The 57671-nt window shown below is 67.8% G+C and carries 53 protein-coding genes and 1 pseudogene (2 of these 54 running past the window's edge); 16 read left to right on the forward strand and 38 right to left on the reverse strand.

From position 1 onward, the window contains the following. Positions 1-1109, reverse strand: partial view of a serine/threonine-protein kinase gene (locus DBO33_RS32935; protein ID WP_234391166.1) — the 5' portion only. Its footprint begins 859 nt before the window's first position; only the first 1109 of its 1968 coding nucleotides appear in the window; the start codon lies at positions 1107-1109; the stop codon falls past the left edge of the window. Positions 1110-1383: 274 nt separating this feature from the next. On the opposite strand from DBO33_RS32935, the gene DBO33_RS32940 reads away from it, so the two are divergent. Further along, positions 1384-2283 carry a serine hydrolase gene (locus DBO33_RS32940; protein WP_234391167.1) on the forward strand — a complete coding sequence of 300 codons (900 nt, stop codon included), beginning with the start codon at positions 1384-1386 and terminating at the stop codon, positions 2281-2283. 3 nt (positions 2284-2286) lie between these two features. Here DBO33_RS32940 and DBO33_RS32945 read toward each other — a convergent pair whose 3' ends face one another. Then, entirely contained in the window at positions 2287-2952 is a 666-nt protein-coding gene (locus tag DBO33_RS32945) for a response regulator (protein WP_107658522.1), read from the reverse strand. A 42-nt stretch (positions 2953-2994) separates the two neighbouring features. Beyond that, positions 2995-4206: a sensor histidine kinase gene (locus DBO33_RS32950; RefSeq protein WP_234391168.1), complete on the reverse strand. Its 1212-nt coding sequence runs from the start codon at positions 4204-4206 to the stop codon at positions 2995-2997. Positions 4207-4373: 167 nt separating this feature from the next. On the opposite strand from DBO33_RS32950, the gene DBO33_RS32955 reads away from it, so the two are divergent. From DBO33_RS32955 to DBO33_RS32965, 3 genes are all read left to right on the forward strand, one after another. After that, complete coding sequence (locus DBO33_RS32955; protein ID WP_199856827.1) at positions 4374-5165, forward strand: hypothetical protein; 792 nt, start codon at positions 4374-4376, stop codon at positions 5163-5165. 194 nt (positions 5166-5359) lie between these two features. Further along, positions 5360-6649, forward strand: a complete 1290-nt coding sequence (locus tag DBO33_RS32960; RefSeq protein WP_234391169.1) for an alpha/beta-hydrolase family protein — start codon at positions 5360-5362, stop codon at positions 6647-6649. Between the two features lie 25 nt (positions 6650-6674). Then, positions 6675-7118 carry an SRPBCC domain-containing protein gene (locus tag DBO33_RS32965; RefSeq protein WP_107658524.1) on the forward strand — a complete coding sequence of 148 codons (444 nt, stop codon included), beginning with the start codon at positions 6675-6677 and terminating at the stop codon, positions 7116-7118. 475 nt (positions 7119-7593) lie between these two features. Here the strand turns inward: DBO33_RS32965 and DBO33_RS32970 are convergent, their stop codons facing one another. Continuing rightward, positions 7594-8181 carry a TetR/AcrR family transcriptional regulator gene (locus tag DBO33_RS32970; protein WP_107658525.1) on the reverse strand — a complete coding sequence of 196 codons (588 nt, stop codon included), beginning with the start codon at positions 8179-8181 and terminating at the stop codon, positions 7594-7596. Between the two features lie 110 nt (positions 8182-8291). Here DBO33_RS32970 and DBO33_RS32975 point away from each other — a divergent pair, with 110 nt between their 5' ends. Further along, positions 8292-9137 (forward strand): SDR family NAD(P)-dependent oxidoreductase, encoded by an 846-nt coding sequence (locus tag DBO33_RS32975; RefSeq protein WP_107658526.1) that lies wholly within the window; start codon positions 8292-8294, stop codon positions 9135-9137. Positions 9138-9227: 90 nt separating this feature from the next. Here the strand turns inward: DBO33_RS32975 and gatA are convergent, their stop codons facing one another. Then, complete coding sequence (gene gatA / locus DBO33_RS32980; RefSeq protein WP_107658527.1) at positions 9228-10754, reverse strand: Asp-tRNA(Asn)/Glu-tRNA(Gln) amidotransferase subunit GatA; 1527 nt, start codon at positions 10752-10754, stop codon at positions 9228-9230. Next, the gene (gene gatC, locus DBO33_RS32985) at positions 10751-11050 is read right to left on the reverse strand and encodes an Asp-tRNA(Asn)/Glu-tRNA(Gln) amidotransferase subunit GatC (RefSeq protein WP_107658528.1); all 300 of its coding nucleotides are present in this window, start codon (positions 11048-11050) and stop codon (positions 10751-10753) included. Before gatC ends, gatA begins: the two co-directional genes overlap by 4 nt. 451 nt (positions 11051-11501) lie before the next feature. On the opposite strand from gatC, the gene DBO33_RS32990 reads away from it, so the two are divergent. Continuing rightward, on the forward strand, positions 11502-12152 hold the full coding sequence (locus tag DBO33_RS32990) for an ACT domain-containing protein (RefSeq protein ID WP_014987212.1): 651 nt from the start codon (positions 11502-11504) through the stop codon (positions 12150-12152). A gap of 755 nt (positions 12153-12907) precedes the next feature. Here the strand turns inward: DBO33_RS32990 and DBO33_RS32995 are convergent. The 3 genes from DBO33_RS32995 to DBO33_RS33005 form a co-directional block, all read right to left on the reverse strand. Continuing rightward, on the reverse strand, positions 12908-13426 hold the full coding sequence (locus tag DBO33_RS32995; protein WP_107660801.1) for a GNAT family N-acetyltransferase: 519 nt from the start codon (positions 13424-13426) through the stop codon (positions 12908-12910). 196 nt (positions 13427-13622) lie between these two features. Further along, positions 13623-13970 carry a hypothetical protein gene (locus tag DBO33_RS33000; RefSeq protein ID WP_107658529.1) on the reverse strand — a complete coding sequence of 116 codons (348 nt, stop codon included), beginning with the start codon at positions 13968-13970 and terminating at the stop codon, positions 13623-13625. 44 nt (positions 13971-14014) lie between these two features. Next, positions 14015-15259, reverse strand: coding sequence for an AAA family ATPase (locus tag DBO33_RS33005; protein WP_107658530.1), 1245 nt, complete (start codon positions 15257-15259; stop codon positions 14015-14017). A 227-nt stretch (positions 15260-15486) separates the two neighbouring features. On the opposite strand from DBO33_RS33005, the gene DBO33_RS33010 reads away from it, so the two are divergent. Then, on the forward strand, positions 15487-15834 hold the full coding sequence (locus DBO33_RS33010; protein ID WP_107658531.1) for a hypothetical protein: 348 nt from the start codon (positions 15487-15489) through the stop codon (positions 15832-15834). Between the two features lie 12 nt (positions 15835-15846). On the opposite strand, the gene DBO33_RS33015 is transcribed toward DBO33_RS33010, so the two are convergent. From DBO33_RS33015 to DBO33_RS33065, 11 genes are all read right to left on the reverse strand, one after another. Further along, positions 15847-16878 carry an S-adenosylmethionine:tRNA ribosyltransferase-isomerase gene (locus tag DBO33_RS33015; protein WP_107658532.1) on the reverse strand — a complete coding sequence of 344 codons (1032 nt, stop codon included), beginning with the start codon at positions 16876-16878 and terminating at the stop codon, positions 15847-15849. Beyond that, positions 16875-17570 (reverse strand): SDR family NAD(P)-dependent oxidoreductase, encoded by a 696-nt coding sequence (locus DBO33_RS33020; RefSeq protein WP_107658533.1) that lies wholly within the window; start codon positions 17568-17570, stop codon positions 16875-16877. Before DBO33_RS33020 ends, DBO33_RS33015 begins: the two co-directional genes overlap by 4 nt. A gap of 110 nt (positions 17571-17680) precedes the next feature. Continuing rightward, positions 17681-19732: an NAD-dependent DNA ligase LigA gene (gene ligA / locus DBO33_RS33025; protein ID WP_234391435.1), complete on the reverse strand. Its 2052-nt coding sequence runs from the start codon at positions 19730-19732 to the stop codon at positions 17681-17683. Between the two features lie 193 nt (positions 19733-19925). Beyond that, positions 19926-20999 (reverse strand): methionine synthase, encoded by a 1074-nt coding sequence (locus DBO33_RS33030; protein ID WP_407670563.1) that lies wholly within the window; start codon positions 20997-20999, stop codon positions 19926-19928. Positions 21000-21183: 184 nt separating this feature from the next. Further along, entirely contained in the window at positions 21184-22305 is a 1122-nt protein-coding gene (mnmA, locus tag DBO33_RS33035; protein ID WP_107658535.1) for a tRNA 2-thiouridine(34) synthase MnmA, read from the reverse strand. Beyond that, entirely contained in the window at positions 22305-23534 is a 1230-nt protein-coding gene (locus DBO33_RS33040) for a cysteine desulfurase family protein (protein WP_107658536.1), read from the reverse strand. The genes mnmA and DBO33_RS33040 overlap by 1 nt, the downstream gene beginning before the upstream one ends. A gap of 238 nt (positions 23535-23772) precedes the next feature. After that, the gene (locus tag DBO33_RS33045) at positions 23773-25818 is read right to left on the reverse strand and encodes a CocE/NonD family hydrolase (RefSeq protein ID WP_234391170.1); all 2046 of its coding nucleotides are present in this window, start codon (positions 25816-25818) and stop codon (positions 23773-23775) included. Continuing rightward, positions 25819-27105 (reverse strand): ATP-grasp domain-containing protein, encoded by a 1287-nt coding sequence (locus DBO33_RS33050; RefSeq protein ID WP_107658537.1) that lies wholly within the window; start codon positions 27103-27105, stop codon positions 25819-25821. It abuts the gene before it with no gap. 78 nt (positions 27106-27183) lie between these two features. Then, positions 27184-27951: a 2OG-Fe dioxygenase family protein gene (locus DBO33_RS33055; protein WP_234391171.1), complete on the reverse strand. Its 768-nt coding sequence runs from the start codon at positions 27949-27951 to the stop codon at positions 27184-27186. 100 nt (positions 27952-28051) lie between these two features. Continuing rightward, on the reverse strand, positions 28052-28939 hold the full coding sequence (locus DBO33_RS33060) for an NAD(P)-dependent oxidoreductase (protein ID WP_107658539.1): 888 nt from the start codon (positions 28937-28939) through the stop codon (positions 28052-28054). Between the two features lie 245 nt (positions 28940-29184). Continuing rightward, positions 29185-30351, reverse strand: a complete 1167-nt coding sequence (locus tag DBO33_RS33065; RefSeq protein ID WP_159080648.1) for a hypothetical protein — start codon at positions 30349-30351, stop codon at positions 29185-29187. A 125-nt stretch (positions 30352-30476) separates the two neighbouring features. Here DBO33_RS33065 and DBO33_RS33070 point away from each other — a divergent pair, with 125 nt between their 5' ends. After that, a complete protein-coding gene (locus tag DBO33_RS33070) occupies positions 30477-30824 on the forward strand; it encodes a DoxX family protein (RefSeq protein WP_107658541.1) in 348 nt (115 codons plus the stop codon). A 241-nt stretch (positions 30825-31065) separates the two neighbouring features. On the opposite strand, the gene DBO33_RS33075 is transcribed toward DBO33_RS33070, so the two are convergent. From DBO33_RS33075 to DBO33_RS33085, 3 genes and pseudogenes are all read right to left on the reverse strand, one after another. After that, positions 31066-32106: a lysophospholipid acyltransferase family protein gene (locus DBO33_RS33075; RefSeq protein WP_107658542.1), complete on the reverse strand. Its 1041-nt coding sequence runs from the start codon at positions 32104-32106 to the stop codon at positions 31066-31068. After that, a pseudogene (locus tag DBO33_RS33080) lies at positions 32103-32874 on the reverse strand (GNAT family N-acetyltransferase). The gene DBO33_RS33075 and the pseudogene DBO33_RS33080 overlap by 4 nt, the downstream one beginning before the upstream one ends. A gap of 297 nt (positions 32875-33171) precedes the next feature. Further along, positions 33172-34464, reverse strand: coding sequence for an NAD(P)/FAD-dependent oxidoreductase (locus tag DBO33_RS33085; RefSeq protein WP_107658543.1), 1293 nt, complete (start codon positions 34462-34464; stop codon positions 33172-33174). Positions 34465-34575: 111 nt separating this feature from the next. Between DBO33_RS33085 and DBO33_RS33090 the strand changes: the two genes are divergently transcribed. Next, positions 34576-35433 carry a LysR family transcriptional regulator gene (locus DBO33_RS33090; protein ID WP_107658544.1) on the forward strand — a complete coding sequence of 286 codons (858 nt, stop codon included), beginning with the start codon at positions 34576-34578 and terminating at the stop codon, positions 35431-35433. A gap of 22 nt (positions 35434-35455) precedes the next feature. On the opposite strand, the gene DBO33_RS33095 is transcribed toward DBO33_RS33090, so the two are convergent. The 4 genes from DBO33_RS33095 to DBO33_RS33110 all read right to left on the reverse strand — a co-directional run bounded on the left by DBO33_RS33095 (position 35456) and on the right by DBO33_RS33110 (position 39105). After that, positions 35456-36610, reverse strand: a complete 1155-nt coding sequence (locus DBO33_RS33095; RefSeq protein ID WP_107660804.1) for a hypothetical protein — start codon at positions 36608-36610, stop codon at positions 35456-35458. Continuing rightward, entirely contained in the window at positions 36607-37176 is a 570-nt protein-coding gene (locus DBO33_RS33100; protein ID WP_107658545.1) for a DUF4365 domain-containing protein, read from the reverse strand. The genes DBO33_RS33095 and DBO33_RS33100 overlap by 4 nt, the downstream gene beginning before the upstream one ends. Before the next feature lie 150 nt (positions 37177-37326). Beyond that, entirely contained in the window at positions 37327-38283 is a 957-nt protein-coding gene (locus tag DBO33_RS33105) for an electron transfer flavoprotein subunit alpha/FixB family protein (protein ID WP_107658546.1), read from the reverse strand. A gap of 36 nt (positions 38284-38319) precedes the next feature. After that, positions 38320-39105: an electron transfer flavoprotein subunit beta/FixA family protein gene (locus tag DBO33_RS33110; RefSeq protein ID WP_107658547.1), complete on the reverse strand. Its 786-nt coding sequence runs from the start codon at positions 39103-39105 to the stop codon at positions 38320-38322. Positions 39106-39385: 280 nt separating this feature from the next. On the opposite strand from DBO33_RS33110, the gene DBO33_RS33115 reads away from it, so the two are divergent. From DBO33_RS33115 to DBO33_RS33125, 3 genes are read left to right on the forward strand one after another with little or no spacing between them, the layout of a single operon-like run. Next, complete coding sequence (locus DBO33_RS33115; RefSeq protein ID WP_199856828.1) at positions 39386-40204, forward strand: class I SAM-dependent methyltransferase; 819 nt, start codon at positions 39386-39388, stop codon at positions 40202-40204. Further along, positions 40201-41778, forward strand: a complete 1578-nt coding sequence (locus tag DBO33_RS33120) for a 1,4-alpha-glucan branching protein domain-containing protein (protein WP_107658549.1) — start codon at positions 40201-40203, stop codon at positions 41776-41778. Before DBO33_RS33115 ends, DBO33_RS33120 begins: the two co-directional genes overlap by 4 nt. Beyond that, on the forward strand, positions 41775-43028 hold the full coding sequence (locus DBO33_RS33125) for a glycosyltransferase family 4 protein (RefSeq protein WP_107658550.1): 1254 nt from the start codon (positions 41775-41777) through the stop codon (positions 43026-43028). The genes DBO33_RS33120 and DBO33_RS33125 overlap by 4 nt, the downstream gene beginning before the upstream one ends. A gap of 28 nt (positions 43029-43056) precedes the next feature. Here DBO33_RS33125 and DBO33_RS33130 read toward each other — a convergent pair whose 3' ends face one another. Then, entirely contained in the window at positions 43057-44397 is a 1341-nt protein-coding gene (locus DBO33_RS33130) for an outer membrane protein assembly factor BamB family protein (RefSeq protein WP_456093884.1), read from the reverse strand. Between the two features lie 289 nt (positions 44398-44686). Between DBO33_RS33130 and DBO33_RS33135 the strand changes: the two genes are divergently transcribed. Both DBO33_RS33135 and DBO33_RS33140 read left to right on the forward strand, forming a co-directional pair. Then, positions 44687-45433, forward strand: coding sequence for an acyltransferase (locus DBO33_RS33135; protein ID WP_107658552.1), 747 nt, complete (start codon positions 44687-44689; stop codon positions 45431-45433). Positions 45434-45481: 48 nt separating this feature from the next. Beyond that, positions 45482-46024 (forward strand): DUF1697 domain-containing protein, encoded by a 543-nt coding sequence (locus DBO33_RS33140; protein WP_107658553.1) that lies wholly within the window; start codon positions 45482-45484, stop codon positions 46022-46024. On the opposite strand, the gene DBO33_RS33145 is transcribed toward DBO33_RS33140, so the two are convergent. The 10 genes from DBO33_RS33145 to ctaD all read right to left on the reverse strand — a co-directional run bounded on the left by DBO33_RS33145 (position 46008) and on the right by ctaD (position 55764). Beyond that, positions 46008-47201 (reverse strand): class I SAM-dependent methyltransferase, encoded by a 1194-nt coding sequence (locus tag DBO33_RS33145; protein ID WP_107658554.1) that lies wholly within the window; start codon positions 47199-47201, stop codon positions 46008-46010. The genes DBO33_RS33140 and DBO33_RS33145 overlap by 17 nt on opposite strands. Continuing rightward, positions 47201-48178: a class I SAM-dependent methyltransferase gene (locus tag DBO33_RS33150; protein WP_107658555.1), complete on the reverse strand. Its 978-nt coding sequence runs from the start codon at positions 48176-48178 to the stop codon at positions 47201-47203. The genes DBO33_RS33145 and DBO33_RS33150 overlap by 1 nt, the downstream gene beginning before the upstream one ends. A 168-nt stretch (positions 48179-48346) precedes the next feature. Then, positions 48347-49123 carry an enoyl-CoA hydratase-related protein gene (locus DBO33_RS33155; RefSeq protein ID WP_107658556.1) on the reverse strand — a complete coding sequence of 259 codons (777 nt, stop codon included), beginning with the start codon at positions 49121-49123 and terminating at the stop codon, positions 48347-48349. Positions 49124-49153: 30 nt separating this feature from the next. After that, positions 49154-49924, reverse strand: a complete 771-nt coding sequence (locus DBO33_RS33160; protein WP_234391437.1) for an NUDIX hydrolase — start codon at positions 49922-49924, stop codon at positions 49154-49156. A 109-nt stretch (positions 49925-50033) separates the two neighbouring features. Then, positions 50034-50867: an ABC transporter ATP-binding protein gene (locus DBO33_RS33165; RefSeq protein WP_107658558.1), complete on the reverse strand. Its 834-nt coding sequence runs from the start codon at positions 50865-50867 to the stop codon at positions 50034-50036. Positions 50868-50929: 62 nt separating this feature from the next. Further along, a complete protein-coding gene (locus tag DBO33_RS43215; RefSeq protein WP_159080649.1) occupies positions 50930-51097 on the reverse strand; it encodes a hypothetical protein in 168 nt (55 codons plus the stop codon). 232 nt (positions 51098-51329) lie between these two features. Continuing rightward, positions 51330-52136 carry an aminoacyl-tRNA hydrolase gene (locus DBO33_RS33170; protein ID WP_107658559.1) on the reverse strand — a complete coding sequence of 269 codons (807 nt, stop codon included), beginning with the start codon at positions 52134-52136 and terminating at the stop codon, positions 51330-51332. After that, positions 52136-52582: a protease inhibitor I42 family protein gene (locus tag DBO33_RS33175; RefSeq protein ID WP_107658560.1), complete on the reverse strand. Its 447-nt coding sequence runs from the start codon at positions 52580-52582 to the stop codon at positions 52136-52138. Before DBO33_RS33175 ends, DBO33_RS33170 begins: the two co-directional genes overlap by 1 nt. Before the next feature lie 91 nt (positions 52583-52673). Beyond that, on the reverse strand, positions 52674-53891 hold the full coding sequence (gene serB, locus DBO33_RS33180; RefSeq protein ID WP_107658561.1) for a phosphoserine phosphatase SerB: 1218 nt from the start codon (positions 53889-53891) through the stop codon (positions 52674-52676). 130 nt (positions 53892-54021) lie between these two features. Then, the gene (gene ctaD, locus DBO33_RS33185; protein WP_107658562.1) at positions 54022-55764 is read right to left on the reverse strand and encodes an aa3-type cytochrome oxidase subunit I; all 1743 of its coding nucleotides are present in this window, start codon (positions 55762-55764) and stop codon (positions 54022-54024) included. 249 nt (positions 55765-56013) lie between these two features. Between ctaD and DBO33_RS33190 the strand changes: the two genes are divergently transcribed. Together DBO33_RS33190 and DBO33_RS33195 are read left to right on the forward strand one after the other, a co-directional pair. Beyond that, entirely contained in the window at positions 56014-56820 is an 807-nt protein-coding gene (locus tag DBO33_RS33190; RefSeq protein ID WP_107658563.1) for a VOC family protein, read from the forward strand. An 80-nt stretch (positions 56821-56900) separates the two neighbouring features. Beyond that, positions 56901-57671, forward strand: partial view of an ABC transporter substrate-binding protein gene (locus DBO33_RS33195; protein ID WP_107658564.1) — the 5' portion only. It continues 327 nt past the right edge of the window; the window shows 771 of its 1098 coding nt (coding positions 1-771); it begins with the start codon at positions 56901-56903; its stop codon lies off the right edge, out of view.

Consider the following 57671-nt stretch of genomic DNA (forward strand, 5'->3'; position numbering starts at 1 on the left):
TTAGGCGGCGAATAGCCGACGCCGGCCTGGCTGACCGGTGCGGACGACTGTCCACCAACAGCCTGCTGCGGCGGCGCCGAATAGCCGGTTCCGGCGGACGGGAACTGTTGCCCGGCAACAGCGCCCGACGTGTACTGCGGCGCGGCGTAGGTCGGGGCCGGGCCCGCGTACGACGGCGGTGCCGCCTGGTACGAACCCTGACTCGGCGGCTGCGCGAGCACCGTCGGAGCAGGCGGCGCGGTGTACTGCACGGCGGTGGGCATCTGCGGCAGCTGCCCGGCGAGTGCTTGCTTTGCGGCAGTGGCGAAGTCGAGACACGACGCGAACCGCTGGTCGGGACGTTTCGCCATCGCCACGGCGATGACCGCGTCCAGCGCGGGCGGCAGACCGGCCCGCAGCGCGGACGCGGACGGCGGCGGTAACTGCAGGTGCCCGCGGATGATGTCGGCCGGGGCGGGCGCGTCGAACGGCGCGACCCCGGTGAGCAACCAGTACAGCGCGCACGCCAGCGAGTACTGGTCGGAGCGGTGGTCCAGGTGCGCGCCGGTCATCTGCTCCGGCGAGGCGTAGGCCAGGGTCGCGGTGAACATACCGGTCTGCGTCAGATGCGTGGAATCCTCACGCAGCCGGGCGATGCCGAAGTCGGTGAGGAACACCCGCTCGCGATGCCCGCCGCTGGACCGGGCCAGCATGATGTTGGCGGGCTTCACATCGCGGTGCAGCACACCCATGCCGTGCGCGTAATCCAGGGCCCCGGCGACGCCTTCGATGATCTGCACGGCCCGCTCCGGCGGCAGCTTCTGCGGCGTCACCGTCGCCGCGTCGATGCCGTCGACGTACTGCATGGAGATCCACAGCTGGTCGTCCTCGGTGCCGCGGTCGTACACCGCGACGATGTTCGGATGATCGAGCTGGGCGGCCAGATCGGCTTCCCGCTCGAACCGCGCCCGCACCTCGGTATCGGTGAACAGCTCACGGTTGAGCAGTTTCAGCGCGGTCTGCCGCGGCAGCCTGGGATGGCGGGCCAGATACACCGAGCCCATGCCGCCCTGCCCGAGCAGCTTCTCGATGGTGAATCCGGCGAAAACCTCACCGCTGGTCAGCAACACGTTCCCTTCAGGTCGACCGCGGCCCCCGGATGTCACGTCCGAGCGCGTCACACAGAGCTTGGAGCATAACCGGTAACCCCGTGGCCACGCCGTTTCGAATTCTTACGGGAAATCGGTGAAACTATGGTGGAGACATCATGGTCACGTCAACGATCTATGACGCGTTCATAATGGCCTAACGCCCGGTTACCGATCGGGTCGACCGGATGAGCTAAATTTTGCACCGCCGACTGACAGCGATGACACGCATAGCGGGTGGTGGGGAGGACGCGTGGTGAAGTCGACGGGAACCGGATCTGTGCTGCGCGGATTACTGCGCGGCACCGCCCTGGTCACCTTGCTCGCCTTGACCTCGTGCGCGCTGCTCCCCGGCGACCGCAACCACAACGACCGGCCCGCTGTCGTCGTCGACACCGCCGGATCCTTCCGGCCCGGCCTCTCGGTGTCCATCCCCGACTCGCTGGCCGCCGACTTCACCCAGTTGCAACCGAGCCTCGGCGGCCAGGTCGGCCTGGCGATCATGCCGGTCGGCGGCGGCCGGATGACCATCTTCGGCGACTGGACCAGCGGCATCGCCTGGTCCACCATCAAGGTCCCGCTGGCCATCGCGGCGCTGCGGCACGACTCGGACCGGAGCATCCTCGAGGAGGCCGAGGCGGCCATCACCGTCTCCGACAACGATGCGGCCGAGCAACTCTGGCAGTCGCTCGGCGACGGCCTGGAGGCCGCCCAGGCGGTGCAGGACGTGATCGACGAGGGCGGCGACTCCACCACCGGCGTGGCCGGGCCGCGAACCAGGTTGGACTACACGGCATTCGGGCAGACCGAGTGGACGCTGGCGAACCAGGTGCGGTTCGCCTCGCGGCTGCCGTGCCTGCCGCAGACGTCCGAGGTGACCGCGCTGATGTCGGAGATCACGCCCGAACAGTCTTGGGGGCTGGGCACTTTGCCGGGCGCCGCGTTCAAGGGCGGCTGGGGTCCCGACGACGACACCGGCATCTACACGGTCCGGCAATTCGGGGTGGTGCCGACGGAGTCCGGGCTGGTCGCCGTAGCCCTTGCGGCACAGGCCGATTCGGGGACCTACGACGACGCCACCGCCATGCTGAGCCGGCTGGCCGTGCTGCTCGGACGGCACCTGAACGAGCTGCGCGGCGGCAGCTGCACGCCCTGACCGTCAGCCGGGCGTGACCAGGCCGGATTCGTAGGCCAGCACCACGGCCTGCGCCCGGTCGCGCAGGTTCAGCTTCGAAAAAACCTTGGAGACATGCGTTTTCACGGTCTGCTCGGCGACGAACAACGACTCCGCGATCTCGGTGTTGGACATGCCCTTCGCGATCAGCTCCAGCACCTCACGCTCACGGGGCGTCAGCGAGCTCAGCGCGGGCGCCGGTTTCGCGCGGGCGGCCGAGCGGCGTCGGGTGACGTCGGCGATGAGCCGCCGGGTGACCGTCGGCGCCAGCAGGGCCTGGCCGTCGGCGACCACCCGGACCGCGCGCACCAGCTCTTCGGCGGGCGCGTCCTTGAGCAGGAAGCCGCTGGCGCCGATGCTCAGCGCCTCGTAGACGTAGTCGTCGATGTCGAAGGTGGTGAGCATCAGCACCCGCACCGGCGGCTCGAACCCGGCCGCCAGGATGAGCCGCGCCGCGTCCAGTCCGTTCATCTCCGGCATGCGCACGTCCATCAGGACCACGTCGGGGCGCAGCCGCTTGGCCTCGGCCACCGCGATCTTCCCGTCCTGCGCGTCCCCCACCACACTGATGTCGGGCTGGGCCGCGAGCAGCGCACCGAAGCCCTGCCGCACCATTGCCTGGTCATCAGCGATCAACACCGTTATTGCCACCGCCCTACCCTAAGGGGACGTAGTGCTCGACAGCGAGACGGTTCAGTTGGCGGCTTGCTCGACCAGGACCGGGTCCAGTGTGGTCGTCGGGTTGAGCGGAATCCGGGCGTGCACCTCGAAGCCGCCGTCGGGGCGTGGCCCCGCGGTCAGATCGCCGCCGACGGCGAGTGCCCTGGCCTGCATGCCCGCGATACCGTGGCCGCCGTTGCCGACCGGGCGCGCGACAGTGGCGGTGGGGCCGTTGCCGACGATGAGCTCCACGAGCGGGCCGACGCGCAGGTGCACCTGGACCGGCGCCTCCGGTGCGTGCCGTGACGCGTTCGACAGCGACTCCTGGGTGATCCGGTACAGGGCCAGGCCCGCGCCGTCGGGCACGGTCTCGAGCTCGCCGTCGATCGTCCAGGCGATCCGCACACCGGCGCGCAGCGCGCCCTCGAACAGGCTCGGCACATCGGTGGCCTTCGGCTGCGGGGTGTGCTCGGGTGCCTGGCCGTCGCTGCGCAGCACGCCGAGCATGCCGCGGATCTCGTTGAGCGCCTCGCGGGCGGTGGCGCCGATGGACTCGAATTCCGCTCGGGCGGCCGGGGTTACACCCTCGACCCGGTACGGCGCGGTCTGCGCCTGCACCACCACCAGCGACATGTGGTGAGCGACCACGTCGTGCAGGTCGCGGGCGATGCGAGCCTTCTCTTCGAGGATTGCCCGGCGGGCCCGCTCGACCTCGTTCTCCTCTTCCTGGCGCACCAACTGCTTGCGTGACTGCACCAGCCACCGCACCAGCAGGCCGAACAGCACCACCGCGCCGAGCGCGATCGGCCAGCCCCACACCGAACTCGCGACACCGCCCTCGTTCGACATCGTGGTGCCGAGCAGCAGCGACGTCGCGACCCAGGCGACGCCGATGATCGGGACCGTCGTCCGCACCGCCACCGCGAGCAGCAGCACGAACAGCGACAGGATGTGCACGACCTGCATCGGCATGTCGTTGTTCGGCTGATGCGGGATCGCCAGGGCGATGAGCATGCCGGAGCCCGCCGAGATCGCCCAGCCCAGCGCCGGATTTATCCGGACGAGCAGCACCGGGAACGCGGCGAGCGCGGCCATGAACGGCTGCACCGCCGGCGGCACCGCATGGGTGAGGTGCAGGGTCGGCCAGGCCACCGTGAAGAAGATGAGGGCGACGACCACGGTGGAGAAGTCGAACCACATCTGGGCGCTCATTTGCCGGACCCGGGCACGGCTCTGCTGCTTCATAGTTACGACCCTAGAAAGTCCAGCGTGCTACCACGTCATACCCCCGGGTGATTTCGCACCCCGTACCCAGGTAGGAGGGTATGACCGGGCTCCCCCGGGGGCACGGCCCCGGAAACCGGTCCCCGGCGTGAGGCCCGCGAGCGGGTCGCATTCCTAGCGTCTAGATCATGAGCACACCGACCACCGCAGGACCCGCAACGGCGCGGTCCGCACAGGCCGCAGGCGCCCCCCGTTCTTCCTCCGCCGCAACCGGTTCCGCGACGCGACGGGCGGCGGCCCTGACCGCCGCGGCACTGACCACCATGGCCGCCGCCGTGTTCCTGGCGCCCGCACCGCAGGCCGCGGCGGCGAGCGTGTCCGCACCGGTCGAGAATGCGGTGGCGGGCGCTGCGGTGGCGGACCTGACCTCGGGCGGTCCCGGTTCCCTCGCCGCCATGCCGGACGACTTCGCCGCACAGTTCGGGTATCGGCCGAGTACCGTCGACGGATTGCTGGCGAACCCGCAGGGTGACTGTTCGTCGCCGGTGACGTTGCCGGTGGAGTTCGAGACGGCGTGCAAGGCGCATGACCTGGGGTACGACCTGCTGCGCTACGCCGAGCAGCGCGGTGAACCGCTCGGGCCGTGGGCGCGGCAGGCGTTGGACGGCACGCTCGATCGGCATATGCACGAGTCGTGTGAGAGCCGGGTGGATCCGTTCTCGCGGACCAGGTGCAATGCCATGGCGGCTATTGCGAGCACGTTCGTGGATCTGAATTCGCGTCGGCAGGGTTATGGGGCGCCTGTAGTGGAGTCGACCTTTGGTGCTGCCGACGCCGATTCGGCGACGAGCTGGCAGTTGCTCGGGTTGCTCGGTGCCGGGGTGGCCGGGCTGGGTGCGGTGCTGACGGTGCGGCGGGCGACGCAGAGCGCCGGTGTTCCTTGGTCGATGAAAGCTACTGCGGTACAGGGAGTTCAGTGATGACCAGCACACTGTCGAGAGCTGTCGACACCGAAGTCGTGGATGATGCGCTTGCCGATGGGGCGGTGCTGGGATTCGATGATCTGCGGGCACGGAGGGAGCGCGGTGCTGTCCGCCGAAAGTTTGGCACCGCGCTATCGACTGCGGCACAACGGTTCTCCGTGCCGTGTGCCGGGACTACGGTGGCGATCGGCGTGGGTACGCTGATTTCCCTCGCTCCGGGACTGCTGCCGCGGACGCCTGGAGCCCAGGCGATACTGACCGGATTGCTCGTGGTGCTTTCGCTGGGTATTGCAGGGGTCGTTCGGTTCGTGGTGCGGCGCTCGGGTTTTGATGTCGATCGTTGGCCGGCACGGGCCCGACTGCCGTTGCTGATCGGGACGGCCTCGCTGGTTCTCGGCGCAGTGGTTCTGGCCGGGGATTGGCAGAACTCGTTGCGGGCGGCCATGAGCACGGCGCCGATCGGGGCAGGTTATTGGCTGCGGTGGCTGATCGAGTCGGTGCTGATCGTCGGCGTGCTGCTGGGGATCACCCGTTCGATCTGGTGGGGACTACGCAAACTCGGTTGGGCGCGTGGGGTTTCGCTGGCCGTGGTCGTGACGGGGTTCTTGTATCTCGTCGCGGCACCCGCGGCGGTGGGTTGGCGGCAGGCCGCCTACGCCGGTGCCAATGCCGCGCTGGATCCGGCTCTCGTGCAACCGGACTCGATCGCCAGGTCCGGTAGTGCGGCGTCGGCGGTGAGCTGGTCGTCGCTCGGGGCCGAGGGGCGCAAGTTCGTCAGCGGTGCGCCTGCCGGGCCGCCCCGGGTGTACGTCGGGGTGGAGTCGGCGCCGGATCTCAATTCCCGTGTCGCGCTGGCCGTTCGGGAGTTGGAACGTTCCGGCGGCTTCGAGCGGTCGAACCTGGTGGTGATGGTGCCGACCGGTTCGGGCTGGATCGACAGCAACGCGGTGCGCGGCTTCGACCAGCGCTTCGGTGGCGACGTCGCCCTCGTCGGCTTGCAGTACTCGTACGCACCCAGCTGGGTGACCTTCGTCTTCGGTCGCGACGACGCCGTCGATGCCGCGCGGGCACTGTTCACCGCTGTGGAGGACCGGATTCGCACGCTCGAGCACAAGCCCGCGCTCTACCTGTACGGGCAGAGCCTCGGTGCGATCGGTGGCAGCTCGGTCTTCGCCGACGACGCCGACCAGGATCGTCGCACCTGCGCCACGCTCTGGGCCGGGCCGCCCGCCGGGCAGGTGCATCGGGCCGGCGCGACCGTGCTGGCCAACACCTCCGACCCGGTGCTCCACTGGTCGCCCGCCCTGCTGTGGCGCGCACCTGACCTGACCGGCGCCCGCCTGGATGCGCCACTACCCCAGTGGCTTCCGGTGGTCAGCTTCGTGCAGGCGACCGCCGACCTGCTCGCCGCACTGAACGCGCCCGCCGGACACGGTCACCGTTACGGCACCGATCAGGGCACTGCGATGGGCAGCTGCTGACATAGAACGTGTTCTAATTGTGCACATGGCCTTTGTCATCGACGCCACCGTGGACATCGACGCGCCCGCCGAACTCGTCTGGCAGGTGATCACCGACTTCCCCCGCTACGGCGAATGGAACCCCTTCGTCAGCGAATGCCGCAGCTCGCTGGTGCCCGGCGAGCCGATCGACATGGTCGTCCACCTAGGACCGCGACCACGTCGGCAGCGCGAATGGATCCGCTCGCACACACCGGGACACGAGCTGAGCTATTCGATGAAGCCGGTGCCGCTGGGCACGCTCAGCAGTTTCCGCTCGCACACGATCACGCCGATCGACGGGGAGCACACTCGGTACGAGTCCCACTTCGAGCTGAACGGCTGGTTGCGACCGGTGGTGGTGGCGTTGCTGGGGAAGCACCTCCAGCGAGGTTTCGCCGGAATGACCGCAGGGATCAAAGAGCGCGCGGAGTCTCTGCGCGCCAGCTGAACCCACCCAGCACGGCCGCATTGGGCCGCCCTGATCCCCCGTGCTGCGCCGAGAATGCGCGCCCGCAGAAAGTGCACACCCTTTGTGTAAGCCGCACACCCAGTACACCCGGTGTGCGGCTTACACAAAGGGTGTTCGGTCTGGGTAGCCCGCGGAACTCGCCGGACCGGACGCTCAGCTCGCCAGTTGGTGGAGTGACCAGGTCGCCAGGTCACCGCGCCGCCGGACCACCACGCCACCGAGTCGCCAGGCCACCGCGCCACCGCGCCACCGCGTCGCCGGGCCACCACGTCGCCGGACCACCGGAACACCGGACCACCGCGTCGCCGGGTCGCGGGATGGTCAGGCCGCCGGACGGCGGAGTAGCGAGACGTCACCCGCGGCTGGATGGTCCCACCGGAATCCTGATGCAACCAGGCAATTCGGACAAAGCCAGGCCGCAGAACAGGCTCAGCGTTACGGGCGCTAGGTCCAGTCAGGCGCGGAGGTGGGCTAGGGCGGCGTCGAGGGCGGCGTCGGCGTAGGACTCGGTGAGGCCGCCGAGACCTAGGGACCAGCGGCTCTGGATTGGGCCGAGCAGGAGGTCGGTAGCCAGGTCGAGGTCTAGGTCTGGGCGGAGATCGCCGGATTGGATGCCTGCGGCTAGGCGGTCGGCGACGGCGGCGCGTTGGGGCAGCAGTAGGCGTTCGCGGTAGGCGGTGCCGATTTCCGGGTCCTGCTGGATCTCGATGTACATCGCGCGGAGGAAGGATTCGAAGCCGGGGTCGGTGAGGGCGGCTATCGAGCCGCGCAGCAGGGCGCGTAGGTCGGCGGCGATGTCGCCGGTGTCCGGGAGGGCCAGACCGTCCGGGCCCGCGTCGAGTTCGAGCATGGCGTCGAAGACGACCGCGCCCTTGGACGGCCACCAACGGTAGATGGTCTGCTTGCCGACGCCCGCGCGGGCGGCGATCGCCTCGACGGTGAGCTTCGCGTAGGGCACTTCGCGGATGAGCTCGGTGGCGGCTGCGATGATCGCGGCCCGAGCGCGTTCGCTGCGGCGGGTGGCGCTGGGGGTGTCCGGCATGCGGCCAGGCTAACACGAACGAGACGATACGTCTCGTATTGACATGGCTGGATCGGCGGTGCATTCTCTTCAAACGAGACGGAGCGTCTCGCGACGAAAGGATCTCCCCCATGACCAGAACATGGCTCATCACCGGCGCCAACCGCGGACTCGGCCGGGCCTTCACGCTGGCCGCGCTCGCCCAGGGTGACCGCGTCGTCGCGACCGCTCGCGACCCGCGTTCCATGGCCGATCTCGCTCAGGATCGACTGACCGTACTGCCGTTGGACGTTCGCGGTCGCGATGACGTAATCGCCACCGTGGACAAGGCTTTCGCGCTGATGGGCACCATCGATGTGATCGTGAACAACGCGGGTTACGGCCTGGTCGGCGCGATCGAGGAACTGAGCGAGTCGCAGATCCGCGATCAGATGGACACCAATTTCTACGGCGCCCTGTGGGTTTCGCAAGCAGCCGTGCCGCACCTGCGCGCGCAGGGCTCCGGCCACATCGTGCAGATCTCCACGGTCGGCGCGGTCGGCAGCCTTCCGCTTTTCGGCATGTACAACGCGAGCAAGTGGGCACTGGAAGGATTCAGCGCGTCGCTCGCCGACGAGCTGCGGCCCCTCGGCATCGCCGTAACCCTTGCCCAGATGGGCGGTTTCGACACCGACTGGGCGAAGACGAGCATGAAGTTCGGCACGGCGCTACCCGCCTACGAACAGGTGCGCACCGCGATCCTCGGCATGCCGGACTACCCGGACCCGAGCGCGCCGCCGCCGGCCACCGACTATGACTCCGAATGGCAGGAGGCCGCACCGGAAGTCGGCGCGGCGGGGCTCATCGCGCTGGTGAACATGCCCAACCCGCCGGTCCGCAAAATCATCGGGCCCGGGGCGCAGCAGATGGTCTCGATGGCGTTGGATCAGCGCCGCCAGGACTATCTGACGGATCCCGAATTCACCTGGCCGGTCTAACTATTGAGCGCCCGGACTTCGCGCGCCAAGACTTCGCACACCGGGCAGCCAGTTGTCCGGTGTGCGAAATCCGAGGCGTGTGAAAGCAGGTCAGGCGATAGCGCCGCGAGCAGCTTCGTACGCGGCGCCGACGCGGTACAACCGGTCATCGGCCAGCGCAGGAGCCATGATTTGCAGGCCGACCGGCATGCCGTCGTCCTTGCTCAGCCCGGACGGCACCGACATGGCGGGGTGGCCGGCCATGTTGGTGGGCAGGGTGCACAGGTCGGACAGGTACATGGCCAGCGGGTCGTCGACCTTCTCACCCAGTTTCCACGGGGTGAACGGGCTCGTCGGGGAGACCAGCACGTCGACCTGTTCGTAGGCCTTCTCGAAGTCGCGCGCGATCAGCGTGCGGACTTTGAGCGCCTGACCGTAGTAGGCATCGTAGTAACCCGCGGACAGCGCGTAGGTGCCGATCATGATGCGGCGCTTGACTTCCGGGCCGAACCCGGCGGCACGGGTGGCCGCCATGACCTGCTCGGCACTGTGATGCCCGTCGTCGTCGACGCGCATGCCGTAGCGCATCGCGTCGAACCGGGCGAGGTTCGAGGACACCTCCGACGGCATCACCAGGTAGTAGGCCGACAGCGCGTAATCGAAGTTCGGGCACGACACCTCGATCACCTCAGCGCCGAGTTCCTTCAGCACCGCCACGGCGGCGTCGAAGGATTCGAGCACGCCCGGCTGGTAGCTGTCGGAGTGAAGTTCCTTCACCACACCGACTTTCAGGCCACTCAGGTCACCTTTGGCACCCTCGCGAGCGGCGGCGACCACCGCGGGCACCGGCACATTGCGTGACGTGGAATCGCGCGGATCGTGTCCCGCGATCACCTCGTGCAGCAGAGCTGTGTCCAGCACGGTGCGGCCGCAGGGACCGCCCTGATCCAGCGAGGATGCACACGCGACCAGCCCGTACCGGGACACCGTGCCGTACGTCGGCTTCGTACCGACCGTGGCGGTGACCGCGGCGGGCTGCCGGATCGACCCACCGGTGTCGGTGCCGATCGCCAACGGCGCTTGACGAGACGCCAGCGCGGCCGCCGAACCGCCACCCGAACCACCCGGAATCCGGGTGACATCCCACGGGTTGCGGGTCGGGCCGTAGGCGGAGTTCTCGGTGGACGAGCCCATCGCGAACTCGTCCATGTTGGTCTTGCCGAGGATCGGGATGCCCGCCGCGCGCAACCGGGTGGTCAGCGTCGCATCGTAGGGCGATACCCAGCCCTCGAGGATCTTCGAACCACAGGTGGTCGGCATGTCGGTGGTGGTGAAAACATCCTTGAGCGCCAACGGAACTCCGGCCAGCGGCGAGGCGGGCGCGGTGCCGGCGCTGATCGCGGAATCCACGGCCGCCGCGGCTTCGAGCGCCTGCTCCCCCGCCACGTGCAGGAACGCGTGGTACTCGCCGTCGACCTCGGAGATCCGATCCAGGTGCGCCTGGGTGACCTCCACCGAGGACACCTCGCCGCTGTGGATCTTGTCGGCCAATTCGGCAGCCGACAACGTAGTCAGGTCGCGCCCACCCGTCTCCCGGCCGCCGCCCCTCACCGAATCGCTACGCGATGCTGAACTCATTCGGCCTCTCCCAAGATCTGCGGAACCACGAACTTCTGCTCCTCCGCCGCGGGCGCGCCGGACAGCGCCTCCTGCGGGGTCAGGCAGGGCACGACCACGTCGGGACGGGTCACGTTGGTCGTCGGGTTCGGCGACGCGGTGGCCGGGACATCGGCGGCGGCGACCTCGGTAATGGTCCGCACGTGGCTCAGGATCGAATCCAGCTGACCGGCGAACTGATCCAGTTCGGCTTCGGACAGCGCGAGCCGGGACAGCCGGGCGAGGTGTGCTACCTCGTCACGGGAGATGGCGGGCACCGCGGGACCCCTTTCGGCTTCGGTTTCAACAGTTCACATCGCCGCACACGTCGGGCGGCGCAACCTGTACAGCTTAGAGGGCGGTGTCGGACCGAGTCCGGCCGCAGTCCGCGCACGGTGGTGTCGAGGTGCGGAAGAGTCCGTTCAGTGGACCACCGATGGCGGACAACGGCGGACATTCGCGCACCCGCCGGCAACGCGACCGCACACCGGACAACCCGTGTCGGAGTCCGGCGGTAGGCTGGTCGCGTCGCCCACGGCGCTGGAATCGGACGATCCGATTCGTCGACACGGTTTCCCAACTAGCTCGACACGCCGTATTGTCACGAAATCGCCGCGTGGCGTACATCACTGGCCGCACTTCCAGTCGATTACTGGGGCGCGGGAGTGTAAGGATTGCGTGACCCGGGTATCCGTTCAGAGCCTCGGCCGCTTTAGGAAAGGAACGCACGTGTCGTATCTGCTCCGCGTGCAACTTCCGGATCGACCGGGAAGCCTCGGCGCTCTCGCGCTCGCACTCGGCTCCGTCGGCGCCGACATTCTCTCGCTGGATGTGGTGGAACGCGGCGCCGGTTTCGCCGTCGACGACCTCGTCGTCGAGGTACCGCAGGGCGCGCTACCCGACACCCTCATCACCGCCGCCGAATCGATCGGCGATGTGCGGGTCGACTCCATCCGCCCCTACTCCGGTGTGCTCGACACCCACCGCGAACTCGAACTCATCGACCAGGTGGCCAGCGCCAAGGACGACCGGCTGCAGGTGCTCGTCGACGGCGTGCCCCGGGTGCTGCGCGTCGGCTGGAGCACCATCATCGACATGGGTCCGCAAGGCGCCTACCGCGTGGTCGGCAGCCCGAGTGCGCCAGAGACACAAGCAGGTTCGGCACCATGGATGCCGCTCGAGAAGCCCGCCATCCTCGACCCCGAATCCGAATGGGTCCCCGAGATCTGGCGCGACATGGACACCAAACTCGCCGCCGCGCCCCTCGGCAACACCGGCAAGGTTCTGCTCCTCGGCCGCCCCGGCGGACCCGACTTCCGCCCCTCGGAAGTGGCACGCCTCGGGTACCTCGCCGGCATCGTCGCCACCGTTCTGGGGTAGCTCCCGCGAGTGGCACATGGCTGCGCCGAAACGCGGGAACCACTCACCATGGTGTGCCACTCACTGATCCGGTTCAGCCCATAGGCAAACAGCGTGCGCGAGCAGCACATCGCTGCGGCGAAACACGATAAGTCGGCACCAGGCATGCCTCACTAATCCGGTTCAGCCCGTAGGCAACCCCCGTGCGCGAGCAGCACACGGCTGTGGCAGAGCGGAAGCGCTCACCATGAAGTACCGCTCGCCGACCAATCCAACCCGTAGGCGCGTACCGTCCGTGAGTGGCACATGGCTGCGGCAAATCGCGGGAAGCGCTCACCGTGGTGTGCCACTCACCAATCCGGTTCAGGCCGTACGCGAGTGACGACGACGTCACGTCCCGCTCGACACCACAGCGCACGCACCTCGGGACATGAAGGCGCAGAAGTACGAGTAGCGACGACGTCATGTCCCGTTCGGCGCTACAGCACATGCACCTGGGGACATGAAGGCGCGGAGGTGCGAGTGACGACGACGCCATGTCTGCCATGTCCCGCTCGGCGCTACAACACACGCACCTGGGGACATGAAGGCGCGGAGGTGCGAGTGACGAGGACGCCATGTCCCGCTCGACACCACAGCGCATGCACCTCGGGACATGAAGGCGCAGAAGTACGAGTGACGACGACGCCATGTCCCGCTCGACACCACAGCGCACGGATCTGGGGACATGAGGGCGCGGACGTGTGAGTAGCGACGATGGGGTGTCCCGTTCGGCATCAGGGCTGCAGGTCTAGGCGGAGGACGTTGAGGAGTTCGCCTGCTTCGGTGTGCCAGTCGCGGTCGGGGGTGGGGACGAAGCCGAAGCGGTCGTAGATGCGGCGGGCGTCGGACATGGCGGCCATGGTGGTGAGGGCGACGGCGTGGAAGCCTTCGGTCCTGGCCATGTCGATCACGGTGCGTACCAAGGCGGTTCCGGCGCCCAGACCGCGGGCCGACTTCGACACCGCGAGCATCCGGAATTCGAGTTCGCCGGGGCGGGCGATCTCCGCGTACGGCGTGCCGGGGCGGGCGACGGTCAGCGATCCGACGATACGGTCGGCGTGAATCGCAACCAGAATCTGTGCCGAGGCGCCGCGATGCGCGGTGTCCGCCAGGTCCGCCGCGTACGGGCTCCCTTCTTGCACAAAGCCTTCGCCGACGTAGACGTCCACGGTCAGCGCGCCGACCGCCGCGTACTCGTCCGGCTCGGCCGTCCGAATGACCAATCCCGTGTCCTTCGCATCCATACCCGGCATCGTGCCATTCGCCATAGAACGGTCTACGTCACACATGCCGTGGGCGCGTGTGCGGCGCAGAAAATCGGCAGTCGAGACTTAGCCGGGCATGGGTGCGCAGTACCAGAAGCGACAGTCCTGCACCCTGCCCACGCACAGGGGCAGGCCTAAACACCCGCAAAAGCTTCCGGACCTGCCAAGACCCCACAGCGCAGCGTCAGGAACCGAGACCGGGGCGAGCGCCGGGGTGCGCGATCTGCCAGCGTTCGGGCTTTCCCGACGGGTAGACGACGGTGATCAGGTCACCGATGGACGGCCATGCGTTCACATCCCAGGCGAACCTGCCGTAGACGACGGTGCCGGGTTCGGTCGGGCCGGTGAGGTTGCCGGTGATGGTCACGTACTGCTCGCCGATTGCGCCGTCGGGTGGCGGGCTCACTCCGGTGACGTAGAGGGTGCCGGTTTCGCCCTGGGCGGGGCGGAGCTTGCCGCGCCCGCGCAGATAGATCATGGCGAGGCCGACGGCGGCGACGATCATGATCAGCAGCATTGCGAACTCCAGCATGGCCCCATGCTATTGCGCCGGGCGGACAAACCCGGAACACCCGCCTACACCGTGGCGAGCTCGCTGGTGCCGTGTTCGGTTCGGCGAACCTGCCAGACCGCGCTGCGGGTGCGCGACGACCGGCCGTTGCCGCGATCGATCAGGGCGCGGTTGTTGGTGGTGTAGATCAGTTGGGCGCCACGGGAATTGGTTTCCGGGTTCTGGAACAGCTGGATGAGCCGGTCGGTCTCCTCGGCGGGCAGGTGTGCGCCGATGTCGTCGACAGCCAGGACACGGCCGGCGTCGAGGGCGTCGAGCATGGTCGGCAGGACGCGCAGCAGCGACTGTGTCGCGGTGGATTCGTCGGTGATGTCGAACGGATTGGCAATGCCGTCGTGGACCAGTCCGAGCCCGACGCCGCGCCGGGCTACCATCCGCGCGTACAGGGCGTCCCTGGCGGCTTTCAGGTTGGTCAGTTCGCGTTCCAGCAGCATCGGGGTGAAGCCGTTCTCCTGTAACAGCCGATCGGCGAAATCGGGCGAGGTGGCGCACAGTTCGATCTGCTTGCCGAGCGCGGCGATGTCGGCGTCCAGGTCGCGCAGGTAGTCGGCGTACATCGGATCGTTCTCGGCGAGAAGCAGATCGGTGATGCCGAGCCCCGCGGTGCGCAGCAGCAGGAGCAACCGCCCGGCGTTCTCCGGCGACCGCGAGAGGTGACTGCCGAGCCGGTGCGCGATGGCGGCCGGATCGGCCGGGCCGAGCTGCACTTCCAGCATCGACTCGAACCAGCGGTAGGCGGGCACCAGTGCGTCGGCGTACATCTGCCCGGCGAGGCTGAGCAGCAACCCATTCGGGCGCACCAGCGGCACCAGCGCGGCGATCCCGTAGCGCGCTGCCTCGAACATCGGACCGATTTTGATCTGTTCGCCGTTGCGCTCGAACACGATTCGCTTGCGCGAGCGCGGCTGGGTGTACAACCACTCGGCGGTGACGTCGGCGTTGTCGAGCCGGAAGCCGTAGGTGTAGGGCACGCCCTCGGCCACGAAGCCGACGACGAATTCCGAAGGGCGGTCCGGGAATCCGAGGTGCGGCGCGCGGACCGGTCCGGCGTAGGGATCCCAGCCGGTCACCGAATGCAGCACCGCGTCGCGCATCTGCGCGAGCGCGTCGATCAGGTTCGTTTTTCCCGCCGCGGCGGCACCGTGGATCGCGGTCACCGGCACGGCCACAGGCCCACTCCCCTTGGTCAGCCGTAGTTCCTGCCCCTCGGCCAGCGATCTGTGATTCGTCACCTGAAAACTGCGCAGCATCCCGCCATCCTTTCGTCCCTTCCACCCCGCCGCGACGGCAGGGCTTATCCGCGCGACGAACAGGTCGGAAACAATTCATAGCGAATACACATAGCGCGAGCGTCGGCCGGTGCTGCCCGCCGATCGCCCGACAAAGACGCTGGTTACGGGTTAGCATGCTGGGCGCCACGACTTGTTCGTGTGCCGTTATTGCTGGAAACGTTCGAAACTGATGGGTAACGATAGGTATGACGGTTCGTCGTATTGCAGTCCGAAGCTCCGTCGCCGCCGCCATCGCCTTGGGGTCGATCGTGGTCATCGCGCCACAGGCCGCCGCCGAGACGTGCGCCGACGGCTCCGCTCGCATTTTCTTCTCCAACAGCGAGCCCTCGTGTCAGACAGGCACCGCGAGTTACAGCGAGCAGACGATCGCGAAGGTGTGCTCGATGGCGGGCGCCGACGTGGTCGCCGAGGCCACCTACCTGAACACCAGGAAGAAGACCGTCACCCAGCGGCTCGAATTGAGCAACGGGCGCTGCGGGCGATTCGAGATCGCCGGCCAGCAGAGCGCCACGGTGTCCGTCACCCCGAACTGACTCAGGCGCAGCTCAACCGCGCAGCAGCAAGGCACTGTCGCCGAATTCGTGCCAGAGATATCCGGTGCCCAACGCTGCCGCGTATGCCGCGTGCACGGTGCTCTCCCCCGCCACCGCGACCAGCAGATCCAGGTGCGAGGCGCCGGGTGCGTGCCAGCCGGTGATCAGGCCGTCGACCACGCGGGCCGGGCGATCTTCGCCGAGCACCAGTTCGGTCCAGCCGTGTGCCGGATGAACGCGGCCCGACGGGTCGGCAGCGGTTTCCAGGGCTCGGGTGACCGTGGTGCCGACCGCGATGACGCGCCCGCCGGCGGCTTTGGTGTCGTTCACAATGCGGGCGGTCGAATCCGGAACGGCGAAACGTTCTGGGCTCGGGGGTTCACCCGCTTCCGGTGAGGACACCCCGGTATGCAAGGTGATCGGTGCGATTCCGATGCCTGCCGCAATCAGGTCCAGCACCAGATGTTCGGTGAAGGGCCTTGCCGCGCTGGGCATTTCCGCGCTTCCAGGGATGCGGCCGAAGACTGTCGAATAGTAGGAAACGGACCAGCGTTGCGGCACATAGGAATAGGTGATCGGGTAGCCGTAAACGTCTAGTAGACGGCGGGGATCGGTGGTGACATCGGCGGTCCACAGGCGGCGGGCACCGGCCAGCCATGGTTCGCGCAGCGTCGCTAGTGCTCCCTCCGGCAGCTGAATGCGCATGCCCGCCGAAAGCTCCTCTGCGGGAACAGGAGTGCGTGTGGTGGTGCGGAGCTCGACCACCCAACCACCATCATCCAGCCAGGTCGCGAAATGCACAGCGATCGGCCCGCTGTCGATCCGCCCGTCGATGGCCGCCGCGAGGGTCGCCGAATTGTTCACCACCACAAGATCGCCTTGCGTCAGATGCTGAGGCAGCTCGCGAAAACGCGCGTGGGTCAGGCCATCTCCCGCCACGAGCAGCCGGACCTCGTCCCTGGCCAGCCCGCGCGCCTCCGGTGGGGCGACTGCGTTGCGTTCGGGTGGCAGGACAAAGGAAGGTGACGCCAGCGTGACCGTCATGACGCGTGTCCGACCACGAAATCGGCTGCGGCATATCGTCCGTTCTCGGGTTTCTCCGCCAGCAGCCGCAGCAGTGCGGGCACTACCGTGCTGGGTTCGGGCCGGTCGGAGATGTCATCACCGGGGAACGCCGCCTGATGCATCTCGGTGCGCATATCGCCAGGATCGAATGCGTAGACGGACAGCTCCGGATGCTCGGCACCCAGAATCGCGGTCAGCTGATCGAGCGCGGCCTTGGACGAACCGTAGCCGCCCCATTCGGGATACGGCTGGACAGCGGCATCGGAGCTGACGTTGACCACGCTGGCACCCAGCGTCAGCAGCGGCAACGCGCATTGCAGAATCGCGAGTGGGGCGAGAACGTTGGTCCGATACACCAGTTCGAGTTCATCGAGCGGATAGTCGGCGAGCTTGCTGAGCGGGCTCGGCCCGAGCCTGCTCGCGTTGTTCACGACCAACGCGAGTTCCCCCGCGCTGCTTGCGGTTTCGGCCAGCAGCGACCGATGCACCGGATCGGTCACGTCTCCGGGGACCGCAACGAATGGGTCGCCGAGCTCCTCGGATACCCGCGCCAACCGATCGGCCCGCCGGGCGGTGCCGATCACGCGCCACCCGCGTTCGACGAGTGCGCGAGTGAGCGCCAGCCCGAATCCGGCGGACGCGCCGGTGACCAGTGCGGTGGGACGAGCCATGAGAACCTCCTGGTAGTTGCCTACCGCTCAATCCTCATACCTGAAGAGAGGTTCAGGTCAAGCACTCGATACCGGCAGTGCACGCCGATCAGCGAAAAGCTTTGGCCCGCTTACTCTTCCGCATCAGCGTCACCATCGGCCGCGGCCGGTGCGACCGCCTCGGGCCCCGATTCCAGCAACAATCGGAAGCCGTCTTCATCGAGAATCGGCACCCCGAGCTCCTCCGCCTTCGCCGCCTTCGTCCCCGGCGAATCACCGATCACCACGAACGCAGTCTTCTTCGACACCGATCCGGCGGCCTTCCCGCCGCGCATCAGGATCGCCTCTTTGGCCCCGTCACGCGAGAACCCCTCCAGCGACCCGGTCACCACGATCGACAGACCTTCGAGCGTGCGCTCGATGGACTCGTCGCGTTCGTCGGCCATCCGCACGCCCGCGGCGCGCCACTTGTCCACGATCGCGCGGTGCCAGTCGACGGTGAACCACTCCGCCACCGCGGCCGCAATAGTGGGTCCGACCCCGTCTGCGGCAGCCAGTTCCTCGGCGGACGCGTCCTGGATCCGGTCGAGACTGCCGAATTCGCGGGCGAGTACCCGGGCGGCGGTGGGACCGACGTGCCTGATGGACAGCGCGACGAGCACCCGCCACAGCGGCCGATTCTTGGCCGTCGCCAGGTTCTCCAGCAGCCGTTTGCCATTGGCGGACAGCCCGCCGTCCTTGTTGACGAACAGCGTGGTGGTGAGCAGCGTCGCCTCGTCGAGGTCGAACAGATCACCCTCGTCGGTGATCGCACCCGACTTCAGCAGATCGTTCGCGGCCTCATACCCGAGCGACTCGATATCGAAGGCGCCGCGGCCCGCGACGTGATAGACCCGCTCCCGCAGCTGCGCCGGGCAGTACTGCTGGTTGGGGCAGCGGATGTCGGCGTCGCCCTCCTTCTGCGGTGCCAATTCGGTGCCACATTCCGGACAGTGCGTCGGCATCACGAATTCGTGTTCGTCACCGGTGCGGGCGTCGACCACTGGGCCGAGCACCTCCGGGATCACGTCGCCCGCCTTACGGATGGTGACCGTGTCGCCGATCAGCACGCCCTTGCGTTTGACCTCCGAGGCGTTGTGCAGCGTGGCCATCGAGACCGTCGAGCCCGCGATGGACACCGGCTCCATCACCGCGAAGGGGGTGACCCGGCCGGTGCGGCCGACGTTCACCGCGATGTTCAGCAGCTTGGTTGTCGCTTCCTCGGGCGGGTACTTGTAGGCGATCGCCCAACGCGGGGCGCGCGAAGTGGAACCAAGACGACGCTGCAACGCCATCTCGTCGATCTTGATCACCTGGCCGTCGATCTCGTGCTCGATATCGTGGCGGTGTTCGCCCCAGTATTCGACGCGCTCGATGACGGCGTCGATGCCCTGCACCAGTTTGGTGTGCTCGGACACCGGCAGGCCCCACGCGGCGAGCGCGCGGTAGGCCTCGTGCTGCGAGGACGGGGTGTAGCCCTCGATGCGGCCGAAACCGTGGCAGATCATCCGCAACCTGCGGCGTGCGGTGACCGACGGGTCCTTCTGTCGCAGTGAGCCGGCCGCGGTGTTGCGCGGGTTGGCGTAGGGCGGCTTGCCCTCGGCCACGATGGACGCGTTGAGCGTCTCGAAGTCCTCGAGTCGCATGTACGCCTCGCCGCGCACCTCGAGCAGCGTCGGGAGGGGGAATTCGTCGGTGGGGGTCAGCTCACCGGGTATGTCTTCGATGGTGCGCGCGTTGAGGGTGACGTCCTCGCCGGTGCGCCCGTCGCCGCGGGTGGCGCCACGCACCAGCCGCCCGTTCTCGTAGACCAGGTTCAGCGCGACACCGTCGATCTTCACCTCGCACAGATAGTGCAGGTTCGGCCCGGTTTCGGCCTCCACCCGGCTCGCCCAGGTGCGCAGCTCGTCGAAGTCGAACACGTTGTCCAGCGACAACATCCGCTCGAGGTGATCGACGGCGGTGAAATCGGTCGCGAACCCGCCACCGACGAGCTGGGTCGGCGAATCCGGCGTGAGCAGATCGGGATGCGCCTCCTCCATCGCCTGCAACCGGCGCAGCAACGCATCGAACTCCCCATCGGAGATGATCGGTGCGTCCCGCACGTAGTAGCGGAACTGATGCTCGCGCACCTCGTCCGCCAGCCGCTGCCACTCGACGCGCTGCTCCGCCGTCGCCGGGCTCGCGTCCTTCCCTACCCCACCGCTCTCACTCACCCAACGCACATTAGCGCAGCCCACCGACATCTCCAGGCACTGTTCCCGCACGTCGCCGCACTGGATGTGCAGTTGAGCCGTGGCAGCTGTCAGACCGGCCGGGTGCGCACCTAGGGGCGGGTCAGGCGGTGCTCGAGGGTTCCTCGAAGGTGAGGGATTCGGGGTCTTCGGCGTAGGCGCGGGCTACCTCGGTGGCGAGGGTGAGGGCCTTGCGGGCCCAGGTGAGGGGGGTGTTGCCGAGGCCGCAGGCGGGGGCTACGAGGACTTGGGTGGCGAGGGTGGTGCGGGGAAAGCCGAGGCGGTCGATGAGGCGGACGCCGGGTTCGGCGATGTCGCGCCAAGTGGGTGGCGTGGTGGGGGCGGTGGTGGGGACAAGGCCGAGTACCAGATGTTTGCCGGCGTCGAGGAGTTCGCCGATGCTGTCGAGTTCGCGGGTGCCGATGGTGGTGATGTCGAAGCCGACGGCGGCGGCGGTGCTGCCGCGCAGGAAAGCCAGGGCGGGTGGGGCGGCGCAGCTGTGGATCAGCACCGGCGCGGACTGGGTGGCGATCACGGTGTTCAGCACGGTGAGTGCTTCGGGTTCGGGCATCGCGCGCACGCTGTCGAGCATGCTGACCGCGCTGAGCGAACCCTCGAGCACCGCCGACAGTGCCGGTTCGTCCAGTTGCAGAACGACTTCCGCGCCGAGGCGTTTACGCACCTCGGCGACGTGGTTGCGTAACCCCTCGGCGAGGGACTCCGAAAGGTCGCGCAGCGCACCGGGATCGGTGAGCGCGAGATGACCGCTGGGCAGCTCGACCTGCGCGGCGAGCGTCAGCGGACCGGCCACCTGCAGTTTGATCGGACGATTCGAGCCCGCCGAACCCGCTGTCTCCCAGGCTTCTTCGAGCGTGTCGAGGTCCGCACGGAGCAGATCACGGGCGCGCCGGGACACGGCACCCGGTCGTGGAGCGAGCCGGTATCCCCGTGTAGTGGTGTCGAATCGCATGTCGACCAGCAGCGCCGACATGCGCCCGATCAGATCCGCGCCGACGCCACGGCCGGGCAGTTCCACCAGGTGCGGCAGATCGGGCAGCTCACCGAGGATGGTGGCGGCGGATTCCCGCCGATCGGCACCGGGCCACGAGCCGACGGCGGGCGCGGGGCCACCGCGCAACAGCTCGTTGTTGTCCGTGACGACGGAATCTTTACTCACTGTGCCGTCTTGCTTCACCGTAGTCCGCTCCGTTGGTCGATCATCGTGCGCACCAACTGCCCGGATGCGCGCTGACACTATGCGCACCAGGCAGATTCGCCGAGCCGGCGGAATCCGACCCGGATCACCACATCCGGACCGAATCGGTTCGGCTCACCCTCCCACACCGGTCCACCGGCGCGGCTCACCGCGTGGCGGAACCCGCGTCGCTGCCCACCGGCGTGCTGTCGACGCCGCCGGTACCGGAGATGGTTCCGCTGCCGATCACCTCGTCCCCCAACGGATCCGGGCGATACAGCACGACCGCCTGGCCGCGCGCGACGCCGGTCAGCGGTTCGCGCAGACGGACCGCGAGCCCGTCGCCGACCGCCTCGGCGATCGCCGGAGCGGTGCCGCCGTGCGCGCGCACCTGCGCGACACACTCGATCGGCCCGTCCGGCGCGGCACCGGAAGTCCAGATGGCGCGCTCCGCCGCAACGGTCCACACCTGCAGGTCCTCGACCGAGCCGACGCGCACGGTGCCGGAGTCGGGATCGATCCCGGTCACGTAGCGCGGCTTGCCGTCGGCGGCGGGCCCGGGCAGCCCGAGCCCCTTGCGCTGACCGATCGTGAACCCGTGCACGCCTTCGTGATCCGCGAGCTTCTGACCGTCGGCGTCGACCACGGCGCCCGGCCGGATGCCGATCTTCGCGCCGAGGAAGGCCTGGGTGTCGCCGGACGGGATGAAGCAGATGTCGTGGCTGTCCGGCTTGTTCGCGACGGCCAGCCCGCGCTCGGCGGCCTCCTCGCGAATCCGCGGCTTCGGGGTGTCGCCGACCGGGAACATGGCGCGGGCGAGCTGCTCGGCGTTCAGCACGGCGAGCACGTAGGACTGGTCCTTGTCGGCGTCGACGGCCCGGCGCAGCACGCCGTCGTCGAGTCGCGCGTAATGACCGGTGACCACGGCGTCGAAGCCGAGCGCGAGGGCGCGGTCGGCGAGGGCGGAGAACTTGATCTTCTCGTTGCAGCGCAGGCACGGGTTCGGCGTCTCACCGGCCGCGTAGGCGGCGACGAAATCGTCGATCACGTCTTCCTTGAAGCGATCGGCGAAATCCCAGACGTAGAACGGGATGCCGAGCACATCGGCGGCCCGCCGGGCGTCGCCCGCGTCCTCCTTCGAGCAGCAACCACGCGACCCGGTGCGCAATGTGCCCGGCGACGCGGACAGCGCCAGATGCACGCCTACCACCTCGTGACCAGCGTCGACAGCACGTGCTGCCGCTACCGCCGAATCAACACCACCGCTCATCGCGGCAAGTACTCGCATCAAACACCTCCCTTCGCACCGGCCAGACCCGCGGCCCTGGCCCGATCAACCACCTGGGGCAAGACACCCAACAGCGCGTCCACATCGGCGCGAGTCGAGGTGTGCCCCAACGAAAACCGCAGCGACCCGCGGGCCTGCCACTGCTCGACACCCATCGCGATCAGTACGTGACTCGGCGACGCGACGCCCGCGGTGCAGGCCGACCCGGTCGAACACTCGATCCCCGCCGCGTCCAGCAGCATCAGCAGCGAATCTCCTTCGCAGCCAGGGAAAGTGAAGTGCACATTGCCGGGCAGCCGCCGCTCGCCGGGCGCGCCGTTGAGCACGGCATCCGGTTCGATGGCCAGGACGCCGTCGATCAGCGCGTCCCGCAGCGCGATCAATTCAGGGGTACGCGTTGGCAATTCGGTCACCGTCTGGTGCAGCGCGGTGGCCAGGCCGACCGCCGCCGCGGTGTCGGAAGTACCAGAACGCAGGTCGCGTTCGTGCCCGCCGCCGTGCAGCAGCGGCACACACGGCACCTGCCTGCCGAGCAGCAGCACGCCGATCCCGTGCGGCCCGCCGACCTTGTGCCCGGCGAAACTGGCCGCGGACAACCCGCTCGCGGCGAAGCCGATCGGCAGCTGCGCGGCGGCCTGGACCGCGTCACTGTGCATAGGCACGCCGAATTCCTGTGCCACGGCGGCCAATTCACCGATCGGCTGGATGGTGCCGACCTCGTTGTTGGCCCACATGACGGTCACCAGCGCGACCTCGTCGGGGTTCGCCGACAGTGCGGCTCGCAGTGTGCGCGGGGAGACGGTGCCCTCGGCGTCCACCGGCAACCAGGTCACCCTGGCGCCCTCGTGCCGCTCCAGCCACTCGACCGCGTCGATCACCGCGTGATGCTCGACCGAGCTGGCGATGATCCTGGTCCGGCGCGGCTCGGCGTCGCGGCGCGCCCAGTAGATGCCCTTGATCGCCAGATTGTCGCTCTCGGTCCCGCCGGAGGTGAAGATGACCTCCGAGGGCCGGGCGCCCAGATCGGCGGCGATCGACTCCCGCGCCTCCTCCAGCGTCCGCCGGGCGGCGCGACCCGACCCGTGCAGCGACGATGCGTTCCCCACGATGCCCAGGGCAGCCGTCATCGCCTCGATGGCGGCCGGGAACATCGGGGTGGTAGCCGCATGATCGAGGTAGACCGTATGGGCCGCCGCACTGTGGACCGGACCCGCAAAAGCCGCCTTCATGACCGATAAAGCCTATCCCACCGTTGACCTGCGCTTCTTTGGGGTAGCCCCCCGGTTTCTGCGAATTTTCCAGAACTTCGCTTACGAGTCGTAACTCGCTGAGCGCCTTGCGGTATTCCCGCACGCCCCCGCGAAGTGTCGGATGCGCGAGCGGGCACTCGACAACCCAGCGGACACCGGAATCCGACCCCGGCGTCGCGGCCGCCGACAGCCCGTCGCGGCTTCCGACAATTCGCGATCAGACCAGGTCCCGGGGAATCCGGCGATGCCAGTTCTGTGAGTACACCCGTTTGCGCACGGTCCGCGGATCCGTCTGCTGATCTTCGAGTTCGAACGCGTCGAGCTGCGCATCCAGAATGTATTCCGCAGCGGTACAGCGCAATACGGTGTGGGTGCTGACTTCGGTGCGCCAATCGTCGCGCTCGAACCGGCGTAGCGTGCGAGTTTCGCCCCGGACCGAGGTGACGTCGTTGCCCCGGGAGCTGAACCACTCGGTGGTGGCGCGCCGCACCAGGGTGCCGGTGTCGTCGAGGGATACGGTGCCCTGATCGTTCTCGATCTCCAGGGTCGATACCCCGCTCGCCAGGTCCCGCTCGACCTTCCAATGGTGCTTACCGGGTTCGACCTGGGTGGCGGGCGCGTCGGGTGCGGCCTCGGGCGGATCGAACGGGCGCAGCCGGTCGTCGTCGGCGCGGGGCGCCCGGTGCGGCAAGGTCAGTGCGCTGCGACCCGTGGTGATGGTCAGCATCGCCTGCTCCGGTGACGGCCACGCCAGCGGCCAGTACGACGAGGACACCGACAGCCGGATCCGATGCCCGGGCGGGAAGGAGTGCGCTACGCCGTTGAGCGGCACCCGAACTCGGTAGGCTCGGCCGGGTTCCAACGGTTCCGGTGCCGCGCTGCCGTCCCGATGGGTGAGATTGAGCAGACCGTAGGTCACCCTGGTCGCCTCACCGTTCGGTGCGACGTCCGACAGCCGAGCCGCCACCATCGCGTTCGGCCGATCGGCGGAGACCTCGAGTTCGAGGGTCGGCAGGCCGAGCACCTCGAAGGTCTCGTCCAGCGCTTCGGTCTCGAATACCAGTGAACCGCCGTCCTCGTCGCGCTGATCGGACGGTAGATCCGGGGTCGCCGCATACGACGCCCACTTACCCGCGAACATGCCGACGCTCAGTGGCGACTGCAGACGCAGGCCGCGCGCCTCGATCGGGCCGGGGTCCTCGGACAGCGAGTGCCGCCCGACGGTGAATCGGCGGGCATCGATATTCGGCGACGGCCACTGTGGCTCGCTCACCCACCGGCCCGGCCGGTCCTCGTACGACGGGTGTGGCGGAATGCTGTCCTGCATCCAGGCCCGCAGCACCGGCTCGTCCATGATTCCGGTGTCGCGGCCCTTGAGCCAGTGGTCCCACCACCGGACCAGCTCTTGCAGGAACCCGATCGCCGGACCGGGCACGCCCAGATGCGGGTACTTGTGGCCCCACGGTCCGATCAAGCCGCGGCACGGCACGTCGAGATGCTCGAGCAGCCGGAAGATCGCGTTGGTGTAGCCGTCGGCCCAGCCGCCGACGGCCAGCACCGGGCACTGCACCGCGCGGTAGTCCTCGTTGACCGAGGCGCGTTTCCAATAGTCGTCGCGGTGTTGATGTTCGAGCCACTGTTCGATCCACAATCCGCTACCCGCGAGGCGTTCGTGCCACATCTCCCGCCAGCGGTCTCCGACGATCGCGGGATCGGGCGGCAGGCTGTTGAACGCGAACATCACCGTCGCCTCGGACAGATTGTCCGAGAGCAGGCAGCCGCCCATGTAGTGCATGTTGTCGACGTACAGGTCCTCGGTGGCGGAGGCGCTGACAATCGCCTTCAGCGCCGGTGGCCGGTGCGCGGCGACCTGCAGACTGTTGAAGCCGCCCCAGGAGATGCCCATCATGCCGACGTTGCCGTCGCACCACGGCTGCGCGGCAAGCCATTCGATCACGTCACAGGCGTCGTCGTGCTCCGCCGGCAGGTACTCGTCGCGCAGTACCCCGTCGGAGTCGCCGCTGCCGCGCAGGTCGACGCGCACGCTCACGTAACCGTGTCCGGCCAAGTACTGGTGGTTGACGGCGTCGCGCGAGCGGGTGAGGTCGCGCTTGCGATAGGGGATGTACTCGAAGACGGCAGGCAACGCCGCATCGGTCACCGGCCGCCACAACCGGGCCGCGAGCCGCGTGCCATCGCGCATCGGGATGAAGACGTTCTCGACGACGCGCACTTCGTACGGGAATGACTCGACGGTGTGCACTCAGGCGACCTCCTCGAACTCGAACGGCAGGGCCTCGAGGCACTCGCGGTAGCGCTGCTCGAGGGCGGTGTGATCGGCTGCGCCGATGTAGAGGGTGGCGAGTTTGTAGCGGTACGGGTCCTGGTTGGGCAGCTCGGACAGGCGGTCACCGACCGCTACCTCGATGTGCACCACGGTGCCGGGGAACCGCCCGCGCAGCGCCTCGATCTCGGCCTCGCCGGGCACGCGAGTGACGACACCGTCCTCGTAATGCGGCACCATGCACTGCGCGGCGACGGCGTATTCGCCCTTGGCGTGCGGCATTTCGGGGCGGCGGCCCAGCGCGACGTCGATGGCGACGGCGTGATTCGAGACGCCGTCCACCTTCGCGAACAGGTCGCTGTGGGACTGCGAGATGCGGGTGTTGACCTCGATCAACCACAGTTTTCCGGTGTCGGCGTCCCACATGAACTCGGAGTTGAAGCAGCCGTTGTCGTATCCCACATGGCGCAGGTAGCGCTCGGTCACCTCGATCATCTGGCGCTGCACCGCTTCCGGCACGGTACGAGCGGGGTAGTCGAGATGGGCGAAGCTGTGGTCGGTCGCGTCCTTGCGCATATCGAACACACCGTGCACCTGGAAGTCGCCGCGAAACATCGAACCCTCCGGTGCGGCCTGCGTGCCGGTGACGATCTGCTCGGCGAGACAGGTGCGGCCCCCGGCGGCCTGGACCTGCTCCGGCACCCGCACCCGGGCGAGGGCCTGGTCGAAGGGGTCGGCTATGCGGCCGATCTCGGCCCTGATGCGCTCGGTGGCCGCCGCGAACTCCGCCGGCGTGGACACCTCGAATCCCAATTGGGAGGAGTGGGATTTGATCGGCTTGACCCAGAACGGGAACGCGACGTCGATGTGGTCCAGCGCATCGGGATCGAAGGGGTCGAACGCACTGAATGCGGGCACGCACTCGGGGACCGATTCCCGCTGCAACACCCGGCTCCACAGCTTGTGCTCGGATCGCAGCACACTGTCCAGACTCGGCGACGGCAGACCGTACTCGGCCGCCAGGATCGGCACGATCACGCTGGTCGGGAAGTCCCAGTGGGCGATGATCGCGTCCACCGAGCCGTCGAATGCGCGAAGTTCGGCGCGGGCGCGGTCGAGCAATTCCTCGAAGTCGAACTGCTCGGCGTCGATCAACGTGTCGTAGTCGAGCAGTCCGTGCAATCGCAGTCCGCCGGGGATATCGACCGTGCCGATCTCCCCGCGCTGCAGCTCTGTCAGGGCAGGAACGAAAATGTTCTTCGTCATCAGTCGGGTCTAGCCGCGTCGGGCGTTCTGAAACACCAACTGGTCATTACGTGTGTTCACAGCCGGGGTGGCCGCAGTTCAGCGCGGTGTGAACGTCACCACCAGGACATCGCGGACCCCCGATGAATTCGGCCGCGCCGGTCGCACCGCGGACACGTCGTGCAGCGTTCGACGGTCGTCGCCGAGCAGCAGGTCTCCCGGTTCGCTGAGTGTGGTTGCCAGCAGCCGGTTTCCGTCCGGATCGAACACCGAGCTTTGCCCGCCCGCGGCATTGCGCCGGTTGATCAGCAGCGAGGACACCAGGGTGACGCCATCGCGGTGGCGGCCCTCCGGCGCGGGCAGGCCCTGTGCCGTCGTCGAGGCGAGGACGCGGAAGGGATGGACCTTCACGTCCCACTCCGCAGGATCGTCCAGCGCGGTCGCCACCCCGGCGAGCAACGCCGACACCGCGCGAAACACGGGGTCCGCCACGAACGAATCGGTCAGTGGCGCGAACCTGCGATCCCGGCCGACGTACAGCGGATTGCTGTTCTCCGGCTGTACGAAGGAGTCCTGGGAGAGCAGCCGCATCCGCCGCGTCGCCGTATCGAGCGCCAGATGTCCGTAGCGGCGGAGCCTGCACGTGCCGTGTTCGGAGGCGTACCGATCTGAGCTCAGCGTTTCCCAGTGCTTCGCGAAACGCTGCCACTCGCCTTCCGTGACACCGAGAACCGATTTCGTGGCCACGGCGGGCATGACGTGGGCGCCTTCGGAGACCAAAGCCTTCCGGGCTGCCTCCAGCACCCGGTCCGCGCCCGGCCGAGCAACCGGGAGAGAATTCACAATCATCGTCGACGTGTGGGTCATGTCATGCACCTGCCTGTCCTGCGGCTCAGGGTGCGATTTCCCGGTAGCCGACGAGGGAAACGGCTCAGGGCCGTGCTCACCGGTTGCTCGGTGAGCGACGTTATGCGGGCGTCGGCTTCCGGAGTACCTCGATCAGCGCCGTGATGCTGTGCTCCTGATATCCCGCCGCTACCGCGCGACGCAACAGGTCGTCCATCGGTTCGTGCCAGGACATGTCGACTCCGGCTTCCGCGCCGAGTTCGGCCTCGTTGCCGATGGCCTCGTGGAATAGGCCGACCGACGATCCGAGCTTCGTGTAGTCGCCGGTGTCGATCTCGTCGGCCAGGATCGGCAGCAGCGACTCGATCATCTGCAACCATTTGGTCGCGTAGGGCACCATCGACCCGGCGGTCATGCCGCGCGCTGTCAGCACGGCGGCGCCCTCGAAGAAGCCGAGCAAGGCCGGCAGCAGCGTCGCTCCGACCGCCGACTCGTACAGTGCGGCGAGGTCCGGTTCTGGACCTAGGTGGACCGTGTCACCGCCGAGTACGCGCAGGGTCGCTACGTGTTCGTCGAAAGTCGTCCGGTCTCCGCCGTAATAGAGGAGGGTGTCCGGATTCCCTATAGCCGAAGGGACGTTCTTGATCGCGCCGGCGAGGTAGCGGGCGCCGTGCCCGGCCACCCACTCTGCGAATTCCCTTGCTGCTGCAGGAGTTCCGCTGTTCAACGTGACCAGCGTCCGGCCGGACAACGCCGCGCCTGCCGGCGCCAAGGCCGCCTGTGTAGCGGCGAATGTGGTCAAGGACGAGATGACGAGCGGACTCTCGCGCACCGCGTCCTCGATCGCGAACCGCTGGATCGCGCCTGCGGCGACCAAGGGTGCCGCCTTGTCCGGGCTCCGGTTCCACACGGTGGTCGGGTGCCCGGCCGCGAGGAATGCCTCGGCCAGCGCCCGCCCCATCGATCCCAATCCGAGAACGGTCACCGGTCCCCGCGTGCCATCGGTCATCGTGGTCGCCTTCCAAATCGTCTGCCCCCGTACAGAACAAGCCTCAGCGCCGCCGGAACAGCCGACAAGTACGCACTTTTCGGTCGAATACGCACGTCGAGGTAAGCAACCAGCTCGCCCGCCGCCCGCTGCCGCGCAGCATGATCAGCGTCACTCCGGCGTGCGTTGCCCGGAGTGGACTTCACACCGGCACGGGCGGTTCACCCCCACCGTGTCGAGTGCGAGCTTGTCGTCCTCGCCGATAGTTATCTGGGAATCGCCGCGATGTCGGAGACGGAGTAGATATTCTTCCGGCTTTCGGTGTCCGCGCCTATCGTCGGCTCCAGCCACGGCAACTCGACCGGGTCTTTTGTTCGGGTGCCGGTACGGAGATCGTACCGAGAGAATGTCGGTCGGCTATGGAAGTCGATGACCGATACCGCGCCGTCCACGACCGATGCCATGGTCTTGTCCCCCCAGCCGGGAATTCCCCATTCACGTGTCACCGCCGCCGACCCGTCGGTCGGAACCGACAGGATGTCCCCATCACCGTTGAGCCACAAGATCTTTCCGTCGGCAAGGGCCAGGCTGCTACGCCGGACTTCTTCGTTGTGTCCGGCCATCACAAGAGGTGTCTCGGTTCGGCTTCCGTCGATGACGTTGTTGCGAACCAGTGACAGCGCAGGCCCATTGGATGCGTCCGCCCGCGTCTCTGGGGAACTGTAGAGCGAAAAAATCGTCTGCCCGTCAGCGGCGCACACCGACATTCGGCTGGCCGGAAAGATCTCTTGCGAATGTTCCCACTGACCGCGCACTACCGGTTCACCCTGCCCGTCCAGTTCGTACAACCAGTTCTTGGTCGCTTCACCGGTGGTACCGATCAGAGATTCCTGCACGAGGGCGAACGAACGTTCACCGCAGTAGGTCGCGGCTCGGACATGACCTGCCACCGATCCCGTCCCGGAGCTGCCATCAGCCCGAACCATCGCGTATTTGTTGAGATAGCGCCCGTTGTTTGCGCCACTGTTGAACCACATCGTGGCCGCGCCGCTTGCCGGGTCGTTGACCGCGGTCTCGATAATGTCCTCATAGTCGATGGGTGTTTCGACGCGTGACTCGGCGGTCAACGTAGCGAGTTTGCGCGAAGACGCCGTGACGATCCGGGACTTCGCCGCAAGAATCCTGTTGGCGTAGATTGCGGTTCCAGTCACTGTGCCGAGCAACGATCCGTTGTCATCGAAAACGAAGACGGTCGTTCGATCCCGGTCAGTGACGCCCTTGAGCAGCGACGGACCTATCGATACCGCCCCGAAGGCAGCCGACGGCAGCTGCGCTAGTTCACGATTCGAATGATCGTCGCGCGCGGCGCACGACGCCGTAACCAATAACGCCGTCAGCGCTATCGTCCGCACCATTCTGACCGTCTGCGCCATGCCTGATCGAACCTATCCGTTGGTAGTGAGCGGCGTGCGTTGCTCGGAGTGGATGTCACACCAGCACAGGCTGTGTCGTCCATCAGGCGAACGGGCAGAAAGCCTGATGAGGGAAGAGGATTGCAATGGACGTCGCCTACTACATCGTCGGTGTGCTGGCTGCCCTGTGGATCGGGTTCTCCGGGTACTCGCTGTTCTCGCAGCAGCAGTTCGTGGTCGAACCACTGGAGCAGTACGGGGTGCCGCGGGCGTGGTGGAACTGGCTGGCGACGGCGAAATCGGCTGGGGCGCTCGGTTTGATCGTCGGGTTCTTCGTGCCGGTAATCGGTGTCGCGGCGGCGGGGGGTCTGATCCTGTACTTCGTCGGTGCGTCGGCGACCGCTATTCGGGCACGCTCGTATCAGACTGCGGTGTTCCCGGTGCTGTACCTGGTACCGGCGGCGGCCACGCTCGCGTTGCAATTGGCCAGATAGTCATCGAAAGATCGAGCAGCCGCAGGTTCACCGACCTGCGGCTGCTCGCGTGTCGAAAATCAGGGCGCTGCCGGTCGGCATACCCGCCGACCGCTTCGGCTCACCCCGCTATCGCGTGAGACGTCACCCGCGATCACGTTCCTCATCCGCCAATCGCGTGGCTACCCCACGATCGTGTCCACGCCCGCCGATCACGTCGGCTCATTCCGCCGATCGGGTCGACGTACCGGCGGATACGTCCTCACCCACCGATCGCGTCCACTCGACGACCCCGCCCCCGCAACCCCGGCCGCAGACGTCGAGAAGGTCTGCGAACCTCCGGCGCGTCCGACGCCACGGTCGGGTCCTGCACCCGAGTCTTGCCCGCCTCGATCCACACCGTGGCATCGCGCACACCGTGCCGCGACAGTTCGGTACCGCGCACCGCGGCCTCGCAGCGACGCGCGAGATCTCGCCGATCACTGCCCGGCTGCTGCACCTCTTCCAATACGATCTCCGCGACCATGCCGCGCGAGCGGAGCACCCGGCGGGCGGACGAGCCGAACGAGTCCGCACCGACGAATCCGGGCACAGTGCACTGAGCCCCGTGCTGGTCCAGGTAGCGCAACCGCACCGGCTGCACCGGAGTCGCGGTGTCGATCGCCGCCTGGAACAGCGCGGGCCGCATGCTGCCGTACGCGCGGCCACACCAGGTGGTGCCCTCGGGGAACACGGCGATCCGATCGCCCGCCGTCAACCTGGCGCCGATCTGCGCCACCACACCGGGCAGCGCGCGCAGCTTCTCCCGTTCGATCGGGATGACCCGCATCAGCGTGGCCAGCTTGCCGAGTACCGGCCAGTCGACCATGTCCGCGCGGGCGACGAAGCCGAGCGGCTGTACCGCGGCGAGCGCGACGATATCGGTCCAGCCGATATGCCCGACGACGACCATGACACCGTTTCCGGGCTCCCCGTAAACGGGGCGCGCGGTGCTGCCCTCACCGACAGCACCGCGCGTGTTCTGGTCGATCCGGCGATCGACGATCCGCAATTCCATTCCGAGACAACTCAACAATGTGCGCGCGTACCCGCGCTGCACGCTCTCCCGTTTGCTCTGTGGCGTCACGAGATTCACCATCGGGAAGCTGATCAGCAACCCGGCGACGCCGAGTAGCCGGCCGAGCACCCGGCCGGTGCCGACCTCATCGATCGACTCGATGCAGCCGGCCCCACACGGGCTCGACGGCATCCACGCGTGTGCGGTGGCCTTTGCGGGCGGCGCGTCGAAGACCACGGTCCTCACCGTCCCCCGTCGAAGGTCGCTGCGGCGTCTTGTAATCGGTTCAGGTAGCGGGTGTTGATGGTGTCCAGGCCGAGGATGGCGACGAAGTCCGCGACGCCGAAGTCCGGATCGTGCGCGGGCTCGCCGCAGATCTCGGCGCCGAGGCGCAGGTAACCGCGCAGCAGCGGCGGCAGCTTGGGGNTGTTCCGGATCGGAGGCGTGCTCGGAGGCGTGCCGGCCGAGCAGCATGTCGCGCACGCCGCGCACGTTCACGCCGGGCTCGTCGGCCGGGCTGTCCTGCATCGGCACCGAGACGCAGCCCATCACCCAGTCGTAACCGGTGAGCTGGATGTAGTGCAGGATGCCCGCCCACATCAGCGTCAGCACCGAACCGTTGCGGTGATCGGGCACCACGCAGGCGCGACCCATCTCGACGATCCGGCGGCCTGCCGGATCCAGTTGGGTCAGATCGAATTCCGTGGCCGTGTAGTAGCCGCCCGCCGCGGCGACCTTGTCCGGCGGCAGCATGCGGTAGCAGCCGACGAAATCTTCGGTCAGGTCGTCGCGGACCAGCAGGTGGTCGCAGTGGTCGTCGAATCGGTCGGCATCGAGGCCGGTGCCGTTGTCGGGGATGTGGAATCCGGGCTCGCCGGCGAACACGCCGTAGCGCAGTCGTTGCGCCGCCGCGCGATGCTCTGCGTCGGACGAGACGACCAGCGAGTACCGTGACCGTTCCACCCCGGAGTCCGTCGAGCGCGCCGGGGCTGTCAACACGGACGTAATAGTCATATGGCTAATGAATCCAGCCCGAGACTGCGCTGGAGCAACCTCGAAGTGTCTCGACGATGCCGACTCGGTGAACGAGATGCCAGACTCGCCCGCCTCTCCGCGCCTTCAAGCCAGATTCGGGTGCCGCGACAGCAGCGTCGGCGCCCGGCGGTTGGGACGCGAACGGGGTCAGCCCGTACCCGACGAGTTACCCATGTCGTCACGAAATCAGTTGCCGCGCCAAGGCAAACCTCGCCGACAACAAAATGAGCCGCGCCCCTCAGATCTGGAGGGACGCGACTCACGGACTGAGACGGCTCAGGCCGCACTCCGTTCAGGTTCTCGTGCGGCTTGCGTGGTCTTCTCCACCTCGGCGAACCCGGGCCGCCCGGTGCCGATGAAGGCGACCAGCCAGGACGCCACCGCGGCGAAGCGGTTACGGAATCCGACCAGGTAGAACAGGTGCACCGCGAGCCACATGAACCAGGCGATCAGACCGCGGAAAGTGATCTTGTCGTTCAGCTTGGTCACCGCGCTGAACCGGCTGATCACCGCCATGCTGCCCTTGTCCCAGTACTTGAACGCGGTGCCCGCCTGCTTCTTTCGGCGAATGATGTCGGCGGCGTGCCTGCCCTCCTGCATGGCCACCGGCGACTGGCCCGGGTAGCCGTTCAGCGAGGTCATGTCGCCGATCGCGTAGATGTCGGCGTAGCCGCCGACGGTCAGGTCGGGATTGATCAACAGCCGTCCGGCCCGGTCGGTTTCGACGCCGGTGGCCTCGGCCAGCACCTTGGCGAACCCGCCCACCTGTACACCGGCCGACCAGACGATGGTCTCCGCCGCGATGTCGCGCTCGACGCCGCTCTTGTCCTTGACGGTGACCTTGCCGTGCTCGATGTCGGTGACGAAGGTGCCGAGCAGCACGTCGACGCCGGTGCGGGTCAACGACTTCTTCGCGTACTCCGACAGCCCGCCGCCGAACGGTGGCAGCACCTCACCGGCACCCTCGACCAGGGTGACCGAAACTTCTTGGTGGTAGTACCTTTTCGCCAGTTCCTTCAGCTGACCGGCCACCTCGACGCCGGTCGCGCCCGCCCCGACGACCACGAAGCTCAGCAGCCTGCGCCGGGTCTCCTCGTCGGCGCCCGCGGCCTCGGCGAAGACCCGCTGGATCTGCGCGCGCAGCAGTTTCGCGTCGTCGATGGTCTTGAGCGAGAAGGTCTTCTCGGCGAAATCGTCACGGCCGAAGTAGGACTGGCTGGCGCCGGTGGCGGCGATCAGCGAGCCGTACCGGATGCGGCGCTGCTCGCCGTCGTGCTCATAAGTGACGATCGCCTTGTCCGGGTCGATCGCCACGACCTTGCCGAGACGCACATCGGCCTCGCGGTGACGGCGCAGAATGGAGGCGATCGGCGGCGCGATCTCCTCCGATGCCAGCACACCGGTCGCTACCTGGTACAACAACGGTTGGAACAGGTGCTCCGGCGTGCTAGAGATCAGCACGTAATCGATACCCGACTTGGCAAGTTGCTTGGCGGCGGAGAGTCCGCCGAACCCCGATCCGACGATGACGACACCCGCGGTTTCGATTCCCGCATCCACGTACTGCATGACAGCCTCCTTCTCTCATTACCAACCGTCATCGGGAAGCGAGATATTTCAGGTGTTAGGGCGCATAATGCAGATGACTCTTATCTCGATCCGTCATTAATCGGAGGCGCTGTGGAACTTCGGCAGCTCACCTACTTCGTCGCCGTCTGCGAGGAGCTCAGCTTCAGCGGTGCCGCCGCACGGTGCTTTATCTCACAGTCGGCGATCAGCCATCAAATCTCCCGGCTCGAGCGCGATCTGGGCGTCTCGTTGTTCGAGCGCTCGACAAGATCAGTCGTACCCACCGACGCCACCGCACGGCTACTTCCCCTTGCGAAACAGATGCTGAGCCTCGAGTCGGCCATCCGGGCCGCGGTACGCACCGTCGGGCCGCGCATCCGGCTCGCCGCGAACATGTCTTTCGCGACGAGATCGCTGTCCGCGATCGCCGGCGCCCGCGCGACGCACCCCGAGGCGGAGATCGAGTTCGTCATCAAGCCGTTCCGGCAGCGCATCACCGCGGTCGCCGACGGCGACTGCGATCTCGCGCTGATCCGCGGCAGCGTCGATCAGCCCGGCCTCGAGGTCGAACAGCTGTGGGTCGAGGATCTGGTCATCGCCACCTCGAGCGCCCACCCGCTCGCCACCAGAGAAACCGTCACCCTGTCCGACCTCAGCCGGCATCCGCTGCTGCTGCCGCCGGAGCAGGAACAAGTATTGCTGCACACCGTGATTCGGTCCGCCTTCGCCGAGCTCCCCACCGGCCCCACCTTCGGCCCGCCGATCCCGCCCGACCACACCGCGACCATGGAACTCATCAACCGCCCCGACGCCTGGACGGTCCTCTACGCCGAAAGCCCCACCGAAGGCCTGGTCGTCCTGAAACTCGCCGAACACAAACTCCGCATCCCCGTCTCCGCCGTCCTCCGCAGCGACGCCCGCCGCTCCCCCATCCTCACCACCCTGCTCGCCGCCCTACACCGAACCTGACCCACCAGTGCGGGCGTGAATGTCAGGGCTGGCGGTCGATGAAACTCGGATCCACGCTGATGTCTCCGGTAAGCCGCCAAACACCACGTTCGAAGATCAAATCACCCGACACCACGATCGGCTGCCTGCTCTGGTGCGCACGAATCGCCCAGGCGTATTCCTCGCCCGCCAGTGGCACATGGACCTTTCGCGGGCGGCCGTCCACATGTGTAGACAACACAATGCTCGTGGCTTCCTGATCTTCGTCACCGAGATCATCCCGATTGAGGGTGCGCACAGTACCGAGCAGCGTCGTGTAGCGCGGCGGCTCCTCGCGCCGGACCAGCCGTTCCCGGACACGCGGCAAGCCGGCCATTGCATTGCGATCGACGATGATTCGCGACGTGCTGACCTCGGGCGGCGGCTCCGCGGCCGCCCAATCGAACGATAGGTCAAGTGCGCGTAGCGTTTGCGGCTGAGTCAACTCCAGCACCGACTCCACCAAACCGGCGCTGAGCCCCAGCTGCCCGGACCGGTCGAGCGCGCTCTCGTCCCAATCGAGCGCCAGCTGCTTGGTGGACTGCAGACCCGTCGCCAACGTTGTCATCACCTTGCGCGGGAAAGGTACGGTCGGCGACCCGTCTTCGTGTGGCGGCAGGACATCACCGAGACGAGTTACGACTGTGAATACGAAGCTGCCGGGCTTCGTATGCCCGAGACGGACATCCTCTTCCAGGAATTCGGTGACCGTAGCCGACCTTCTACCCCGGTGCGAATGAGTCGGGTCGTCAGCAGTTGTCGCGGCGGCTCGCATCATCGTGAGCAATGCTTCCAGCGTCGTCTCTGCCTGCCGAAACGGGATCGTCCCGTCGGTCATTTCCTGGTCGAGCCGCACGAAGAAGAGATCGGCACGCGCTGCGGCGATACGTTCCGCCAGCTGCGCGGGATCCCAATCGTAGATCGCGGCGAGAGCTTGGAGCGTGTCCCGGAAACGCACTGGAAAGTCGACGTAATCGGTAGCCAACGGCAGCATCACCCGACCGAGGAGGCCATCCTCCCCCGGCAACCGCCAGATCTCCTTGACATTGTGGTCGCGAGCTTCCAGCTGCCAATCGTGGCTCGCAAGATATTGGGACACGGCCGGAGGCGACAACGAGGACGCGATCTCCTGGAGAGCATCGAGCGGGATCTTCCTCACCACTGACCTCCTTCGCCGATTACCTGCATGATGCCCTGAAGACTGCCCACGTCGAACAGATTGCTTCGGGGCAGGTGAACCGTTTTGCTGGCCTTACCATCCTCGATCTCGCCGAGCTTCTTCGCATGCTGCCAGTACATGCGGCTCGAAGTGGTCAGGCCTGCTTCGGAAAGGTCGAGTAGCTGATCGGGATCCTCCGGTATGAGCAGTACGCCGAGTATCGCCGGTGCGAAGCGCTTGGGGCTCACCAGTTTGAGGAAGTGGTCACGCTTCAGCGACCATGCCAGATGGTCGGCCTGGAGCAGCCGACTCTGGGTGGTGCACTTGAGCTGCATTTCGAATTCTGGGCAGTAGTATTTCGCATATTCCGCAGACGCGACGATGGTGATGTCGACTCCGTCGTGGTCCGTCTCATGCCCCTTGATGGAACATCCCGCAGCGGCGGCAACCATACGAATAAAAGCCACACTGAATTGTTCCTGCCGAGCAGTCATCGGCAGGCCACCGTCCAGAGTCGGTGCCGCCGACTCCGTTTGCAGACTTCCCCTGCCATCGACATCAACCATGCAGCCCTCCCCCGATGTCCGCAGAACCCGCGCAGCGCGTGCCCCCTCGAGAACACTAGCTTCTCTCGTCACCCGATTCCCCAGCAACGAACAGGTGGCCCCGACTGAATTTCAGTCGGGGCCACCATGTTCGAGCGAGCTGAGGTTATCTCAGCCCTTGTGCGACTTGACCGCTTCGGTCAGTTGCGGGGCGACGTTGAAGAGGTCGCCGACGATGCCGTAGTCCGCGATCTCGAAGATCGGGGCTTCTTCGTCCTTGTTGACCGCGACGATGGTCTTCGAGGTCTGCATGCCTGCCCGGTGCTGGATGGCGCCGGAGATGCCGAGGGCGATGTAGAGTTGCGGCGAGACGGTCTTGCCGGTCTGGCCGACCTGGAACTGGCCCGGGTAGTAGCCGGAGTCGACGGCGGCACGCGAGGCGCCGACGGCGGCACCGAGCGAGTCGGCCAGCTCCTCGACGACCGAGAACTTCTCGGCGGAACCGACACCACGACCACCGGAGACGACGATGTTCGCCTCGGTGAGCTCCGGGCGGTCACCGGCGACGATCGGCTCGCGCGCGGTCACCTTGACCACGCCGTCTTCCTGCGCGGGCACCTCGACGGTGACCTTCTCACCGGCACCGGCCTGCGCGGACGCCTCGATGGCACCCGGGCGCACCGAGATCACCGGCACGTCGCCGGTGGCCTTGGCGTCGACGGTGAACGCGCCACCGAAGATGGAGTGCACGGCGGTGCCGTCGGACTTGACGTCGATGACGTCGACCAGCAGACCGGAGCCGATGCGGGCGGCGAGGCGGCCCGACACCTCCTTGCCGTCGGCCGAGGCCGCGACGATGACGGCGGCCGGGGAGACCTGCTCGGTCAGCGCGGCGAGCACGTCGATCTTCGGGGTCAGCAGGTAGTTCTCCACATCGTCGGATTCGGCGATGTAGATCTTCTCCGCACCGGCCGCGGCGAGCGCGTCGGCCAGCTTCTCGCCGGTGCCCGCGGTGCCGAGCACGACGGCGGCGGGCTCACCCAGGTTGCGGGCGGCGGTCAGGAGCTCGGTGCTGACCTTCTTGAGCGCACCGTCTGCGTGCTCAACGAGCACAAGTACTTCAGCCATTTGTGTTCTCTCCTAAGCAGTCTCGGACCGGCGAACTCAGATGATCTTCTGACCGACGAGGTACTGAGCGATCTTGGTGCCGCCGTCGCCTTCGTCCGCGATCTTCTCGCCCGCGGTCCGCGGCGGCTTCGGGGTGGCGCCGGTGACGGTGGTGCCCGCGTTCGCGACACCGACGGTCGACGGGTCGACGCCCAGATCGGCCAGCGTGAAGGTCTGCACTTCCTTCTTCTTCGCGGCCATGATGCCCTTGAAGGAGGGGAAGCGGGGTTCGTTGATCTTCTCGGTCACGCTGACGATGGCCGGGAGGGTGGCCTCCAGCTTGAAGACGCCATCGTCGGTCTCGCGCTCGCCGGTGACCTTGTCACCGTCGACGGTGAGCTTGCGCAGGTGGGTCAGCTGCGGCAGGCCGAGGTACTCGGCGATGATGGCGGGCACCGCACCGGCGCGACCGTCGGTCGCCTCGTTGCCCGCGATGACCAGCTCCACGCCCTCGACCTGGCCGAGCGCGCTCGCCAGCACCCAGGCGGTCTGCACGGCGTCGGAGCCGTGGATCGCCGGGTCGTTGATGTGGATGGCCTTGTCGGCGCCCATGGACAGCGCCTTGCGGATGGCCTCGGTGGCCCGGTCCGGACCGGCGGCCAGCACGGTGACCTCGCCGCCCTGCGCCTCCTTGATCAGCAGCGCTTCTTCGACGGCGCGCTCGTTGATCTCGTCGAGGACGGCGTCGGCGGCTTCGCGATCGAGGGTGTAGTCACCATCGGTCAGCTTGCGCTCGGACCAGGTGTCGGGAACCTGCTTGATGAGTACGACGATGTTCGGCATCGGTCTTCGTCGACCTCCTGTTCTGGTTACACGTATGGGCGGTCGCACGAGCGGGCCGTACGTCCGTGTGAGTAGCTCAGGGCGTGACACTACCCTACGTTAAGTTACTCATGGGTAACTTAGTCGCTTCTCTCTCACAACGCCAGTCCCGGCGATATCGTGCCGGGCTGAAGCCCAACCTCGCGACCCCCGCATGACGGCGGATCGGCACTGGGTACGGGTGTCTCGGTGACCGGGTGCGGGTATCCCGCAAACTCCCGGTACCAGTAACGTCGGAATGATGAGCGAGGCTGTGATCCCTGCCGCAGTGCACGACCCGACGGGCATGACCGACGCCCCGGCGACGACCGGCGGTGCCGTCGAACCGCTGCCGTTGACCGGCGAGCGCACCGTCCCCGGCATCGCCGAGGAGAACTACTGGTTCCGCAGGCACGAGATCGCCTATGCCCGGCTGCTCGACCGCTGCGCCGGAAAAACCGTGCTGGAGGCCGGATCCGGCGAAGGCTACGGCGCCGACATGATCGCCACGGTGGCCACCAAGGTCACAGGCGTCGACTACGACACCGGCGCGGTCGAGCACGTGCGCGCCCGGTACCCGCGGGTGGAGATGATCCAGGGCAACCTCGCGGCGCTGCCGCTGCCCGACGCCTCGGTCGACGTCGTGGTGAATTTCCAAGTGATCGAACATCTTTGGGACCAGGGTCAGTTCCTCCGGGAGTGCCTGCGGGTGTTGCGTCCCGGCGGCGAACTGCTGATCAGCACGCCGAACCGGATCACCTTCTCCCCCGGCCGCGATACCCCGCTCAACCCGTTCCACACCCGCGAACTGAACGCCGCCGAGCTCACCGAACTGCTGGTCGAGGCCGGATTCGAGGTCGCGCAGATGACCGGCGTGCACCACGGCCCGAGCCTGAAAGCGTTGGACGCCAAGCACGGTGGCTCGTTCATCGATGCGCAGATCGAGCGGGCCCTGGCCGGCGAGCCGTGGCCCGCCGACCTCACCGCCGACGTCGCGGCCGTCACCATCGACGACTTCGTGCTGATCGCCGAGGACATCGACGCGAGCCTCGATCTGGTCGCCATCGCGGTGAAGCCTTGAGTAAGGCGGTTCCCGGCCAGTTCACCCTGGTCCTGCACTCCCATCTGCCCTGGCTGGCGCACCACGGCCGCTGGCCGGTCGGCGAGGAATGGCTCTACCAATCCTGGGCCGCCTCATACCTTCCGCTGGTCCAGGTGCTGAGAACCCTTGCCGCCGAAGGACGTTCACACCTGCTCAGCCTCGGTATCACGCCGGTGCTCGCGGCCCAGCTGGACGATCCGCACTGCCTGGCCGGCATGCACCACTGGCTCGGCAACTGGCAGTTGCGCGCCGACGAGGCCGCGATGGCGGGCAACCGCGCCCTCGGCAGGCACGAACATCGTTTGGCCACAGCGGCTTTGGCGGATTTCGAGCAGCGCTGGCGGCACGGCGCCGCCCCGGTCTGGCGCGAGCTCATCGACGCCGACACCATCGAACTGCTCGGCGGCCCGCTCGCCCATCCGTTCCAGCCGCTGCTCGATCCGCGGCTGCGGCAGTTCCAGCTGGTCGAAGGTCTGGACGACGCGCAACACCGCTGGGGCCACACACCCACCGGCATCTGGGCTCCGGAGTGCGGCTACACCCCGGGCATGGAGCTCGGTTACGCCGCCGCCGGTGTGACCCATTTCATGGTCGACGGACCCGCACTGCGCGGCGATACGACCCTCGGGCGTCCGGTCCGAGAGTCCGATGTGGTCGCGTTCGGGCGGGATCTCCAGGTGAGCTACCGGGTGTGGTCGCCGAAATCGGGCTACCCGGGCCAGAGCGCCTACCGTGACTTTCATCACTACGACCACGCGACCGGACTCAAGCCGTCTCGAGTCACCGGCAAGACCGTCGACGGTCCGGACAAGGCCCCCTACGACCCGGAACTCGCGGCCGCGGCGATCGGCCGCGACGTCGACGACTTCGTGCAGACGGTGCGCCAGCGACTGCTCAGCGAATCCGAGCGCATCGGGCGACCCGCGCTTGTGGTCGCCGCTTTCGATACCGAATTGTTCGGCCACTGGTGGCACGAGGGGCCGCAGTGGTTGGCCCAGGTGTTGCGGGCACTGCCCGAAGCGGGCGTCACGATCGGCACGCTGGCCGACGCGCGCGAACGCGGATTCGTCGGTGCGCCGGTGCCATTGGCCGATTCGTCCTGGGGTTCGGGCAAGGACTGGCGGGTCTGGGCCGGCGACCAGGTGAGCGACCTGGTGGAACTCAATGCCGACATCGTGCGTCTCACCCTGGACACGATCGACAAGATGCGCGCCGCCGACGGCGCGCCCGGCCTGCGCGACAACGTCGCCGACCAGTTGCTGCGCGAAGCCATCCTCACCGTGTCCAGCGACTGGGCCTTCATGGTCAGCAAGGACTCCGCCGCGGGCTACGCGCGCGACCGGGCACACCGGCACGCGCACGCCGTGCGCGAGATCGCGGCCGCCGTCGGAGCGGGCCAACTCGCGAAAGCACAGCAGTTGGCGGCAGGATGGGGGGCGGCTGACGGACTCTTCCCCGGTGTGGATGCGCGACGGCTCGGCGGTGCCGGGTCCGGAGGAAGCTTCGCCGTGGCTGCTCAGCACGCCGCGTCCAGCGCAGAAGGACATGCATGAAGATTTTGATGGTGTCGTGGGAGTACCCGCCGGTCGTGGTCGGCGGGTTGGGCAGGCATGTGCACCACCTGGCGACCGAGCTGGCCGTGGCCGGCCACGAGGTCGTCGTGCTGGCCCGGCGCCCCTCCGGCACCGACTCCTCGACCCATCCCACCCACTCCTTCATCGCCGAGGGCGTGCTGGTGGTCGCGGTCGCGGAGGATCCGCCGGTCTTCGACTTCGGCGAGGACATGCTGGCCTGGACGCTGGCTATGGGCCACGCGATGGTGCGAGCAGGCATCGCGCTCGGCAAACCGGGCATCGGTGACGGCTGGGCGCCCGACGTGGTGCACGCGCACGACTGGCTGGTCGCCCACCCGGGAATCGCGCTGGCCGAGTACTACGACGTGCCGCTGGTGTCGACGATCCACGCCACCGAGGCAGGCAGGCACAGCGGCTGGGTCGCGGGCAAGGTCAACCGGCAGGTGCATTCGGTCGAGTGGTGGCTCGCCAACGAATCCGACGCGCTGATCACCTGCTCGACCTCGATGCAGGACGAGGTGGAGCGGCTGTACGGCCCGGAGCGGGTGCCGATGACGGTGATCCGCAACGGAATCGACGTGGGCGCCTGGACATTTCGGCCGCGCGCGCCGCGCACCGGACCGCCGCGGCTGCTGTATGTCGGCAGGCTCGAATACGAGAAGGGCGTGCAGGACGCGATCGCCGCGCTGCCGCGCATCCGTCGCGCGCACCCCGGCACGACGCTCACCATCGCCGGTGTCGGCACCCAGTTCGAGTGGTTGCGGGAACGGGCGCGGGTGCACCGGGTGGCCCGTGCGGTGAATTTCGCGGGCCAGCTGGACCACGCCGAACTGCTCGGCTGGCTGCACGGGGCCGACGCGATCGTGCTGCCGAGCCGCTACGAACCCTTCGGCATCGTCGCGCTGGAGGCGGCAGCTGCGGGTACCCCGCTGATCACGTCCTCTGCGGGCGGGCTCGGGGAGGCGGTGATCGACGGCGTCACCGGCGCGTCCTTCGCACCCGCCGACGTGGACGGCCTGGTCGAGGCTGCGCGTGCCACCCTCGATGATCCCGCCGCCGCTCAGGATCGCGCCTACGCCGCGCGCGAGCGGCTCACCGCCGACTTCTCGTGGGATGTGGTTGCGGCCGAGACCGCGCAGGTCTACCACTCCGCCAAGCGCCGGGTGCGCAATCCGCTGGGCCGCCCGACCATCATCGAGCGCCCCCTGCCTGAGCGCGATCCTAAGTAGATCGCGCCGAGCCGATCTCGCGCCGGAGTCAGCGTTCGGGCTTGAAGACGAAAAGCTCACCGATGCGGGTCGCGACGACGACCTCACCCTGCGCGCCGACGGAGGTGCCGGTGGTGCTGCCTTGCGCGCCGGGCAGCACATCGGAATCAATGGTGGCACCGGTCTTGGTGTCGAACGTGATCAGGTTCAAACCCTCGCCGATCGCGGCCGGGGTATAGCCGGTACCACCTGCGGTCTGCACCGGGACACCACGCAGGCCCAAATCCTTACGCTCCCAAGCGAGTTCGGCGACATCGCCCTTGTCGCGCAGCGCGAGCAGATAACCCTCGTCGCCGGACGGGATGATCAGGCCGTCGCCGGACACCGAAATACCGCCGCGCGGTGTCCATTCCAGCGGCTGCACCCACTTGGTGCGACCGTCGGCGGCGTCGACGGCGATCAGCCGATTGCTGTTGTCCCCCACGTAGACGGTCTTACCGTCGGGCGAAAGGGTCGGGCTGGTCGCGCTACCGCCGAACAGCAGGTCGGCGCTCCACTCCTGCTCGATCTTGTTGTCCGCGTAGCGAAGTGCGACGAGCGCGGCGGTCGGCTTACCCGGCTTCCATACCGTGACGAAGAAGCGTCCGCTCGCGGTGTCGACGGCCGAGATGTTCGCGACCGGGCACTGCGGTTCGCCGGCGTGGCAGTCGTCCAGACCCTGTCCGGCGGCAGGCCAGTCGAGGTTGGGGTTGTCCAGGAAGTCGGGCTGGCCGAGCAGTTGCACCGTGGGCACGATGCGCTGGCCGGTCTGGCGCGAGAGCACGTCGATCTGACCGGATTGGGTGACCGTCAGCAGGTTTCCGTCGCCGGTGAACTGCGAGGAGACCGGGGTACCGGCGACCGGGGTGCGCCATCTCGGTTGCCCGAGGTAGTTGAAGGACATGACCGCGCCGACGTTGTCCGTGTCGTCGCCGACGTAGACGTTCGTCATGCCGTCCACCACCGACGGTGCCGCGACCGCGGTCGCGCCCAGCGGAGTGCAGAAACGCTTGCGCCCGGTGGCCATCTGGAAGGAGAAGATCGAGCAGCCGGGCGCTCGGGTGGTGAGGAACATCTGCCCGTCGGGGCCGATGGTCACCGGCTCGGCGACCGGCCCGCCGATCGGGCGTGACCAGCTCAGCGCGACTTTCTTGGCGCCGACCACCGGACTGCTGCCACCGTTGCGGCCGTCGTGGTACGCGGCGGGCCAGCCCTTGCCCGAGCCGACCGTGATGTCGTCGACGTCGGTGCCGCACCCGGTCAACGCCAGCGCACCGACCGCGGCCAGCGACGCAACTACCCGCAGCCGGGACGGTCGCCACATGGAACTAGCCAGTACGCCGCTTCGCACCTGCTGCACTCCTGTCGTCGTTTCCGCTCGCACGAGACTAAAGCGTGCCGAACCACCGCGCTGGCGCGACCCGGTTCGGGTGTACGCGTGGTGGATTCGCCGGGCGCCGCCCGCGGCGCCGCAGTCACTGTACGGTAGGGGCCCGCGCGGGTGTGCGAGTCCCGCCGTTGCGCAGCGCGGGTTGTCCTCCCCCGCGTGCGCGGATCGCCCTCGAGCGCGCCCGTTATGCTCTACCCGTCGCCCGCCGAGGCGGGCGGCGAGCCGTTGGACCACGACAGGAGAGCCGTTCGTGACGAGCATGTGGGGCGCACCGTTGCGCTCGCGCTGGCGGGGATCGCGCCGCCGGGATCCGCAGCAGGCGCGCTTTCTGACCGTGGCGTCGCTGCGCTGGGTGCTCGCGAACCGGGCGTACACGCCCTGGTACCTGGTGCGCTACTACCGGCTGCTCAAGTTCCGGCTGGCCAACCCGCACATCGTGCTGCGCGGCATGGTCTTCCTGGGCAAGCGGGTGGAGATCCACGCGACCCCCGAGTTCGGCCGGATGGAGATCGGCCGCTGGGTGCACATCGGCGACGGCAACGCCATCCGCTGCCACGAGGGTTCGCTGCGCATCGGCGACAAGGTGGTGTTCGGCAAGGACAACGTGGTCAACACCTACCTCGACATCGAGATCGGGGAATCCACCCTGGTTGCCGACTGGTGCTACATCTGCGACTTCGACCACAAGATGGACGACATCACGCTGCCGATCAAGGACCAGGGCATCGTGAAGAGCCCCGTCCGGATCGGCCCCGACACCTGGATCGCCGCCAAGGTCACCGTGCTGCGCGAAACCCGGGTCGGCCGCGGCTGTGTGCTCGGCGCGCACGCCGTGGTCAAGGGGGAGATCCCGGACTACAGCATCGCGGTCGGCGCGCCGGCCAAGGTGGTCAAGAACCGCAAGGACGCCTGGGAGGCGAGCGCCGAGGAGCGCGCGAAATACCTTGCGGCGCTGGAGGATATCGAGCGCAAGAAGAACGGCGCCAATATCGCGTAGTGCGTCGGTTCGCGCAGGCTGTCCGTGGCGTTCGGTAGGTTCCCCGATATGAATCGTTATGCCGCACTGCTGCGGGGGATCGCGCCGAGCAATCCGAATATGAGCAATGAGAAGGTGCGCGGCGTCTTCGCGGGGCTCGGGTTCGAGAAGGTCGCCTCGGTGCTCGCCAGTGGCAACATCGTGTTCCAGAGTGCGGACACCGACGTCAGCGAGCTGGAGACCCGGATTCAGCAGGCGCTCAACGCGGAACTCGGCATCGCGGGCGGAACGATCATCCGCAGCTACGAAAAGCTGCGCGCCCTGCTCGACACCGACCCGTTCCCCGGCCTCACGCACGGACGCGGCACCTACCTCATCGCCACGTTCCTCAAGCAGCGCAAGAAAGCCCTCGGCAAGCTGCCCGAACAGCCCGACCCGCTCACCCGGGTCGTCGGCTACGACAAGGCGTGCGACGCGTTCCTCGCGGTGGTCGACAACAGCGAACCCGGTAAGACCCCCGACTTCATGGCCTGGCTCGACAAGACCTACGGCAAGGACATCACCACCCGCACCTGGCTCACGGTGCAGCGGGTGGTCAAGAAGATGGAGTAGTAGGCGGCACCGGTGCGACAGCGGTGCACAGGAAGGCTGTCGGGGTGCGACCGATCCGAGTAATCACCAAGGTGAACGGTTGCGTGCCTTGGGGTTTGAGGGTGCGGCGGAGTTTGTCGGGGTCGACGTCTACCCCGCGCACCAGGATTTCCAGGGGCCCGCAGTCGTGGCGGCGAAGTTCGGCGCGGAGGGTTTTCTCGCGGTAGTCGAGGCGATCGACGATGCGGAAACCTCGGGTGCCGGGCGGCACGGCATTGCCGGTGAGGTACGCGATGCGCGGATCCAGTTGCCAGAGGCCGTGTTTCGCGGCGTAGTGGCGGACCAGACCGGCCCGTACGACGGCACCGTCGGGATCGATGATCCAGTCACCGGGTTCCTGTTCGGGGATATCGTCGGAGTCCGCGTCGGTGAGGGCGAAAGACGTTCCAGCCGAGCACGTTACGGTCGCGCGACGGGTGACCGACGGACCGCTCAGGCCCGCCGACCACAGGCACGCCTCACGAACAGCTCCGTCCAGCGAGACGACTTCGATCTCCCCGGACCAGTCGAGTCGATCGAAATCCAGTCCGGGAGCGCACTTCACCGCGATGTCCCGCCCGGGATAGGCGGCGAGCAGGTCCGGCAGCGGCGGTTGCAGCTTGGCCGGATCATGCGTGCGCCTGCCGTCCGCTCGCCGGGCCGGGTCGGCGACGACGACGGCGTCCCTGCTCACCGGCACCAGCGCATCCGCCTTGGCCAGCAACACATTTCGAGAACCGGCAAGGTTGTGCGCGGCCATCGACAGCCGCGCGTCGTCCAGGTCGCTACCGATCACAGCAGGGCAGACTCGCGCCAGCTCGGCGAGCTCCGCACCGATCGAACACGTCACGTCGTGCACCGCGCGCCCGGCCAATCGGGCGGCCCGATGCCGGGCGACCAGCGTCGGCGTCGCCTGCTGCAACGCATCGTCGGTGAACAGCCAGTCCCCCGCGTCGACGAGCTTGGCACCCGCCTTACGCCGCAACCGCACCGTTTCGACGAGCGCCGCCGCCCGATCCCCGTGGTCGCGCCGCACCCGCGCCAGATCGCGCAGGTGCGTCGCCTGGGTCAGCTCCAGCCGGTCTACCTCGGTCAGCGCGGCTGTGCCCGCCGGACCGCCGAGGTAGGCGACATCCTCGCGACTGAAGCCGTAGCCCACTACTTGGCAGACGTGCCCGGCTTCACGCCGGTGATCATCGCGTTGTAGAAGAACTGCCGCGGCACCACCCGGCGCATGACGTTCTCGTCCAGCCAGCTCAGCCGCAGCCACGCGTTGTACATGGCCAGCCGGTAGCCCATGGTCAGCTTCTCGTCGGGCACGGCCGCCTCGAAGGTGCGCACCGGCCAGCCCCACAGCGCGGCCGCGAACTCTTCGGTGGTCGCCTTGACGTCGACGGCACCGGCCGAGCTCGCCATCCGCTCCAGCTCGCTGGGGTCGAAGGTGTGCAGGTCGACGACCGCCTCGAGCGCCGCGGCCCGCGAGGACTCGTCGAGCTCGGTCTGCGGCCGCCGCCACCCGGCCAGCTGCGGCAGCTTGGTGACGGTGGTGGTGGCCTTCCAGGTGATCCGGCCGAGCCAGCGGGCGTAGAAGTTGCCCGCCGTGGTCGGTTCGCCGGCGAAGACGAAGCGCCCGCCCGGCTTGAGCACGCGCAGGCATTCCTTCAGCGCGAGTTCGACATCCGGGATGTGGTGCAGCACCGCATGGCCGCACACGAGATCGAAGGTGTCGTCCTCGTACGGGATGGTTTCGGCGTCGGCGACCCGGCCGTCGACGTCCAAGCCGAGGTGCTCGGCGTTGCGCAGCGCGACCTTGACCATGCCCGGCGACAGGTCGGTGACGGAGCCGGTCTCGGCCACGCCACCCTGCATCAGGTTCAGCAGGAAGAAGCCGGTGCCACAACCGAGTTCGAGGGCCCGCTCGTACGGCAGCGGGGCGGGGCCGACGGCCGCGTCGAACCGGCCGCGAGCGTATTCGATGCAGCGTTCGTCATAGGAAATCGACCATTTGTCGTCATAGGTCTCGGCTTCCCAGTCGTGATAAAGCACCTGGGCGAGCTTCGTATCCTTGCGCGCTGCCTCGACCTCGGCCTCGGTCGCATGCGGGTTAGGCGCTGGGTCGTCGGGACGTACCGTCATGGAGGCTAAGCCTACCCAAATACGCAGACCTGCCTTGCTGTCGGCCCATGGTTTCCGGGCATAGCTGGACCCACGGCCAGATAGCAACCTGTTCCCATCAGGCGATCTTCGGAAAACCGCTGCTCAGAACGTCGTGATCGAGGCTCTGGTGATCGAGTTCGGCAAGGCTCAGCGGCCGACGAAGGCCGCAGAGCCGGGGCCGTCGGCCAGGTAGGACTCGGTCCCGATGCGACGGTCTTCGGTGGCGAACAAAGCAGACCATTCGGTCTGGGCGCGGTCCAGGCCGTGCGGGCCCGCCTCGAAGACCGCTTTCGCGGCGGCGAGGGCGCGGGCCGGGCCGTCGGTGAAACGTTGCGCCCAGGTGAGCGCGGCGGTGTAGACGTCGTCGGGCGGGACAACCTCGTCGACCAGTCCGAGGGTGCGGGCCTCTTCGGCTTCGACGAAGCGGCCGCTGTAGACGAGGTCCTTGGCCGGGCCCGGCCCGATCAGCAGGGCGAGGCGGCGGATCCCGGCGAGCGGGATCAGCCCTGCCTTGATCTGCGGCAGCCCCAGCTTGACGTTGTCGCCGATGATGCGCCGATCCGCGCCGAGCGCGAGTTCCAGCCCGCCGCCGAGGCAGTAACCGCTGATGGCCGCGACCGTCGGCTGCGGCAGCCGGGCCAGGCAGCCGAAATCGCGCTGCAGATCGGCCGCCATCGCCCGCGCTTGATCTTCGCTCAGGCCGGCCAGCTCGGCCAGGTCGTCACCCGCCGAGAACACCCGCTCGTCGCCGTAGAGCATGACCGCCGCCACCGTCGGGTCCGCGGCCACCGTCTCGGCCGCTTCGGCCAGCTCGCGCACCAGCTGTGCGTTCAGCAGGTTCATCGGCGGGCGGGCGATCCGCAGGACGGCGACGCGGCGCGCGGTGGCACCCTCGAGTAGATCCAGGGTCACGAATTCGGCCATGGGACGCCACGCTACCGGTCGCCGGGCGACTCACTTGCGGACGGATCCCTTGAGCCTGCTCGCATCCGGGAGACCGGCGAAGTACTGCTCACTGCCCGGGAAGGCCAGCCCGCGCCGCCCCTCGCCGTCGTGCAGCACCGGCATGATCGGCTCGATCACCACGTCGGCGGCGAGAATCTCTGCGGTGGAGCCGAACTCGGCGAGCGCGAACAACTGCGACCAGGTGGGCGGCAGCAGGATGTCGGTGCCCGCCCGCCAACGGTCCAGCGCCTCGGCGGGCGTGCGCCAGTGCACTGCAGCGGCCTCGGAGGTGGCGCCGTCGGCCAGCTGCCCCTCGGGCAGTACCGCGACGAAGAACCTGGTGTCGTAGCGCCGCGGCTCGACCACCGGGGTGATCCAATTCGCCCACGGCCGAAGCAGATCCGCGCGCAGTACCAGCTTCTCCCGCGCGAGGAAATCGGCCAACGAGAGCTCGCGCCGCTCCAGCTTGCCGCGCGACTCGCGGTAGCCCGCGGTGTCGGAGACCACGCTGTCGGCGGTCGGACCGGCAAGCAGCACACCGCATTCCTCGAAGGTCTCGCGCACCGCGGCACAGACCAACGCCTTGGCCCGCGGCTCGGTGGTGGCGAAACGCGCTGCCCACCAAGCGGGTTCGGGCCCAGCCCACTCGATGTCGGCGGTCCCGTCGGAGGGGTCGACGCCGCCGCCGGGGAACACGGTCATGCCCGCCGCGAACGCCATCGCACCGACCCTGCGCTGCAGAAAGATCTCCGGTCCGGCAGCGCCGTCGCGCACCAGCATCACCGTCGACGCGTCCTTCGGCGCCGACGGCTGAGAGTCGGCCTGCGGGTTTGTCTCACTCACTCCTGCACACTAACCCGCGCACGGTGAGCGCCGTCACGGCGGCGGGTCAGCGGGTGCGGTGCTTGCCCGCGCGACGTGCGCGGCGGGCGAAGTAGCGGCCGTCCACCCGGTCGAGGGCGATCGACTGACGGAAGGCGTCGCTGAGGTTCTCCGAGGTCAGCACGTCGGTGAGCAGACCTTGCGCGACCACCTCCCCCTCGTTGAGCAGCAGGCCGTGGGTGAAGCCGGGCGGGATCTCCTCGACGTGGTGGGTGACCAGGACGATGGCGGGCGAGTCCGGGTCGGCGGCCAGATCGCCGAGCCGCTCCACGAGTTCCTCGCGCCCGCCCAGGTCCAGGCCGGCCGCCGGTTCGTCGAGCAGCAACAGCTCCGGGTCGGTCATCAGCGCGCGGGCGATCATCACCCGTTTGCGCTCACCCTCCGAGAGCGTGCCGTAGGTGCGGTCCGAAAGATGTTCCGCGCCTAGGCTTTCCAGCATGTCCACGGCGCGGTCGGTGTCGATGTCCTCGTAGCGTTCGCGCCAGCGGCCGAGCACCGCGTAGCCGGCCGACACCACCAGATCGCTGACCTTCTCGTCGCGCGGCACCCGGCCGGCCACCGCGGCCGAGGACAAGCCGATCCGCGGCCGCAGCTCGCTGATGTCGACCTTACCGAGCACCTCACCCAGCAGATGCGCGGTGCCCGAGGTCGGGTGCAGCTCGGCGGCGGCCATGCGCAGCAGGGAGGTCTTGCCCGCGCCGTTGGGGCCGAGCACGACCCAGCGTTCGTCGAGCTCTACCTGCCAGGTAACGGGGCCAACAAGGGTGTGGCCGGAGCGGCGAACGGTGACGTCGGTGAAATCGATGAGCAGATCGGGATCGGGTTGCGGCACGCGGTCCATCTTGGCCCACGCCACGGGCTGCTCGCCAACGCGGGCGGGGTGCGGGCAGCGTGTCGCTCGGGTCAGCGGCGGTGGTCGAGCAGGAAGTGGTCGCTCAGCCGCTGGTCGTCGCCCTGATCGGGCTGCGGATGCTCTTCACCGTCGGACTTGTGTAGCAGCCGGGCCACCAGAAGGGCCAGTGGAACCGAGAGGAGCACCCACAGGACGAGAATCACCAGCAGCGTCGTCATAGCTGGTCCTTCCTTCGGTCGGCGAGGCCGCGATGCCTCGATACGACGAGCCTCCGCCTGGAGCGCTCAGCGCGGGTAGGGCACAACGTCCTCAGAGGAGTAGACCGAAGAGATACCCCAATCGGCCTTGCGCAACGCGCAATCCACGCAGGTGTTTTTCCGGTATGCCGCAGTCGCGACCGGCAAGGTCGCTTAGCGGCCTGACTCATCCGCGACGCACCAAGGCTTCCCCTCACCAGGATCGCGCAGGTACCGCGATCACCGTCATAGAGCCGGGCGCCACCTCGGTGAACCCGGCATCGCGCACCGCCACCGCCGTGCCACGGGCGACCTGATCGGCCAATGTCCGCCATAGTCGTTCGTCGGCATCCCGTACCGAGCAACGGAATTCCCGCTCGGCCCACCGCAGCGCCTGCGCCGCGGTCAACGCGCCCGCGAGCAACATGCTGGCGTGCCCGACCTGCGCGGCCGCCTTGCCCACGGTCATGCCGAGCGCCGAATTCACCCACAGCACCGGCAGTTCCGGGTCGGCGGGGCCGGGGTCGTCGTGCTCGAGGTCGGTGCCGCCGATCTGCAACCGCTTGATCCGCGGATCCACCTCGCCGACCGGCCCCGGGACCAGCGCCCTGGCCTGCGCGCCCTCGACCTCGACCGTGACGCCGTCCACCTCGTCGGCCGCGAGCCACTGAGCACCGCGAGCGCGCCTGCTCACCTTGCGAATACGCGAGCGCTTCCAGGCCAGATAACGCTCCGCCCACTCACCGCCGGGACCGACCCGCTCGTCCAGGCACAGCGCCACCGACGCGGTCGCCGCCGCGGCCAGCACCGCGCTGCGCGGCGGCGGGTCCACCTTGGGCAGGTGCAGAACGAGCTGCATGGCCTGCACCATGGCCGGGTCGTCGGGATCGCCCGCGCCGCCGTAGCCCTGCGCGAGTTCCGCGTGCCGGACGCGGAAGCCCGCCTCGTCGAATTCGGCCGGCTCGATCGGGTCTGCCACGGCGTCCCGGACTCCGGCACCACATTCCGGGATGCTCGACATCACTCCACCTTGATCGTCAACGAATACGTTTGCGCGGGTTCGACACCCTGCTCCCACGGTCGCAGATACTGCATCGAGAGCTTGGTGCTCCCCGGCGCCTTACCGGCGAAGGTCCACACCGAACTGCCACCGGCACCGGGGGCGACCGGCACGTTCGGGTCCGTCTCGAACCCCGGGTCCCCTTGCGCCTGAAGCACATTCGCATCCAGCTCGGAGATCTGCCACAGGTATCCGGTGGACGGATTCGCGGGCAGCGTCACCACCAGGCGCTCGCCGACCGCGAGCCGTCGCTCCTGGCCGTTGTCGGACTCGGTGGCCGTCACCGCGGCAGGCCCGGGGGCCGACGTCGGCGCGGCCGAGGAGGTCGCGTCCCCGTCGGTCGAATCGTTGTTGCCGCAACCCACTACAGACAAGCCGAGCAGCAGCACAAGCAGAGATTTCCGCAACGCACCCTCCGATTCACCCGACGATCCTGGTCGGCGCCAGCCTACCGACGGCGACCACCGGACCGGCTCTACGACACCGGGTACGCCGTGGTCAGCTCAGCGGCACCCGGCGCAGCAGTCCGTCGCGGGCGTCGGCGGCCTCCACCTCGTGCCGGGTGACACCGAGCACGTACAGCACCGCGTCCAGGAACGGATGCGACAGTGCCGCGTCGGCGATCTCGCGCAGCGCGGGTTTGGCGTTGAACGCCACACCGAGCCCCGCCGCGTTGAGCATGTCGATGTCGTTGGCGCCGTCGCCGACCGCGACCGTCTGTTCCATCGGCACGCCCGCCTCGGCCGCGAACTTGCGCAGCGCGGTGGCCTTGGCCGCGCGATCGACGATCTCGCCGACCACCCGGCCGGTCAGCTTGCCGCCCTTGATCTCCAGGGTGTTGGCCTGCACGAAGTCCAGCTCGAGTTCGTGCGCCAACGGCTCGATCACCTGACGGAACCCGCCCGATACCACGCCGCAGCGGAAACCGAGCCGACGCAGCGTGCGGATAGTCGTGCGCGCGCCGGGGGTGAGCTCGATCTGGTCGGCCACCTCCTCGATCACCGACTCGTCCAGGCCCTCGAGCGTCGCGACCCGCTGCCGCAGCGACTCGGCGAAGTCGATTTCGCCGCGCATGGCGGCTTCGGTGACCTTGCGCACCTCTTCCTCCACCCCGGCGTGCGCGGCCAGCATCTCGATCACCTCACCCTGGATGAGCGTCGAGTCGACGTCGAACACGATAAGGCGCTTGGCCCGGCGGGCCAGTCCGGCCCACTCCACCGCGACGTCGACCTGCTCGGCGACCGCGATCTCGGCCAGTGCCGTGCGCAGCCGTGCGTCGGTGTCCGCACTGGTGTCGGCCGCGGTGACCAGCAGCTCCATTCCGGTGACCGGGTAGTCGGCGATGCCGCGAATGGAGTCGATATTGGCGCCGAGAGCAGCGAGCCGCCGGGAGACCGTGCTGAACGCGTGCGCGGTGACCGGCGCGCCGAGCACGACCACCGCGTGGGTGGACATCGGCTGCCTGCCGATCGCCGCGTCGACCTCGACGTCGACGTGCATGCCGACGGTGGTCATCGCCTCTTCGAGTTCGTCCTGCAGCGACTCCGGGTCACCCGGGCAGGTGACCAGCACGCCGAGGGTCAGCCGACCGCGGATGACGACCTGCTCGACGTCCAGCAGGCTCACCTGGTGCCGAGACATCGCCGCGAGCAGTACGGACGTCACACCGGGACGGTCGGGCCCGGTGACGGTGACGAGAACGGTTGTGTCGGCCAACTGTGTGTACTCCAGATTCGAAGTTGCCGTAGCTGTTGCTGGACCTCGTTGTCACGCGCTCCGGTACTGCACAAACGAGTGTGCACCCGCTGGTCACCAGCAGGTGCACACTCGTCGTCGTTACTGATTCCTACTTGGTTGCCACTGCGCCTTCGTGCACTTCGGTGGCGTGCTTACCCGAACCCCAGCCGACGTGCGCCTCGGCGCGCATCCGGTCGATCATGTGCGGGTAGTGCAGCTCGAAGGCCGGGCGCTCGGACCGGATCCGCGGCAGCTCGTAGAAGTTGTGCCGCGGTGGCGGGCAGGTGGTGGCCCATTCGAGCGAGTTGCCGTAGCCCCACGGGTCGTCCACGGTGACGACCTCGCCGTACCGGAAGCTCTTGAAGACGTTCCAGACGAACGGCAGCATCGAAGCGCCGAGGATGAACGCGCGGATGGTGGAGAGGGTGTTCAGCACGGTGAGGCCGTCGGTGGGCAGGTAGTGGGCGTGGCGGGGCGGCATGCCCTCGGCGCCGAGCCAGTGCTGCACCAGGAAGGTGGTGTGGAAGCCGACGAAGGTGGCCCAGAAGTGCCACTTGCCCAGGCGCTCGTCCATCATCCGGCCGGTGATCTTCGGGAACCAGAAGTAGATGCCCGCGAAGGTGGCGAACACGATGGTGCCGAAGAGCACGTAGTGGAAGTGCGCGACCACGAAGTACGAGTCGGTGACGTGGAAGTCCAGCGGCGGGCTGGCCAGGATGACACCGGACAGACCACCGAACAGGAAGGTGACCAGGAAGCCGATCGACCACAGCATCGGTGTCTCGAACGTCAACTGACCTCGCCACATGGTGCCGATCCAGTTGAAGAACTTCACACCCGTCGGGACGGCGATCAAGAACGTCATGAACGAGAAGTACGGCAGCAGCACCGCACCGGTGGCGTACATGTGGTGCGCCCACACCGCGATCGAGAGCGCGGCGATACCGAGCGTCGCGTAGACCAGCGTGGTGTAACCGAAGATCGGCTTACGCGAGAACACCGGGAAGATCTCGGAGACGATGCCGAAGAACGGCAGCGCGATGATGTACACCTCGGGATGGCCGAAGAACCAGAACAGGTGCTGGTAGAGCAGGATGCCGCCGGTCGCCGGGTCGTAGATGTGGCCACCGAGGTGCCGGTCGAAGGCGAGCCCGAACAGCGCGGCGGTCAGCAGCGGGAAGGCAAGCAGGACAAGCACGCTGGTGACGGCGATGTTCCAGGTGAAGATCGGCAACCGGAACATGGTCATGCCGGGCGCGCGCAGGCAGACGACGGTGGTCAGCATGTTGACGCCACCGAGGATGGTGCCCAGACCGGAGACGGCCAGGCCCAGGATCCACAGGTCGGCCCCGACGCCGGGCGAGTGCAGGATGTCGGTGAGCGGGGTGTAGGCGGTCCAGCCGAAGTCCGCGGCGCCACCCGGGGTGATGAAGCCCGCGGTCGCCATCGTGCCGCCGAACAGGTACAGCCAGTAGCTGAACGCGTTCAGTCGGGGGAAGGCGACGTCGGGGGCGCCGATCTGCAGCGGCAGCACGATGTTGGCGAAGCCGAACACGATGGCCGTCGCGTAGAACAGCAGCATGATCGTGCCGTGCATGGTGAACAGCTGGTTGAACTGCTCGGGCGAGAGGAACTGCAGGCCGGGGCGCGCCAGCTCGGCCCGCATCAACAGCGCCATCAGACCACCGATGAGGAAGAAGCTCATCGCGGTCACCAGGTACATGGTGCCCAGGACCTTCGGGTCGGTGGTGGTGACCATCTTGTAGAGATACGAACCCTTCGGCCCGGTCCGCGCCGGATACGGCCGAGTCGCTTCCAACTGCTGGACTGGCTGGGGCTCTACCGCAGTCACTGATCCTCCTGAAGGTGCCTTTAGGTCGCTCCGCAGGCTCCGCTGCTTGCATCCATCCCCATGTCGGAACAGACGACAGTTCGCTTGCGCTTCTGGAATCGTAAACCGTGCTGCCGCAGCAATCCGCACGGGTCCTACTCTGTGTCGTATTTCGTTGGTCCGGGTGGACCGGGCCGCCGCGATGAGTTTCGGGTGCGGCAGGCGTCTATATCGGTGATCAGTCTTCCACCCTCGTCCAGGAGACCAGCTATGACCGACCAGAACCAGCCCAAGCCCGGCGATCCCTGCTGGGTCGATCTCTACTCGTCCGATCTCGACCGCAGCGTCACCTTCTACAGCGAGCTATTCGGCTGGACCGCCGAGCGGGCCGGCGCGGAGTTCGGTGGCTACGTCACCTTCCGCAAGGACGGCCTCTCCGTCGCGGGCGCGATGGGACGAATGGACGGCGACGTCGACAGCCCGGAGCTGTGGACGATCTACCTCGCCAGCCCCGACGTCGAGGCCACCGTGAAAAAGGCGGTCGCGCAAGGCGCTTCGGTGGCTTTGGCGCCGATGCCGGTCGGCGATGTCGGCAGGATGGCGGTCCTCGGCGATGTGGGTGGTGCGAGCGTCGGCGTCTGGCAGGCAGGCGAATTCGCCGGTTTCGAGACCCGGGCCCTGGTCAACGACGGGCAGTGGCGCGACCACGCGGGCGCGCCCTCCTGGTTCGAACTGCACACCCGCGCGTATGACGCCTCACTCGACTTCTACCGCACCGTATTCGACTGGCAGGACCCGTTCACCATCTCCGACGCACCGGAGTTCCGCTACACCACGATCCATTCGCAGAGCCCGATGCTCGGCGGAGTGATGGACGCTTCGGCGTTCCTGCCCGAGGGTGTGCCCGCGAGCTGGACCGTGTACTTCGGCGCGGACGATGTGGACAAGGCGGCCGCGAAGGTCGTCGAGCTCGGCGGCACGGTGCTGTCCGCGCCGCAGGACACCCCGTACGGCCGGATGGCGTCGGTCGCCGATGTCACCGGCGCGCGCTTCAGCATCGGCGGGGACAGCGCCTGAGGCAGGCTCGTCGCGACAAGCCCGCGGGGCACGGTGGGCACTTCCCGCCGTGTTCCCGGCACGCATGTACCCTCACCCGCATGCCGCTGAGCGCCTACGTTCGCATCGGAAACCGCACAGCCTCTCCCCGATCCGGCACCGCCCGTGTGACACGGCGCCGAATCGTCGCTGTCGCGGCGTTATGCGCGACGGTCGTCGCGGCGGGGTGCAGCAGCACACCCGACGACGCGAGCAGCATCGTGCGCACCACCACGAACATCGCCGGGGCCGGTGTGGTCGGGCTCGAACGCGACACCAGCAAGGCCTGTGCGCTGCCGAGCGCACCCGACCCGGCCAACGGCAGCACACGCACCGTCACGCACGCCGCGGGCGTCTCGGAGGTGCCCGCCGACCCGCAGCGCATCGTCGTGCTCACCACCTCGGCGCTGGACGCGGTGTGCGCGGTCGGTCTGTGGGAACGCGTCGTCGGCGCGGTCACCCTGGACGGCCCGAGCCCGCAGCCCGCCTATCTCGGCACCGGCGTGCTGAAGATCCCGGGCGTCGGCTCCGCCACGCAGCCCGATCCGAAGCTCATCGCCGACCTGCACCCCGACCTCATTCTCGGCGATATCCCCACTGCCACCGCGAGTTTCGACATACTGCGGGCCATCGCGCCCACCGTGCTGGTCGGCGCGAACAACAGCTGGCAGGCCGAATTCACCGCGCTCGCAGCGGGTTTGGGCCGGCGCGCGGCCGCGGACACCGCGCTCGACGACTACCGCACCCAGGCGACCACCACCGGCAACGACATCGCCGCCAATCAAACTCAGGCCTCGCTCATCCGATTCACCGCCGATACCAACGAAGTTCAG

This window comes from Nocardia suismassiliense, from assembly GCF_900269665.1.
Classification (GTDB): Bacteria; Actinomycetota; Actinomycetes; order Mycobacteriales; family Mycobacteriaceae; genus Nocardia; species Nocardia suismassiliense.

Coding starts and splice junctions, on each gene's coding strand:
- DBO33_RS32975 (WP_107658526.1), top strand. CDS start 8,292: ATGACCAGAACATGGCTCATCACCGGCGCCAACCGCGGACTCGGCCGG.
- DBO33_RS33155 (WP_107658556.1), bottom strand. CDS start 49,123: ATGGCCGAATTCGTGACCCTGGATCTACTCGAGGGTGCCACCGCGCGC.
- DBO33_RS32955 (WP_199856827.1), top strand. CDS start 4,374: ATGAGCACACCGACCACCGCAGGACCCGCAACGGCGCGGTCCGCACAG.
- DBO33_RS33140 (WP_107658553.1), top strand. CDS start 45,482: ATGAATCGTTATGCCGCACTGCTGCGGGGGATCGCGCCGAGCAATCCG.
- DBO33_RS33070 (WP_107658541.1), top strand. CDS start 30,477: ATGGACGTCGCCTACTACATCGTCGGTGTGCTGGCTGCCCTGTGGATC.
- DBO33_RS33160 (WP_234391437.1), bottom strand. CDS start 49,924: ATGCTGGTGCGCGACGGCGCTGCCGGACCGGAGATCTTTCTGCAGCGC.
- DBO33_RS33150 (WP_107658555.1), bottom strand. CDS start 48,178: ATGACGGTACGTCCCGACGACCCAGCGCCTAACCCGCATGCGACCGAG.
- DBO33_RS33015 (WP_107658532.1), bottom strand. CDS start 16,878: ATGACGGTCACGCTGGCGTCACCTTCCTTTGTCCTGCCACCCGAACGC.
- DBO33_RS33065 (WP_159080648.1), bottom strand. CDS start 30,351: ATGGCGCAGACGGTCAGAATGGTGCGGACGATAGCGCTGACGGCGTTA.
- DBO33_RS32950 (WP_234391168.1), bottom strand. CDS start 4,206: ATGAAGCAGCAGAGCCGTGCCCGGGTCCGGCAAATGAGCGCCCAGATG.
- DBO33_RS43215 (WP_159080649.1), bottom strand. CDS start 51,097: ATGACGACGCTGCTGGTGATTCTCGTCCTGTGGGTGCTCCTCTCGGTT.
- DBO33_RS33170 (WP_107658559.1), bottom strand. CDS start 52,136: ATGTCGAGCATCCCGGAATGTGGTGCCGGAGTCCGGGACGCCGTGGCA.
- DBO33_RS33125 (WP_107658550.1), top strand. CDS start 41,775: ATGAAGATTTTGATGGTGTCGTGGGAGTACCCGCCGGTCGTGGTCGGC.
- DBO33_RS33020 (WP_107658533.1), bottom strand. CDS start 17,570: ATGGCTCGTCCCACCGCACTGGTCACCGGCGCGTCCGCCGGATTCGGG.
- mnmA (WP_107658535.1), bottom strand. CDS start 22,305: ATGCGAGTACTTGCCGCGATGAGCGGTGGTGTTGATTCGGCGGTAGCG.
- DBO33_RS32995 (WP_107660801.1), bottom strand. CDS start 13,426: ATGCCGGGTATGGATGCGAAGGACACGGGATTGGTCATTCGGACGGCC.
- DBO33_RS33055 (WP_234391171.1), bottom strand. CDS start 27,951: ATGACCCACACGTCGACGATGATTGTGAATTCTCTCCCGGTTGCTCGG.
- DBO33_RS33190 (WP_107658563.1), top strand. CDS start 56,014: ATGACCGACCAGAACCAGCCCAAGCCCGGCGATCCCTGCTGGGTCGAT.
- DBO33_RS33115 (WP_199856828.1), top strand. CDS start 39,386: ATGAGCGAGGCTGTGATCCCTGCCGCAGTGCACGACCCGACGGGCATG.
- DBO33_RS32970 (WP_107658525.1), bottom strand. CDS start 8,181: ATGCCGGACACCCCCAGCGCCACCCGCCGCAGCGAACGCGCTCGGGCC.
- gatA (WP_107658527.1), bottom strand. CDS start 10,754: ATGAGTTCAGCATCGCGTAGCGATTCGGTGAGGGGCGGCGGCCGGGAG.
- DBO33_RS33050 (WP_107658537.1), bottom strand. CDS start 27,105: ATGACGAAGAACATTTTCGTTCCTGCCCTGACAGAGCTGCAGCGCGGG.
- DBO33_RS33010 (WP_107658531.1), top strand. CDS start 15,487: ATGACGGTTCGTCGTATTGCAGTCCGAAGCTCCGTCGCCGCCGCCATC.
- DBO33_RS33005 (WP_107658530.1), bottom strand. CDS start 15,259: ATGCTGCGCAGTTTTCAGGTGACGAATCACAGATCGCTGGCCGAGGGG.
- DBO33_RS33060 (WP_107658539.1), bottom strand. CDS start 28,939: ATGACCGATGGCACGCGGGGACCGGTGACCGTTCTCGGATTGGGATCG.
- DBO33_RS33110 (WP_107658547.1), bottom strand. CDS start 39,105: ATGCCGAACATCGTCGTACTCATCAAGCAGGTTCCCGACACCTGGTCC.
- DBO33_RS33100 (WP_107658545.1), bottom strand. CDS start 37,176: ATGGTTGATGTCGATGGCAGGGGAAGTCTGCAAACGGAGTCGGCGGCA.
- DBO33_RS33105 (WP_107658546.1), bottom strand. CDS start 38,283: ATGGCTGAAGTACTTGTGCTCGTTGAGCACGCAGACGGTGCGCTCAAG.
- DBO33_RS33085 (WP_107658543.1), bottom strand. CDS start 34,464: ATGCAGTACGTGGATGCGGGAATCGAAACCGCGGGTGTCGTCATCGTC.
- DBO33_RS33165 (WP_107658558.1), bottom strand. CDS start 50,867: ATGGACCGCGTGCCGCAACCCGATCCCGATCTGCTCATCGATTTCACC.
- DBO33_RS32965 (WP_107658524.1), top strand. CDS start 6,675: ATGGCCTTTGTCATCGACGCCACCGTGGACATCGACGCGCCCGCCGAA.
- DBO33_RS33000 (WP_107658529.1), bottom strand. CDS start 13,970: ATGCTGGAGTTCGCAATGCTGCTGATCATGATCGTCGCCGCCGTCGGC.
- DBO33_RS33040 (WP_107658536.1), bottom strand. CDS start 23,534: ATGAAGGCGGCTTTTGCGGGTCCGGTCCACAGTGCGGCGGCCCATACG.